Consider the following 41,373-nt stretch of genomic DNA (forward strand, 5'->3'; position numbering starts at 1 on the left):
AGCTACTTTAGATACTGCGAACGTAGACAAAAACATTTCTCAAGATATTAAAATTAATGAAAGACACGCACCTTATGAATACACAGCATAGTATAGATTTTGAGAAGCTTATACACGAAGCAACCCCCCATTTTGCTCGTAGTGGTGGAAAAGGTGGTCAAAATGTCAATAAAGTTGAAACAAAAGTAGAGCTTCAGTTTAATATTCCCCAGTCAAGAGTGCTTGATGAGGATATGAAAGCGCGGCTTATGAAAAAGCTAGCAAGTAAAATTGATCATGAAGGAAATTTACATGTAAATTCTAGCAAAGAACGGCAACAACATGCCAATAGAATAGCTGCTGAAAAATTGCTCATTAAACTTATAACCTTTGGGCTTAAAGAGGCTAAAAAGCGAGTTCCTACCGGGCCCTCCAAAGCTGCTAAGCATAAGCGTGTAGAGACTAAACGCCAACATGCAACTAAAAAGAAATTACGCCAAGAAAAAAGTTTTGAAGATTAACTTGCTTTTAGTAGTTTAGGGGGCTTATCGTTAAAGCTAATATAGTTACTTAGCTTTTCAGCACACGGAGAATATGTGAAGCGTTTACCCATAAGTATGCTTATAAAAGAATTGTATGTACCTAAATTACTACAAAACAATGTATTTAAAAAAAGGCCCTTAAGCTTATTTTTTAAATTAGTTACCTTATAAATAGTACCTAAAAGTTCTTAGTATTATATTTTATAAAAAGGACATGTATCTGTATGAAATTACTAAAATATAAAATTCTTTCTCCTATTCTCTTACAATTAACAACTTATACTATGCATTTGCCAAAAGAACAAGCATGCAGCGTAAACGAGTCTGTAGTAAGCAATAGTGCTGAAAATAGTAATTTGAAGTTATATAGTATTCTTAAAGCTGACGAGATAAGAGCTAGATTAGCACAAAACGATTCGGATGCACTTGTTAAAGTCAGATCATACCTCGCTTCTAAAACACAACAAATATTTAATGCAATAGAGCATGATCAGAACGAAGTTGTAAAAAAGTTTCTTGAGCTAGGCTTTAACAAAGAAACAAAAAATGCAGCTGGTAAAAGTATGTTAGAGATTGCTTTAATTTATAACAGCAAAAAAGTTATAGATCTTCTTATGCAAAACAATTGATGTAAGGAAGATGGCTTTCTCAACCAAGCCATCTTTTTTATAATTATAATTACTTTAGTTTAATTTTGTTCTTTTAAAAACTAAGATTTTTGTCTACTTAAATGCACTTTTTAAAGTTTATTCTAAATTTAACAAGTTCTTGTTTTGCGTTTAAGATTAAGTAAACTAAGAAGTATAAAAATAGTTATAGAGTCTGTTAGAAATAAGAAAGAATGAATGAAAATATTTGTGCTATTGACTATATTATCTTTGTCTTATGTAAGTAAAGCAGTAGTGATAACTACTGAAGATGCTCAGAAGATTGGTCTTTTAGTCTGGAAAAATGAAGCTTTACAAAAAAGAGATTTACTTGTTTTCTGGAATGTATTAGAGTCTTTTCCTTCTTTAGGTATTGGCCATTGTATTTGGTATCTTGAAGGTCAAAGTGGTCCTTATACACAGCAGTTTCCCTGCTTATGTACTTATTTACAAAATCATGGTATTGCTTTACCCCATTGGTTAGAAAAGGCAAAAGAGATAGGAGCTCCATGGCATTCTAGAGAAGAGTTTTTAGAAGATAACCAAAGAACAGAAGAATTACGCTCTCTTTTATTTTCCACAATTGATTTACAAACAAAATATATGGTTGAACGCTTAGAAGAGCGGTTAACACTAATTATAAATGCTGTATCAGAAACAGAAAAAGCGCGTGTCTTAGAGAATATTGAGTTAATGAAAAGTACTTTGCTGGGTACTTATGCCTTAGTTGACTATCTTAACTTTAAAGGCGATGGTCTTAATTCTACAGAGAATCGTAAAGGAGAACGCTGGGGGTTACTACAAGTACTTTTAGGCATGTCTAGTGGAGTAAATAAAAAGACAGTTCTTAAGGTCTTTACTATTTCAGCAGCAGAAGTATTGCTTAGACTTATCAAGAATTCAGACCCAGATTACAACCCTATAAAATTTTTTAATGGGTGGATGAGTCGCCTTAGTACTTATTGCAATGAAACTATTTTAAATACTATATAGCTATTATATTTTAATTTTTATTTGCTAGTAAAGGCCACAATGTATTATCTTCAAGCCCATCAAGTTTAAAGATATAAGCGCCTTTTAATCCGTATTTTTTTGCAAGAGCAATTCTGCTAGCAATAGCTTGAGCATCTATAAAACAGACATAACGTGTCTCATTGCCTAATTTATAGGTAAACGCTAGCTCACCTCCAGCAGTACGCTTTGGTATAACAGTATAATTTTGAGAAAGAGATTGTGCTTGTGGATAAGATATGTTGCGTATTTTCTTAAAATAAAAATGGGACATAACCGTCTCTGGTTTAATGCTAAACTCTAACCCATAAGAGCCAATACCAAGTACTAACTTATGTGCTGGTATATACGAAAGCGCATACTGTATAATAGCTTTAAGCCATTGAGTTGAAGCATGAGAAATATAATAACCAGATTTCAAATAATCAGGATTATATTGATAAGGTGTACCCCATTCATCATATCCCATAAGGTGTATTTGATCGCAGCATTGGGCTAATGCTTTCTTGTAATTACGTGCTTGAATGCCCTTGCCTGGGTGCAGTGATACTGAGGGTGCACGCGCAGCTGAAGGTTTTCTATTTAAATGTTTATTTATAAAAAGCCCGGTGCTTGAATCGCTTACTCTACCACCGACACAACAACATAATAATTTGTTATAGCTGTGTAATTTTTGCGAAAGGGTTTTCATAAAGGAAATAAAGCTATTTCGATCTTCAGATTTAATGCGTTCGTAATTTATATTTATACCATCAAATTTGTTATCTACTACTAAAGATACCAGTTCATTAATATGTTTTAGCCTAGTACGAGAATTAAATAACAAGTTATGTAACAATTGGGTATTAGTAGAAAAAATAGTTGGTATAATTTTAATTTTTTTTAAATGACATTCTCGAAAAAAATTTTGCCAGACATTAGCATTTTTTTTAAAGGTATCGATTATCTTGCCTTGTTTGTTAAGTTCATAAGAAAAAGGGCTTAGTTGTTCAAATAAAGTAGAATGAGCAGATGCTACACTTAGTGCTTCTTTACATTTCCAGTAAGGCAACCAAGCACCTAATAAAAAACTTTGCGAATTACTAGAGTATACATTTGTTAACATTATACTATAAATAGTAATTAGAAAAAAATAATATCTCATCTGACTTCCCCCTTTAATAGTATTATAATTCAGAAAGGTTTCTAAAAACAATAGAGTATATTTGCAGAAACTAAAAGAGCATAGTATTTAATGGCATCCCGCCAAAGCAGCTTAATGGTAAAATGGCAAGCTGTTTAGATGGCATGTAGCTAGGCTGCTATACTGGCTTGACGGTTAATAGTCGTGGTGTAAAAGTATGTTTTTATAGCCTTTATATTTAGTTTGTCGCTATAATTACAAGGACAATTATAATTTTGTTATTTTTAGGTGTTGTATGCTTGCTCTATTAGAAGTTAAAAATTTAGTTAAAAAGTTTGGCACATTTAGTGCAGTTAATAACATTTCTTTTTCTGTTAAACAAGGAGAAATTGTTGGTTTATTAGGAGCTAATGGTGCGGGTAAAACTACTACTATACAAATGCTTTTAACAGCGATAACGCCAACATCTGGCTCTATTAATTACTTTGGGCTTGAACTTGCTACACATAGGTCAGAAATATTACAGCAAGTTGCCTTTGCAAGTACCTATGTTAAAATGCCAGGTAATATTACGGTATATAATAATTTAGACATCTATGGTCGCTTATATGGTCTTTCTGGTAAACAACGCAAACAGGTAATTGAAAAATATCTGTATACATTTGGCATGTGGCATATGCGTGATAGCCCAGTAGCTTTATTGTCTGCTGGACAAACTACTCGTGCTATGTTAGCAAAAGCATTTTTAGCTAATCCTCGTATTATTTTGCTTGATGAACCTACAGCTAGTCTTGATCTTGATGTTGCTTTAGAAGTACGTGCCTTTATTTTAGAGCAACGTAGGAAAAATGATTGCACAGTATTAATTACTTCTCATAATATGGATGAGGTTGCGGCAGTATGCGATAGAGTACTTGTTATGCAGCATGGAGCTCTTATTGCTAATGATACACCAGCACGACTTGCAGCTACCCTCAATCAAGCTCGTATAGAATTAGTTATTGAGCATAATCAAGAAGCTGCATGTACGTATGCTCGCAAACACGCTCTTGAGTATAGACTTAAAGCAAATACCTTTGTTGTACGTATTGATGAGTATAAGATAGCAGCCTTCCTTAAACATTTTGCAGCTGCAGATATTGAGTATAGTTCTATTACTATTGATAAGCCTTCGCTTGAGGACTATTTTTTACACATGACGCATAACCAGAAAAAGAATATTACTCTTTTATAATGTAACTCTAGAAAGTATATGCCATGAAATTACATCGTGTTGTTGCTGTAATGCTCCGTTATTTTTTATTATACCCAACGAGCTTTGGGCGTCTACTAGATATATTTTACTGGCCAATGCGAGATATTATTATGTGGGGTCTTACAAGTGTATGGGCATTTAAGACACAACCTGATAATGATAAATTGCTTTTTTCAATGCTTGCGGGTGTAGTTTTATGGCAAGTAGTGCTACGCAGTAATACTTCAACAGGCTTAAGTGTATTTGAGGATATAGTCTCACAAAATTTACTCAATATGGTTTCTACCCCAGTTACACTTTCAGAATGGATTGCTGGTATTATGGGCATGAGTGGGATACTAGCTTTTAGTGCTCTTGTCTTTAGTATTGTCATAGCTAAAATACTATATGGTATAAATATATTTTCTGTTGGCATAGTGTTATTGCCTTTGATTATTATATTATTACTTTTTGGTTGGTCTTTAGGGTTTTTTGGTGCATCATGCGTTTTGTATGGAGGTACTAAAGGACTTTCTTTTATCTATATTATATCTTGGTCGTTTGCACCGTTTGTTGGTATTTTTTATCCTTTAAGTGTACTTCCTAGTTGGTGTGTCAGTGTATCAAAAGGTATACCTGCTAGTTATGTGTTTGAGCAACTCAGATCAATAAGTTTAAATGGTACCTATGTCAGAGAGCAGTTACTCGTAGCATTTGCTTTAAGTTGTGTCTATCTTATAATTGCTTTAGCTATTTTTGTATTAGTGTTTAAACACAGTAAAGCTAGGGGTGTTGCGCAACTGCAGTAATATTTTTAGCATAACGGTATGAGGATGATAGTAGAAATTATTATTAAATGCTTAAAGCAGATTAAGAGAGCGAAAAGCGTCAGCTAATGTATGATAATCACCGTTTTTAAGTTCTATGCTAGTTATGCCAGCTGCTTGTGCTGCCTTAAGGTTCTCTTTTTGATTATCAACAAAAACACAGTCCTGAGAGTTAAGATTATATAGTTTAAGCATATGTTTAAAACATTGTATATCTGGTTTAGCATAACCAATCCGACTTGATATAACAATGTCTTCAGGATTAAAATCAGCAAATGTAGTCTGACCTGTCCATGAATTATAAATTAGGTCAAAAGAAGCACTGTCCCAGTTGGAAAGGACCATAAGGCGCGTAGTGGGACATGCTGTTTTGCAAGCATGTACTAGTTCTATGCCGGCTTTTATAGGTTTTACGGTACTAGCAAAAAGAGCAGGTGTAAAAAGTGCTTTAATTGCGTTGTCAACAAGTTTTCTTTCGGCATCGTCAGCTAATACTTGAAGTCCTCTGGAACTTGTTGATTGATCGGTTACTTGTGCTACAATTTCAGGACCTGTTTTTTCACCAGTAAACCACTGGTACATACAATAAGGTAATAGATTGTTTTTTTCGTCATAAGGCATGATAGAATCTTTAGGATACTCTTGTAAACTATCTAATACTTTAAACATAAGTGGTCTAATGTTAGGTATTTTAAAGTTAGTTATGCTATACCATACTAAAGAACCAATGCCGATATTTTTAGCCATACGCATTTTACTTACACGTAAGAGTATTCCTGCTATATCCCAAATGATTACTTTAGGTTGTCTAACGAGAGGAACTGCTTGCATAGGTAGAGTTATAAATAAAAATAAAATACAGTACCAGGCTAATTTGTTTATATAAATACGCATCATGCTTGTTTTCCTTAAGTTAAAAAATTAAAGTACATTAAGAGAGCGGAGTGTATCAGCTACTGTATGATAGTTGCCTTTATCAAGGTGGATAGCATGCATACCACATTTTTCTGCAGCTTTAACATTTTCTAGTTGGTCGTCGATAAAAATACATTCATGAGCAGCCAAGTTATATGTACGTAAAAAATGCTCAAAACAGTGAAGGTCTGGCTTTGCGTATCCTATAGAACCAGATATCATACAATCATCTGCTTTAAAGTGTTGGAGTATAACTTTTCCTGTCCGATTATTGCGTAGTAAATCAAAAGAAAGTCTATCCCAATTAGAAAGTATCATCATGCGTGTGGTGCCATGTGCTACACATGCTCTTAGTAGATCGCGCCCTGCTTTAATAGGTTTAACACCATGAGCAAATGTTTGTGGTGTAAACAGAGTATTTGATAAGCGAGTACATATTTTTTTTTGAGTGTTACCTGTGAAAAATCCTGGTTGATTATCTGCTTCTATAAAATCTTGTATTTGTTTATTAATAAAAGGCCCTGTTTGTTCTCCTGTTATCCATTTATACATACAATAAGGTAATTCTTTGCCATTTTCATCATGTATTATTGGAATGTTTTTTGGCATTGGTTCAACATGGTTAAGTACTTTAAAAAGTAAATCAGTGAATGCTGGGCTAGGCAAATGCGTAATAGTATAGTGTATAAGGGATCCTAATCCTATTTCGAAAGCTAAACTCATTCTGCTTGATCTAAAAAGAACTCCACCCAAATCCCAGACTATAATTTTAGGTTTAACTTTAGCTGGTTGTGCTTTATTATCGGCTTTAATTGGTAGTACTAAAAGAGTTGCAAAAAAAATAGAAATGACACTGTATTTGGTTAACATGTTAATTTCCTTAAAAGATAATTTTACAAGTGATTAGGCTAGTTTTTTTAGTATACTCTACTTAGTTTGGTATCTTAAAGAGTCTACAATAAGTTATACAAAAATTAAGACATATATTGACATTAGTAATTCTAATCTGTTATGTTTAGTGCAAATATAATATTATAATAACAAAAGTTACTACGAGGTATTTTCATGAAACAAACCTTTCTCTCTTGCGTACTAGCCACTTTATTAATAGTATTTTCAGTTAAGTCCATGGTTCAATTTGACAAGCAATTAACTTCTCAGGAGTCTAGACCTCAAAAAGAAGTGCTGAGTGATTTAGGGCGTATACTTAAAGTAAAACCAGACTTTATAGCTCTGGCACTTGCAGTTGAACAATCAAAAAAACCAATACCTATTTTAGATACTATCACATCAGATCAACGAGAGTTAACAAAACAGTTAATTAACACAAGGCTTGCTGATAGTGAAAATGATACATTGCTCCTTAAGTTTATAAAACAGAGTGCAGCGGATGTTTTAAATATACAAGTATTACGTAATTTTTTAATATTAGGAGCGAGTACTTCTGTAAAAGATCATCTTGGCACGGCTCCTCTTCATTTTTTAGTATGTAAAGAAAATGCACAAGAGATTGTTAAGCTTATTAGTGATTATGAAAAAGTTGATCTTAGTGTTGAGGATATGGCTGGCAAAACTCCTTTGCATTACGCTGTAATTTGTCTTGAAAAGCCAAATGATGGTGTGATAAAAAAAGCAGTTGTAAGATCTTTGCTACAATTAGGTGCTGACGTTACTAAAGAAGATAAACAAAAAAATACACCTTTAGATTTAGCCGTTAAAAGTACTAATAGAAACCTTATAGAACTATTGCGCTCATATAACGCTCCTGTAAGTCAACGTACTTTAGATAATGCTAAAAATAACTCAGATATTGTAGAACTCTTAAAAAGAGAATATCAGCCAAAAATGTTAATGCGTAGTGATGCATCACGTAACTTAAGAAACATATTCCAGCAATAATTTAGAGTACCTGAAGGTAGCGCAACGTATTAGCTAAAACGACATATTGTCTTTAGATGTATTCCATTCATGCTACAGGCTTGAGCTGATTTAATATTTTCTAGTTGATCATCAATAAATATGCAATTGTGCGGATCTAATTTATAGGTAATAATCATATACTCAAATGCACGGGGATCTGGCTTTGTGTAGCCTATGATTCCTGATAAAATAATATTATCTAATTTAAAGTTGCTAAACGCTATACGCCCTACCAAAGAATTATAAACTTCAGTAAATGAAAGACTATCCCAAGTATACTACGTAAAAAATGTGAGTATTAATTAAAAGTACTTTAAGCACATGAATCTTGATTATTTTGCATATTAAAACTAATTTTTAGATTATCAATAATGCAGCATTAATGCTAGTGCCTTACTGCTTGCTTTTTTCTTGCATTTTAAGCAAAAAAAAGTATAGATTAAAATTAAAACCTTGCTATGCTGACGGATAAAAATAATGATGGTAGAGTTATTTAATAAAATTAAGAATTTTGAAGAACATCATCAAGTATTATTCGCTTTGGTAGTAGTACTAGGTATCGTATGTTTTTCGTGGGGTGTAGAAAATATATTAGAAAGTTACTTGTTCCCTCGTAATCCTGTATGTGGTTATGTAGTTGCAATAGCATTTGGCCTTTTTCTGTTATGGCTTAGTAAGTATGTTATATTACAAGTGATGTAGTAAGTAGCTTTGACAGTATAACATCAAGATAACTTGCTGTTACGCTGTTGTGATGTTACGAAAAGAAGCGCAGATTGCGCCTCTTTTCGTTTTATAATTTTTAATTTTTATGGGTTTTATAAGGGATATTGCCCCTTATGAATTGCTAGTTTTATTAACCTGTCAGTTGTTTTGTGTTGCAGCATGGTTAAAGCCTATAATAGAAAGAGCCTCTTGTAGTGTCTTTGTGTCTTGAGGATTGTCTTTTAGTAAACTAAATAACGTAGAAACTGTATCAACAAAGGTGTCCGGGTTTTTAGCTTTATGGAGTTCTTTTTCAAGAGCTTGCTCTAGTGTTTCGTTATTAATAAGAATGTTAAACGTAAGAGCTAATCTATCTTTTTTTGATGAAAATAGTGCTGTCCAGAATGTAGAAATCTTGTGATTAGGTGTTACAGCAAAATGTACGTTATTAGGGGACATGTCATCGTAATAATCTGCACGATCGCTGGCATGAGTAACTATATTTTGAGAGCTAAAAGCATTAAAAGCTATAGGGCTATCACCCTTTTGTTCAACTCCTTTAGGGTCAAAAAGACCAGCTAGAAGATCAGTAGAGTAACGTGTGTAAGTGATAGCTGGATTATCCTTGCTGGTAATCCACTGTGCATTTGGAATAAGAGTATTGTCTTCATAAAGCCAATTACTTACTACAGGATGAAAGGTAATATTATAAATGCCGTCTGGTGAAGGCAATGTACCCCATAGAGCAATAGTAAAGGTAGCATTACTGCCTATACTTTCAAGTATTTGGCTAAGGGAGCTGTTTATTGCCTCTTGTTTTTTTTCTTCTGATGCATCTTGAGCAACTGATTCTAAGGCATGTTCTATAGGAAAATTTAATTGTGTTAATAATTGTTCGGCAAAATGGCGCGAAAAAGCTGAACTTGCTAGTTTAGGATCGCTTTGGATAAGTGCAAGCCTGCTTCTTTGTGTATAGGGAGTTGCATATCTTCCTATGGCAGGCACCCCGCCACTAAGAGCTAAATTAGGAATAATTTTTGGGTTATATGATTTTTGTGTTAGAAATGAATAATCAAATTCTTTCTCGTTTACATTAAGAAGGGCAGCTTTGCCTAAAACTGTCAGATCCATAGCTTTCATTGAGTAGCTTATACAGCAGAGTGCTGAAAGTAAAACTATAAGTGATTGTACCATTATATTGTTCCAATTTTTTTAAAGTATATTTTTTACGTTTTAAAAGGCAAGAGTATTGCTGGCAAAATGTATTACCATCAAGCCATCTTGATGCCGAGTTGTCAAAGCGACATAGATTTAAGCTGGCATAGTCATATAACACTCGCTATTATGAATCTACTTCTCATAATAGCTAGTAGGTAAAGTTTTGTAGTAACAGTAAGCCATTATGTTGCTATGCTGGCAAAAAGTATTTATTGATGGTTAATAATATCTTGCACTAGTTGTTGTGCTTGTGGCAAGTTGCGTCGTAGTAAGTTAACAAATGTTTTCCATATTTTAACATTGGTTACGCTTTGGCTTAAAGCTGGTATTGTTACACTGCCATCAGCATTAATATTGTTATTTTGGATTTCTTGTAATGCCTGTAAAAAGTCTATAGCTCTTACGCGAACAAAATCTATTTTTTCAGCACCGTGGTGCCTTAGCCATTGGTTACCATGTTTGTTTTTTAGTTGAGTAAGTCTGTTACGAAAATCAGCTGCAGAGTGTAAGCCAATATTACCCTTGCGATCAGGAATATTTTCAAAATTAACAGCAAATAAATAGTAATCACCTGGAGCTGCGGGCTTAGTATCATGAATTAACTTAGTGAAGCCAAATTGATTTGGTTGAGAAGCGCGTACTATTGCTTTTTTCGTTTCAGAACTTGGATAAACCATAAGGGATTCTTCTTGGAACTCACGTGTTGCTGTATTAATGGCATTTTTAATAAAATCAGCAGGTTGCATTCCCACTATATCTTGACCTTTACTACCTCCACCAAAATCATGCCAATCTCTATGAGATTCAAGACCTAAGAGAAAATAGGCTTGACCATTGATATAGTCATAGGGTAAAATGCCTGCATTGTAGGCAACTGCAAAGCCTTGCAGAAATAGTGTTAATGCTATAATTATTCTTTTCATTGTATTTATCTTTCGTAAAAATGGAATTATAAAATTATTAAATATTATAAAATTAATTATATATGAAAATAATTTTATAATCAAGTGTATATTGGACCTTAAGCAGCTAAGAGATCTTAATGGCCAATATACAAGTTAGTAAGATAATCAATTTTTTTGGCCTTTTGCTATTAAAAACTATATTTGTTGAAAACTTGACAGCTAAGTATAAAAAAAGTAAGACTCAGGTAGGATAAAGCAGCATGCTGTTGTGCTGTCAAAACGGTATAGCGCTTTGCGAGCAAAATGGTATACTGGCCAGGCACATATGACTTTAATTACGAGGTGAATGTATGAGAATGATCGCTGTAGCAAACCATAAGGGTGGAGTTGGTAAAAGTACCACCGTTATTAATTTAGGGGCAGCATTAGCTTTGTTGGGTAAAAAAGTATTATTGATTGATACTGATCCCCAAGGTCATACTACTCTCGGACTTGGCGTTAAAACTAAAGAAAAGCAAACTCTAGCAGAGTTATTATGTCAAGATGATGTATTGCCAGAAGATGTTATTCAAAACACCTATATTAAAGGCCTTGATATAATTCCTAGTGATTTATCTCTTTCTGTAGCTGAAATGAAATTATCTACCATGACGGCAAAGGAGTTTAAACTCCGTAATAAACTGCGTACTCTAACAGGTTATGATATTATTATTTTTGACTGTGCACCTACTTTTGGTGCGTTACCAATGAATGTGTTTACAACAGCCACTGAAGTAATACTGCCTATACAGTTGGGCTATTTTTCATTAGAAGGGGTAAGTAATTTTATTGATACGCTGCAGTTTATTAATAAAAATGTAGGCCCTATTATTAATCACGAAGTAGGACTTAGTGGAGTATTAATTACCTTTTATGATATACGCACAAAACTAGCACGTGAAGTGCTTGCAAGTGTACACGAGACCTTTAATAGCCGTGTGTTTGAAACGACTATACCTCAAAATATTAAGCTTAATGAAGCTCAATCAAACGGAAAAGCAATCTTTGATTATGATGCAGATTGTAAAGGTGCTGAAGCTTATATGAACTTAGCAAAAGAATTATTAACTACTAAAAAGGGAAATCATCGTGAGCAGCATATTGGAAATAAGTAAAGATATTAAAAAAAAGCTTTCCTTTAACGATTACAATCAGCCAGCAAGCCAGCAAGGCGATATGCCAGTGACAGCACGCCAGCAAGCAAGTAAGTCATTAGAAGTAAAAGCTGTTGAAGAAAAAGCGAGTAGTAAAATTAAAGCTACCTATTATTTAAGCGAAGAAGATAATAGGGCGCTTACCGCTTTATACATTAATCGTCTTCAGAATAATATAAAAACAGATAAATCTTCTTTGATCTGTGAAGCCATACGTTTACTGTATCAAAAAGAGTTATAAGTTATAGCTAAATTAAGTAAAAAGAGAGTAGTGCTAACCACTACTCTCTTTTTATTGTAATCAACCGGGGAAAAACTTGCAGATATAAATCTTTAAAGTCACAAAGGCAAGATTGTGTGTGTAATATTTGCAATAGTAATCGTATAATTTATTTGTGCTTTTTCAACAATAATTCCATTAATTATTATGATGAAAAAACTATTAAGCTAACTGTAGAAGCTCAAAGGGCAGATACTATACCCGCCTCATTGCGCCAGCACAACATCAAGCCGCTAAGCTGGTAAAATGGTTTAATGTTAAAGCGGCATTCACTCTTGAAGATTTGCTTGGCTTACGTGTTTTTCAAGTTGAACAATAAATTTGTATTTATCAAGTACAGATAGAGAACGGCTATTATAAAAAATTTCACTAAAACTATCCCGAATTTCATTATCTAACTGCTTCTGACGGTTTTCAATTTCAGCGTTTAATTGATCCTGATCTAACTCATCTTGAAATTTTTGAATTTCAGCATTTAATTGATCCTCTAATTTCTGAATTTCATCATTCAACGGAAATTTAGGATGTAGTTGAGCTATTGATTTTTGTATAGGATTTACTATGAAATTTAAGATCTGAGAGACTCGAGCAAAATTTGCAGGGGTAGGGTTCTGAACATTTCTTAATGCTGTTCTAGTTAAGCAATCATAAGCTTCACTTAAAGCTGTTTTGCCTTGTATATCTTCAATAAGAGCATCTGCATTAGCTGCTAATAGAGACTGCACTATGTTTAAATTTCCTGCTTTTGCTGCTTCGTGTAAAGCTGTGCGGTGTAAGTTCGTCTCCATATTTATTGCTGACTCACGTTGATTTAATTGTAATAAATAGTTTATCAAGCTGGCTACTATATATTGATTACCATTGGTTGCTGCAACGTAGAGTGGACTATAACCTTTTTTGTCTTGTACAAGTATATTTGCTCCTTGCAATATACTTTTATGCATAGGGATTAACTTGCCTTCACTAGCAGCTACCAAAAGTTTTTGGTCATAATATTTTTGATTGTAGCCACTAATAAGTTTTAAAAAGCTCATGCCTTGTAGAGGCAAAGTAAAAAGAGAAAAAACAAGAAATGCTTGTTTGAGCATACAGTAGTCCGTTGATGATATGGTGTTGCATTTATATACTAAAACTCTATTCTAGGTGTATTAACTCTTTAATAATACTGTATTATAAGGATATTACAATGAAAAAAATGTTGCTTGTTTGTTTTCTAGTACAAGCTGTTATACCAATTATAAGTGCTGCTGGATTTGTACCTAAAAATAAGCCTTTTGATACTAAGCATGCACTTATAGGGGCCTCCGTAGGTACAGCAGTAGGTTTTATATGGTGGTTTAATAACATTAATACTCGTGAATCAATTAAGTCTTCTACTACTTCAAAATTTTTTTATACTTCAAAAATTCTTTATTTTACTCCGGTAAAAAAGAAAATTCATCAGTATCTGGGTGGTACTGTGGGTATATTAAGCTTCGTAGCTTTTATGACAAGCTTATGGGAGTATAATAATTTTAAAAATTGGAATAATCGCATTGATGATCAAGTCTATAAAGATGCAAAAGATACTCACGCTTACGTGTTAACCTCTTGTGCCAAAGCTGCTGAATTACCAGAAGATACTCAAGATATGGTACATATTTCTCAAAAAATAATTGCTCAGATAGATTTATCTGAAACTGGTTCAAAGCAAAAAATTGCTGTAGTAAAAAAATGGTGTATTTTTTTACTACAGCAAGAGTCTATTTTAGCCGATCACCGCATAGCATTAGAAGAACGATTAGCACAAACTACCTATCAAGAGCTTATAATTATTCTTAAGAAAGATGAAGAGTTAATACATAAAACAAGAGAAACTATTCAGTCTAAAAAATAGAGTTTTAAATAAAAATATTTTAAATTATTAAAATGTTTTTATTTAAATATATTGACTTTTTATATCCGTATTATTTATTCTAGTAATAAGAGAATCGCTAACGATATTACCAGGGGAAATTATGAAAAATAATAAACATCAAGAGTTAAAAGAGCAAGATGCTTTTCTAGAAAAAGCACTGCTTGAATCAGAAGATGAATTTATTGTTGATGAGTCAACTGAATATGGTCGAGATCATGACGATAGATTTATAGATCATAAAAGAGACGGACGACCACACGAGTGTAAAGGCTCTCAATGTGAAGATTCAAATTTAAAGCCATAATAGAGCTGTTAGGATCTTCTTTTATATCGCTAGAGTATTATTATTAGTAGTAGATCTCATAAGCAATAAAGCGGCTCCAAAGCTTAAAGATGCTGCATAAGAAAAGCCTGCCCAAGGGCCAAGGAATGTCCATAACAGGCCAACTGTTAAGCTTGAAATAAGATCACCTATTCCTTCGACTGATTGTAACAGTCCGTAACCAGTACCTCTTAGTTGGGTAGGTAGTAAGTCTGCTGCATATGCTTTTCCAAGGGTAGTAACCGCAGCAGCGCTTATACCTGCCAATATAAAAATAACCATCCATAATGACCACTGAGTAGTTACAAAAATTAACCCAATACTTATGCTGCCAAAAAGACTAAAGCCAGCAAGTATTAATAAATTCTTTCTGCTTTTACCTGATGCCTTATCACTTATAGCACCTAAGCTATATTCACTTACTGCTCTGATTATATTAAAAAGTATGTAAAGGAGAATTGCCCAACCTGTGGCAACTAAATAGGAACTGGTTGTGCCAGTTAGCATTTCTTGTGCTCGATAGATAAGCAGTGTCTTATTAAAATTTCCACAACGAAAAACAAATGTACTAAGTACGTAATGCTTAAAATTCTCAGGCAATTGCGCCATACGGGCAAATATATTTAAACTTTGCTGTGTTTTATTAGTAGAAGATAAAGGAGCAGTATCCTGTACAAAATAAAATAGAGAAACTACAGAAAGTGTTCCTGGAATAAAAGAGAATACAAAAATAGTTTTTAAACTGACTGTTGCAAGCAGTAAGTAGGCAAACAAGGGTCCTGCAATACCACCTAGTGTATCTAAAGCGCGATTAAAACCAAAAGCTTTACCATAGTTTTGAGACTCAACTACAGATGCTATCCAGGCATCACGTACTGGTTCGCGTAGGCCTCTTCCTAGCCATGCTAAAGTCTTATATACAATTGCTATCCACGCAGTATGAGCAAAACCTATAAGTCCTACAAAAAGAGGAGTTATAGTGTAGCCTATAAGGAGTAAAAGTTTACGTGATATAACTATATCACTTAAAGGTCCGGCTATAAATTTCATAGCAGTAGAGGCACCATTAGATACGCCACTCATAATGCCTAAAATAAACGGTGCTTGTGTATTGCCTACTAAATCTTTTATAAACAAGGGTAGAATAGCAGTTGTCATTTCGTGGCTAAAATCATTAAAAAAGCTTGTGAGGCCAAAGCCTAGCACTGTGCTTGAGAGCCAGGAGTTTGTAGTTTTAATGTGTTTATTCATACTATAATTTCTAGCTGAGTAAAGGAGTTATTTTAGTAGACTCTACTGCAGAGTAGGATTCTATAGCAATAAATATTATATTTGTTTTGTTACTCGAGTTACTTTATGTGCATAAAAGCTGCCATTAAATGGTAGATCAGGCAAAAAAGTATCTTTGTGTTTAAGATGGGTATCAAAAAAAGCTTGAGCGTAACCATTAGTAAGCGCAATAACAGCAGGTGTATGCTTTGATCCAGTACAAAAGTTAAGACAAAAACGTGCCAGTGGGCATAAAAGAGAAGCATCTGTAAAGGCATAATGACCTACTTGGTCAAGTGTAATGCAGTAACCATAAGGACCTAAACAGTTACAAAATTGCGTAAGGTTGTCTCTATAGGTTTTTAAAGCTTTATTATATACTAGCCCAAGTGAAGCTGATATGTGAGTATTACTAGCATCTAGTAATGACCCGCGGATAAACATAAAGGGCTTAGAGAATCCTCCAGTAGTTTTTTTCATTAAGGAACCATCTAAACTTATACCTGCTTTAAAACGTTTATCACGACGGCATGCTTCAGCTGCAGCAGCACCCCCAAGCGAATGGCCATAGACGCCCAGGGCATCTAAATTAAGTCGCTCAGTAAACGGTGATTCTTCTCTATTAAGTTGAGTGAGCATAGTTGCAACAAATTGAATATCTGTTACCCAAGTTTCTATTTCTTCCTCTAAGCGTTCAAGATAGGCGTCAAGACCTGCTTGAGAAGTTTGTTCAAATGCTAAAGCAAGGGCGGGATCGAAATTAAGATTATTGCTTTTAAGTAGTGTGGGTGTAAAACAGCCATAGGTGTGATTAATGCCTACAACTACGTAACCATGGCTCGCTAAATCCTGAAGTAAAGCTCTATTAAAAGCACTTAAACTTTTAAGGCCATGCGAAAAGATAATTACGGGGTATGTGGGTTGATCATAAGAAAGCGAAAGTGGTTCCCGTGCTTTGAAATATAATCTTAGAGCAGTAATAAAATCGATAAAATAAAAAAATGAGCGGTGTTTTTGAGCTACTGTTATCGGTGCCCAAAGATGCACAGTAAGCTCTCTCGCATGTTGCTCTCCGCGCTGCTCTTGGCGTTGAATGTCATGCCAGGTGTAAAATGTAGTGTCTACAGCAAAAGGTCCGGTTAGTGTAGGATAGCGTAGGAGAGGAAAAATAAAAAAAGAAAGTATAACAGAGCTACTAGCTAAGCTAAAATATACAGCATGGCTTAGAGGTATGTCGAGCAAAAACATTATACCAAGCGTTGTAGCTCCTACTAGTGCAGTAAAAGCAAATAAGAGCCCAAAAAGAAAGATGCCTAACTGTTTTTTAAACTTCATAATTTCAGTGTAAAGTAGAGACATATATTTTACAAGCAATTGCTAAAGTAATGGGTACTTATTATCTTTTGAAAGTTTATCTGCTTGCCTTACAGGCTCAGGCAATCGATAGCCTTTAGAGCATAAAAGTACGTAATCAATACTCGTCTGTAGGCTTATAAGATGTCCAAGCGAAATAAACAATGGGCTTACATTAGTACGTGTGCGAACTACAGTACCAATAACTTGTTTTTTATAGATAAGTGGCACCCATGAGCCAGCTTGTACTTTCAATTGAGTAGAATCATAATGACCTACAAGCAATGATTTTCCGCAACCAATAGTTGGGATATTAAGCCATAAGCCTAAATGTGATGCGATGCCAAGCCCGCGCGGATGTGCTATACCCATTCCATCGACTAGCAGTAGATCAGGGCGTTGCTTTAATTTAGCAAAAGCCCCTAACATGCAGGGTATTTCACGAAATGAGAGTAATCCTGGAATATAAGGTATGTGTAAAGGTGCTTCGTAAACATGTTTTTCTATAATAACCAAGTCTGGATAGGTCATGAGTACTACTGCAGCACGACCCATACTTGTAGACTCGTTGATTGCCATATCAATACCAGCAATAAAATTAACCTGACCTACATGATCTTCCTTAATAATGTTTTTGGATAGCTCTCGTTGTAATTCGATGGCCGTTTCTTTTGTAACTTCCCAACTGTGCAATTGTTTTAATGTCATAGCTTTTCCTAATAACATAAAAATAAATTAAAAATTAATGGTACTATTATTTTAATGCTAGTATAAGTTTACCGCAATACTTACGTAGATTTTACAAATGATAAACATAGATAAAAAAGCTTACTCGATTATGCATTTGCTTGTTCTTGTTGTATCGACGTCACTATCGGAAGAATTCCGGTCACCTATACAGCAACATTTTTCAATCGAGTCGCTATCGCTATCTGAATCTTGCAGGGTAAATATAGTATCTGTTGGCATTTCTAAAGTACTACTATTTTTATAAGCATAGTTTAAGAATATATTAAGTATTATAGTATCTAACACCCTCTCAGAATTTAATATAAGATTAAAAGGGGTTTTGCCTGCATTATTGGCAACTGTTACAGGAACTCCTACTTCTAATAAGTAAGCTATAACTTTATATCTTTTTAAGATAACAGCTCTATGCAAAGGCGTGTTGCCTTGGGCATCTTTAATAGTGAGTGATACACCTTTTTTATAATAGGAAGCTACCCTATCGACATCATCTTTTTCTAAAGCATGAAGAAATAAATTGTAGACGTGTGAAAGCATAGATTTTACAAGAGGCGAACAATAATAGCCTTGCTGAATCATAAGGCGTGCTTCAGCAAGATTGTTACTAGAAAGCTTTGCCACTAAATCCTCCTGTCTTCTTTGTGCTTCTTTTACGTAAGCAAATTCTGTTAGCTCTGCAGGCAGAGCATTGTATGCTATGAAAACTTCTGCTAATGCTACCTTGTGAGCTGTAGAACCCCCTATTTCTTGTAAATAGTGCGTTCCATTAGGACTTTCAGTTAAAGAATTATGCTGAAGAAGTAGTTCTACAAGCTGTATGTTATGTTTGAGCATGGCTAAAAATAGTGCATTTCTAATATATGTTGTATCAATAGCATTAATTTCAGCACCAGCCTTTATAAGCCATTCCACCACTTGAGGATCACCTTGCATTACTGCAAGATGTAATGGAGTAGATCCTGCAGCATCAGCTTCAGTTGGATCTTGTCCTTGTTGTAATAACCTTAAAACAAGGTTTTTATAACCTAATTGAATGGCTTGTAAAAAAAGAATCCTTGTTGAATTTTCACTGCTGCTTTTTAACATATTAGAAGAATGGTTTTTAGTGCCTTGGCTTAGTTGCTCTAGCAAACTATGCATTGAGGGCATTTTGGGTGTTAAGTAATTTTGATAAATTTCTTCGCTTGTTGATCCACTATTGGCTCTACTGCTAACTGGCGTTGTAGCATTAGAATTTGAGTTGTCATTTTGATAATTGTATGAAGAAATACTATTTAAAAGTTCTTTGATATTTGTAATTGCTGCAGAGGGCAAAAATTCATGAGTTTCTATTTCTTTACTAACAGATTCTTTTTCATCAAAAAGACCATTGCACCAAGAGCTTAAAAATACTGCATTGAAAGTCAAAAACCACTTATAGCTATACATCATGCAAAAACCCTTTTTAGTGTCTTTTATTTATAGTATATCTATTTATAATTTCAAAAGTAAATAAAAGCAAAGCATTGGTTATATTTTTTTATAACTTACTTTATAACTCTGGCAATAGAGACATCGTGGTATAGAAATATTAAAATGAGATTGCTGACTAGCAAGATGTGCTTTATCTGCTGATTGAGTTAGTATTTCAAGAACAACTGGTAATGTCTTAAAAAAATTTGGTGATAAAAATTCAATATGCGTAGGACTACGTCTATTGATTAGAATACATGCCTGTATAAGATTGTCTGAAGCTGGATAAATGCGTTGTGAAAAGAATGGCACGGGTATATTTGAAGAGCGGGATATGCTATAAAGGCGCTGTGGATCGATAACTTGCGTCCAGTCTTTAGAAGAATACAAAGAAATCACACGTTTAAATATAGGTGACTTAACAAGATGCGCTGTTGCAGCTTGTACCGGAGCTGCAAGTAATACTAATCTGTCTATAAAAAATGTTGTATCATCATACTCTTGAACTATTAAAGCTAAATTAAGCGCTACGTTGCCTCCATGGCTATGAGTAATAAGTGTTATGGGATGAGGCAATTCTTTAAGCACTTTATAAAGTTCATGAGCAGCTTCCTTGCGTGCTTGAAAATTCAACCTCCCTGACCAGCCAAACAAATAGCTTGTCTTAAGCGGAAAGTCTTGAGGATCAGTATGGTAAAGTAGATAGGGTATGCGACCTAGATAATACTTATTTCCTTGTGTTAGAGCTGGCACGAGTCCTAAAGGGGAATCAAGCGCGTGTACAAGCTTACTAATAAGAGGTGGCAATGTACCATGAACTTGGACTGTTACAGGAGTTATTTTTGTTTGATAGTGTTTTGTTTGTACAATATCATTATGGAAATAGCTCCACTCATTGCCTGAGGGGTTGCTGGTTTTTGTGATAGGCAAGCATGTGCAGTTTTCTATAAGCATTAAACATCCTGGTAATAGCAATAAAAATAATGTTATTTTTTTCATTAAATACCCTGATTAGTAATAAGCAACTATCTTTAGTAAACGTTATTTTTGATTGCTTGTCAAAAACATTCTATACCAGCCTATAACTACTATACAACATATTGTTTAAAACAGAATTCTGCTTTAGTTAAAACTATTTATCTTGTAGACTTGTTTCTAAATTATTGAACTTAGAGAATGTACAGGAAATACCATGAGATGGTCAGAAGAAATTACCAAACAGCTAGCTTATTGCTTGACGCTACTGGGCGTTTTTATAAGCACCTTTTACGTACCGGTTTATGTTGTAGATCTGTTATTGCTAGGATTGTGTATTCCCTTGTTTTGGCAAGCTATAAAAAGCGCCTTCAAAGGCATTATTGGTAGTGATCTCTTTTTATCAATAGCAACTATAGTAGGTCTCATTGGACATGAAGAAAGGGCTATTTGCATTGTGTTACTTATTATGGCATTAGCTGAATATATCGAATATTTTATTGAAGAACGGACAACAACTGCTATTGAAAGTTTAGTTCAGCTCATTCCCACTGATGTTCGAGCATCTATTAAAGGCAAAGAGCAACGTATACCTCTCGCTTCAGCTCATGCTGGTATGATCATTATTGTTTATACGGGTGATCGTATACCTGTTGATGGTAGCGTAACACGGGGTACTGCTTTTGTTAATGAATCATCACTTACAGGTGAAAGTACCCAGAAAAGAAAAACTATAGGTGATATAGTGTTTGCGGGTACCTTTATTGAAGAGGGAAGCATTGAAGTAGAAGTAGAAAAAGTTGGGACTCAAACATTTTTTGGTAAAATTCAACAATTACTTGAAAATACTCAAACAGGTAAAAGCCGTATAGCATTGCTTGCTGATCGGGTTGCTTTCATATTAGTACCCATGCTCTTACTATTTATTGGTCTAGTCTGGTTATATACAGGCAACATACAACTTATAGTTTCTTTGCTTGTTTTTGGGTCTCCTTTAGAGCTCACGCTTGTTACACCGCTTGCAAGCCTTGCTGGCGTAACTGCTGCTTTTAAGCAAGGTATTTTAGTTAAAGGTGGTAAAGCACTTGAGCGTTTAGCGCACATTGACACGATTATCTTTGATAAAACAGGGACGTTAACATGCGGCATGCCACAGATAGTCCGTATTGATGTTATTGATGCTCATTATACCCAGCAAGATATATTATTACTTGCAGCTATTGCTGAAAAACACTCCGGGCATGTTCTTGCTCGGGCAATACTACAAAAAGCACATGAAAGCGGTATTGTTATACCAGAACCTGAACACTATAGCTCAAAGGCAGGCCAAGGTGTAGAAGTTATCTATAAAAGTAAAAAATATAGGTTAGGTAGCAAGCATTTTATAGAACAAGTAGTGTCAGTACAAGAACATGATGAAAAAGCAGAAGATAGTACTACTAGTGTTGTTTATTTAACTTGCCAAGATTATTTGTGTGGACGCATATACATTGCTGATCTAGTACGCGATGATGCTTCTAGTACTATAAGAAAGCTTCACGAATCTGGTTTAGATGTATTGTTACTTAGCGGTGATCGTCATGGAGCAGTAGAATATACAGCTACTACTTTAGGTATAAAAAAATACTATAGTGGACTTTTTCCTGATGAAAAACTTGCCCTTATAAAAAAATTACAAACACATGGCCATATCGTAGCTATGGTAGGCGATGGTATAAATGATGCTCCTGCATTAAAACAAGCAGACTTGGGCATTGCATTAGGTGGTATGGGCATGGAGCCTGCTATAGAAGCGGCTGATATTGTATTGCTTACTAATGACTTGGAAGCTATATATTTTGTATATACATTAGCAAAGAAAGTATTACGTACAATAAAACAAAATATCTTTTTTGGTTTTATATTAGTACATGCAGTAGGAATGCTCCTTGCATTTCTTGGTATAATAAGCCCTGTGCAAGCAGCTATTTTTCACGCAGTACCCGATATAGCGATGGTTCTTAATTCTTTGCGATTAACTACTACTAAAAAAGTTTTCTAATATATTAAAGTTGTTGCCGGCAAAGTGGACAGATATGGAGTTCTTTTTTACAGTCATTGCATACAATGTGATTACAGACCAATTGAACAGGCGCTCTACCAGCCTTCATAACTTCAAAACAAATAGGGCATTCTTTTTCAAGCTGTGCATTTCTAAGTGTCCTACAAGCTTGATTTAACTGATAAGTTAGAGATTCACCATAGGTATTGCCTAGTGCTATTTGTGCTCTTTCAAGGCCTTCTACTACTTTTTCTTCGCCTAACTTTTCAACATTTTCTCTATTTAATATGTTATCAAAAGCTTGTGCTAATAGCTGTTTTTTGCTTAAAGTATCAGCAAGTAGTTGTATGGCTTTAGGAGCATTCTCTTTTTCTTGAGTAGTAATTGGGTTATATAAAATACTTGCTAAAAAAGCCTGCTCTGTACTGGATGCGCCATAATCAATAAGTAAAGCAAGTGCGTCTTCATCCCCTTTTTGTGCGGCCAACATAAGAGGTGTAACACCATATTTATTTTCAGCATCAACAAGTGCATGATGATTTAAAAGTATTCCTACAATAGCATAATGCTTAAGCATTACTGCGTAGTGGAGAGGAGTATATTTATCTTTATCAACTATGTTAATATCTTGTCCTGGTAGGTTAATTAAATCTAGCGCTTGTTTTGTTTTACCTTGGGTAACTGCTACAAATATTTCTTGATTACGAGCTTCTTGGAGTGCATGCTGTTGTTGTGCCGTATCTTGTTCTTGCTTTAAACGAGCGCGTAGAATATCTTCATGGGCTTTTATTAAGTTTAATGTAGCTTCTTGGCAGTGTTTTACTGCATATTCATAAGCAGTAAAATCTTCTTTATCCTTAATTAAAGAATTAGCTCCTAATTTAAGAAGGTATGTTATTAAGAGGGGGCTATCATTAAAAGCTGCAATATGCAGAGGTGTTTTGCCTTCATTGTCTTGGGCATTAATATCAAAACCGTATTGCAGTAAAAACTGTACCATTTTTATTTTTTTACGATCAACTGCTAAATGAAGCAAGGTTTTACCTTCATATTCTGGATATTTATAAGCAGTAAGTAGTGGTGTTTCTTTTAAACAGAGCCCTAATATATCAGGTTCGTCATTAAATACTAACTCTAATGCTCTACTTTCAGTTTGAAGTGCCATAGGTAGTGTGGTTGTTGTTTGAGCTAATAGTACAAATATAAAAAATAAAGAGGATCCTTTAACAGAATTATTCATGAGTACCCTTTAATCATATGCTAGTATGTTGTTTTTACTAACAATAAATTACTTATCTAAATAAAAATAATAAACTATATAATAATTATTATAAAAGATACTTATATTTAAAGCAAAAGGGTATGTTGGCCAGATAAATAAAAAAGGACAGCTAAGCTGTCCTGAGCATTATTCATACACATATAAAGACATTCTTCTTTAGATGTCGTAAGAGTAAATAAAAGATTATATATTAGTTTACTAGTGTAGTTATTTAACACGTAAAAGCAATAGTAATTTTGCTCCGTTTTTATTTATTTGCTGCTATGCGATCGAAATACTCTTTGTAAAGCTGCTTTAAAACAGAAACTAAGAAGAGAAGATCTAAGCCTTCTTCTCTTCTTAGTGTTAAATTATTCTGCTTTTTATAATATTGCAGAAAGTAATCCAGTTCCTACTCCGCCGTAATAGCTATTATAGGGATAGTTATAATAATCATAGTCATTGTAATAAGTAGGAGTATAGTAGCTGCCGTAGTAAGCAGGGTATCCGTAACCACCATAGCCATACCCTCTGCCATAGCCGTAACCACCATAGCCATACCCTCTACCATAGCCACTGCCACGTCCATAGCCACCACCATGATAAGATTTGCCGTAGCTGCTACCATGTCCATAGCTTCCACGGTTGCCACTGTAACTCCGCCCACCGCCGCCCATACGGCCTCCGCTGCCGCCCATGTGACTGCCACCGCCTCCGCGGCCTCCGCCACCACCACGTGCATCTAGAGTTGAATTATAGAATAGTGAACTACCTAACGCTAGAATAGCTACCATTAAAAATAAATTTTTCATATACGCCTCCTTAATGTTATTTTATATTAGTTGATAATTATATAGTTTTAAATATAAAATAATATAATACAAACTGTCAATGGTTTGACAACTTGCAACTTAGATAACAAGGTACTAACGATTAATAGAGGCATTTTTATACACCATAAGAATAGCTATCAATCGGTGATACTGTTCTGCAATTTCCCTAAGATCCCGAGCTTTATTTCCTAGAGTAAAAAATCTATCGTAAGAATTATCATGCGAACAATAGGAGCATCCTTTGCAATAGTAATTAATATGGAATCGTATAGAGTCTTGATGATCTTTTAAAATAGCAATATGCCGTTGAGTGTTTTTAAGCTTTGTATAGATATCACCAATATCAAGAGCTAATAAAAGATCTTGAGCTGCTTGATGCCGTGAGCCTGTATTTATACTCAAAGTATTAAATAATAAAAGAGCTAGAAGCCATCTCATAAAACCTCGTTGGAGTAATTTTCAAATAAATAGAAATAATTTTTTAAATTTGACTGTATAAATCTATATAATTATATGAAATATTGCAATTATATAGATTTATTTAGTAACCTAAAATAATGCGATACACTACAATAAAATTAATTTTTAGGAGAAAAATATGACATCCTTACGTATAAAAATAGTAGCAATAGTACTAAGTACTATGGTTAATTCTTTACTAATAGCTCAAGATTCAATAAAGTCGTGCGGGCCTTTTATTGGCGACAATGCACCTCACTTTAAAGCTGATAGTACTCGAGGGACTATTGCATTTCCGGAACAATATACAGGGAAATGGGTTATCTTTTTTAGTCATCCAGCTGATTTTACGCCTATATGCACAACTGAGTTTAAAAAGCTAGCAAGCATGATTGGCGATCTTGATAAACTTAATTGTAAACTTGTAGGTATTTCAGTAGATTCAGCCTACACACATGACCGTTGGATCAAAAATCTAGAAAAAGACATAGAAAACAAACAAAAAATTACCTTTCCTGTAGTAGCCGATACCAGTCGCAGAATAGCAAAATCTTATGGGATGATTCATCCAAAAGCAAGTGCTACACAAACAGTCCGCTCAGTGTTTTTTATCGATCCTAAAGGTACAATACGGGCAATTTTTTATTATCCTATAACTAATGGTCGTAATTTTGATGAAATTAAACGCCTTTTAGTAGCTTTACAGACAACTGATGAAAAGCAAGTTATAACTCCGGCGAACTGGCAGCCAGGACAACAGGCTATTAAACCTAAAAAAGAAGTTAAAGATGCTCTGCCTGATTAATTATTTTATATAAGTTGATTTCAAAAAGGGCATTAGGCCCTTTTTGAAATGTAGAATTTATTCTTGTCTCTTACCATTTTAAATACTATCGGTTACTCCTGAGGTTCATAAAGTTTTTTATGCTGTAATTTTAAATTTATATAAAGAGGATCATTTTTAGCATTTAGATAATACTCATAAAAAATACTGGCTGACTGGGCTTTTTCATCATCTATTTCTCGAGGGAGTACCATAGTTTTATTTTTATTCCATTTAATACCTGTTTTATGATTAGCATAGCGTCGTGAACGAGTATAGCCCATTTGCAAAAACTTACGTGCCATATCCATACCTACAAAATCAGCCTGGCTTTTATAATCTAGAAATAAATTATAAATAGTCTGAGCGGATTCACGAGCAACATCAGGGGTCTTAAAGCACCAATAGGGTAGAATCTCAGACTTGTATGGCTCAACCAAAAGGACTCCCTGCTCGCCTATGCCAATCTGATATAATTCTGGATTTTTACGAAAATCTATAGTAGAAAAATCGCGGTTATAATCAAATTTTACCATTATATTCTTTCGTTAATCATGAGTATACTTACTTATAAAACCGTAATGCCTAATAAAATATAAGGGACAAGTATGAATTCAGCAAATTATGTGCTTGCCTATTTTGTTAAAGATGAAAAAATACTTTTGTTATATCGTGCTAATACAGGATTTGCAAACAATTGCTATGGACTTGCTGGAGGCAAAATAGAGCCATATGAATCAGCTCAGCAAGCCGTTATACGTGAGATGGCTGAAGAATTAGATATTATAGTTAGACCCCAAGACACTCAACTTGTTCATGTAATGAGTTTTAAAGGCAATACTAATGGAGACCACTTAGTGCTTGTATTTGCAATTAATAGCTGGCAAGGCGCGTTGTATAATAGAGAATCTCATAAGCATGATCACCTATCTTGGTTTTGGCTGTCTAATTTGCCAGATAATCTTATGTTGCGCCATAGACAAATAATTGAATATATTTTACAGCAACAGCGTTATTCCCAAGAAGGATACTAAAATTATGACCTATACTACACATGTTTTGTCACCTAAAGACTTTCAGCTGCATATTGAAGAAAACAAATCCCACTATAGTTACCTGCAAACATCAGGTGGCTTTATACGTTTAGCAAGTACTCAAAAAGGTATCTATCAAACTTCTTTTGTGAAAACATGCGAAAAAATATCAGTTACATCAAATATAAACACTAATGTATTGCTTTTATCGGGCACTCAGTTTCAAGTACAAGTATGGCAAGCAGCTTTAAAAATACCTGCAGGACAAACTGTTAGCTATCACGATCTTGCTTGTGCTTTAGGACAACCTAAAGCATATAGAGCTGTTGCTAACGCTCTAGGCAAAAATAAATTAGCTTACTTAATTCCCTGCCATAGGATTATAAGAAAAAATGGCAGCCTCGGTGGTTTTGCTTGGGGTATAGAGGTAAAAAAAGCACTTTTAGAATTTGAAAAAAACAGTAATAATTTTTAATTATAGACATAATCTCTTTAATTTAATATTACCTATTTGCTTAAACTGTTATTATAAGTACCTAGTAAGTACATCTAGAGAATCATTCTTAGCGGCTTAAAGGTCGGCAGTTAAATAAACAGTTAAAAAACATTCTTGATTTTCAATAATTATATGACTATGCTACTATAAAAACTAGAATAAAGGTAGTATGAATTTCTCTATAACAGTTGCTTTACTTGCTATTGCAGGAGCACTTATTTTTGTTGGACTTGAGATACGGCAATTAAACGAAAATATTATTACTATTTCATCTCAAATAGAACCGCTAACAAAATTGCCTGAGAATATTGCTTTCGCTTTTAACCCATTTAGTAATAAACCAGAAAGAGTTAATTGACGGGAAAAACTAGGTCCATGCTATTTCTAAAGCAGTTAAGCGCCTAATAAAAAATGAGCAAGCTGCACTGTTTCTGCATGCGTATCATTAATATGTATGGATCGATAGCCTAAGTGAAAAAGCTTTCTTATAGCATATTTACACTTTTTAGCTACTTGGCTATTATTATAAGAAACTACAAAAATACGTGCTGGTTTAGCAAGTGTATTGCCTGGAAAATACCAATGAAAATGGTCTTGCATATTAGTTATAGTATGATGGCTTATACTTAAAATATGATATGCTTGATGAGCAGCAAGGGTAAATTGTTTTTATAGTGTACTCTTCCATAACTGTTGAGTAATTTGTTTAATTCAGTATCTTTACCTTGAGCAACAGGCCACACAAGAGCAATAAAAGTTTTGTTGTTTTTAATGCAATAGTCATAAGCTTGTGCATCAGTTTGTATTTCTAGCGTTTTAGTAATGTTACAAGCAAATAATAAAAGTAACACTATATACTGTGGTATATAAAACTTCACTACTATTCTCCTCTTTTATTTTAGAGTACAATAAAAAATATATTTAAAGCAATATTTAAACAATTAAATCAGGGTAAACGTATATTGCTATATCCCGTGCAATATTCTCAATAAGAGCTACAGGCTGAGTATAACATAAAATTCTTGTTAATGCTGCTTGTGCTCCTTGTCTATTTGCTTTAATATACTCTTTTATAAAAAATTGTACTGCTTTTTTATCTTCTCTATATTTATGTATATCCCAAGAGGAAGCTTGAGCATGAAACTCAAGGGAATTTTGACCATAACTATTTTTACTATACGGATTAGCACCATACATAAGTAGAATCTTTACCATATCTTTATTAGCTAATTGTTGTGCATAATTAAGAGGAGTTAAGTGATTCAGGATGCTATTAATAGGAACACCCTCTTTTAAAATAGCTTGAGCTCCCTCTAAGTCATTAAAAGCAATAGCTATTATCAGTTTACTGATTGGTTCGTCTATTAATTGTAATGTGCTTGTAGGATGAGCTCTTTTGCCAGCATGTATGCTAGCTGCTAATAAAAGCACTAAAGTAATGATATATTTCATGATTTTTTACCTATTCAGTTTTATTGACTAAGTAATTATATAGACGTTTTTACAGTATAAAAAACTCTGTATTAAATTACAAATATTTAAACGCATCCTTAACAATTTCTAAAATAATATATTAACTACTCTAGCTATTTTATAAAGACGTTTTAGAGCATTGTATTAATATCTATTTGTATGCTATAATATAATAATATAATTTAAAACCTACTATTGTTTGAGAATACAATGAAAATAAAAAAACCCTTTTTTCTTTATAGTGCTATAATTTTCTTTGGAACTTTTTGTCCACTTATAGGTGGTCAAAAAGAAATAAAACCTAATACTAATTTTAGTTCTACTGAAAATTACAATCAATACACATTAGATGATTTATCAGATTTTATAGATTTTACACCAGATTTAAAAGCTTTTTCTCAAGATGAATTGCTATCAGCAAACTTCCAGCCTACATCTATAGATAATTGGTATACTCCGAGTAATACCGAAAGTATATTTGGTATTTCAACTTATAATACTCAAGTCAATGATCCAGGAATAAGAAATGCCTTTTTTTATTCTCCAACTACTATTAATTATAGTGTCAAGCCAATTGTAGTTATTGTAGTACATGGTACTGGATTTGATTTTTCTTTACCACTAGGTTTTTTAAGATATCAAAGAGGTGGTGCTTTAACTAAAGATTACTTTGATATAGAAGCAGCTAACTTTAAAGGCATACTTACTTATGCTAAAGCACAAGCCGACAAAGCTCATACTTCAGCTCAAGTAGTATCGTTTCAATGGAGTGGTGCGAATAATAGCGCTATACGTATACACGCAGGGCATATATTAAAAAAGCTTGTGCTTGAAAGGTATAAAGAATTCAGTATTATTACATTATCTCATAGTCATGGTGGTAATGTAGTAAATGTAGCATCTTCTTTAAAAGATTCACCTTTTATTGATACTATGATTCAGATAGCAACTCCTGTCAGAGATCCACAAACAGATAGTGGTATTTACGTACCACAAAATTTTGGGACATTATTTCAATTTTGGTCAAGTGATGATTGGGTTGTTCCCTTTGGAGCTGTAAGCTCATGGGGCGACGTTTTTAGTAGCATGTTGTTTACTGACCCGACAAGAAATATACGTAAATTTGTATTATCTGCAAAAGCAGGAGAAGAATTAGCTAGAGCAGGATATAATCATCTTATAGGGCGCCCTGTAGGCTTAGTATATAATATAAGAACTCAAATTGATGGTGAACTACCAGGCCATTCAGCTATTAAACTTCTTGCACCTTATTTAATTAGTGTTTGCAATACTATTCTTGGTCACTATAAACTGCATACTGATTTGGATCTTAATATAGAAACTAAAACACATGAGTCCTTTATATCAATTCGTCATAGCGTCCAAGAAGACACATGTTATAAAGATTTTTTAAAAAACTTAATTAAAGAAAATCCTCGATTAGCCAATCGACTGGTTAAAACTGAAATCATAGAACAAGTAGATAGTGATGTTCAAAAAGCCTTATATGCCCGTCTGTATAAAGGCAGAGATATAAACAAGCATGAGTCCTCTATACGCAGCATATTACGTAAAATAACGAGCGTGCCAACTAATATCTCAAAGTTCTACTCTAAAATAACGCATAAAGGCAAACACTCAAACACAGTAAGTGCTTAAACCTTTAAAAGTAAATATCATTATAAGATAAATATTCGGTGCTCTTAACCGGCACTAATATTTATCTTATAATGATAATCAAAAATAGCCGCCACTTATTAAACTATTACAAACGAAGTAAAGATAATCTTTATTACACTTATAAAAACCACCTAAAGTTACCGTGGCCCTGCAAAAGGGGAGCAACGTTCAAATAACTCATTCTACCACTATTGGCTTAAGCTTTAAATAATATCAATAATCGCAGCAACAGTTCAAAAATGCATGTCTGCAATGAGAGATTCTGAGACATGCACTAAGTATAGCTTTTTAAATTAGCTCTATACTCATACAATAACATAATTAATATAAATAGATTATAAGTTAAAAAAGCAGAGCTACAAGGCTCTAAAGTCTTATTTTACTTATTATGCTTAAGTTATTTTTAATAGTATATTTTGTATTTTTGGATTAAAAATAGTTTCTAATTAATAGTAATTGAGTGAATGGCTTAACATATGCCATTAAGCCAGTATAACGCTTTAACGCTATAATGTTTTAATGGCATACTATCTTGATGGCATAATAGCAAAACTGTATAATGGCATAGCACTATGCCTGCTTAATAGCTAGCTATTAAAAATGAGAGGCAGTCAAATGACTGCCTCTCATATACACTAAGTTTAAGCTTAGTATAATTCTTAGAACTGAACGCCGATTTTACCGTATACTGCCCAGTTATCAAGGGAACCGCGGCAACGACTAAATTCGTATGAACCAACTACACCAAGTAATGTTGGATAGTTGCATATAGCTGTATTGTAGCTTAAGCCACCATACACTTTATGATTTAATACACGGTTATGTGCAGCTGAATGAGTGCTTAAACCGTTGCTTGTTGAATCAGTAAGCAATGTTTCGCTGTTAGATCCACATGAACGAGCATTGAAATTAAATTCATCGTTTATGTTAGCATCACAAGAATCACTTACTGTATTATTATTATCACAGAAGGTATTAGTGTTAGTATCACAATTATCTTGGTTAAAGATGCGACGAGGACAAATTCTTTCACTTTGTCTCCAGAACAAGTCGTAACCTAACTCAACACCCCAGTTACAATATTGGTAATGAAGTGCTGTCCAGAAGTCGATTGTGCTACGGGGTTTAACTCTTACACATTCTCTTGTTTCTTCACAAGTTACTGTATTGATATCAATTGTACGGCGTTCTTTTGCTTCAAATACATAACGATATTTAAAATCAGCCATTAATACAAGATCAGATTTGCCACCTTGGCAGAATGTATAATCACCGTTAAGACCAAAACCTAAGCTACCATGGCGTGAACCAATTAGAGCTTCAAACATTTCGCCACGATGTCTACGACCTGTTGGTATTCCACCTACAAGGTAAAGACCAATGTGATCATTTGAGCATAAGAAGTAGTCGTAACCAAGTTTTACTTGGATATCATCAAGACCAGATCTTCTGTAGCAACGACGTACGTCACAAGCACCTGTATCGAAAGTTGTATCACAAGGAACTGTTGAGCTTACATCTAATACATCAAAAGCTGTGCTATCGCACACATTTGTATTGCATGAGTTAGATGAATTACCACATGAACGAAGTCTTTGTTCAACACCAACAGCTGCTGTATTAATGCTTAACCAAGCACCATCATATAAGCAACCAAGATCAGCATACATTGTTAACAAACTGCCGTAGACTTTTCTTTCTGGTCTTAAGCGGTTTGAACCTGATAAAGCTGAACCACTCGTTGCTACATCTGATTGAGAGCTGGTTTGGAACCATCTGTCATTACGACGATTTCTGGTGGACTGTTGATAAAACGGAGTAAGATAGAAAGCAACAGTACTACGTGGACCACAATAGTTGTTTGAGTGGTATACATGGTAGTTGGTTAAAGCTAACTCATACGCTGAATCAAAAGTAATTGAACGCGGGCTGTAATGTGTTCTTCCATGACCAAATCCACAGTCTGAGCTGCAGTCTGTTGAGCAATCAGTGCTACAGTCTGTTGAGCAATCAGTGCTACAGTCTGTTGAACAATCAGTGCTACAGTCTGTTGAACAATCAGTGCTTGAACCGCAAGAGCTGTTACGTGATCTTACAGACGCAGCTGCCTGCATGCCTGGTTGTCCTGCTGCTACTACTGAAAGCAATAGCGCGAGTGAAAATATTCTTTTATATGTACTCATGTGAATTGTCTCCTTTTCGTGAATAATAATACTCACTTATGGTTATAATATTTTTTATCAAAGAAAGCAACATTATTGTTAAAATATTTTTTAAAGCCTTCTTTTTTTATTTTACTAATAGTGTTTGCAATCATTATCTAAAGCCTATTTCAAGCAAAAAATTACACATAATAAAAAGTTAATAGCTGCTTAAGATTTTTTACTCTCTTAAAATAGGATCTATTAACAACTACAAACTATACTACATTCTAAAACAAGGTTCAATGATTTGTTTTTCTATTTTTCTAATCTATATAAATACACGGTAACCTCTGTATACCAGCTCATAGGTAACTTGTATTCTTTGAGTAATATAAAATTAGAATTCGGTGCCAGCTTTTTTAATGTTGCTACACGTAGGCCATGTTTTAACCCACTTAATCGCAGCGTTAGTATGCTCATAAGTTCTTCTGAAAAACAAGTAGAACAAATATATATAATAGTGGCATCATCAATTGGCACGTTAACTATATCACCATTAACATATATAAGCTCACGATTTTCCTGTACTTTTCCAATTTTTTGAAGCTCTTCTTGAACTTTAAGGGCAAGCTTATGACGGGTAAGAGCAAGCTCTATGCCAACAGTTTTTTTTGCTGGTGTAGTAAGATAGGCTTGTGTTACCATTTTACCAATACCAGAGCCTAAATCATAAAAAATATCTTTATAAGTAAATCTTAAATCACGTAGCAATATTTTAGCTCCAGTAAAAGTAATTTCACCATAGGTTGGATCACCCCTTTTATCTAAAATTGAAAGCCTTTCACTTTCTTCAATAGTATAGCCCGTGCTCTCAGTATATAGTTTATTTATAAGCTGTTCATTTTTATCTTCTTGTATTTTGTTTTTAAGCATCTAAACTCCTTAAAAAAGCAACCTTCATCTCTTTTATAACAATTTTATATATAACTTATTTTGATCGAAAAAAAATCAACTTACGCTAGACATATTAGATTAGCTAAACATATATAATACACAAAGAGTACATATGCAAAAAGTACCTAGTAGCAAACTCGTTTTGTATTTTGCTATCATTAAATAAATTAGATATGCTAGAAAGAAATATATTTAATTTTAAAAGAGTTGTTTATGATACATTTCGTAAGTTTAATAATTTTAGCTAGTTCCACTTTTAATAGCGTAAGTATGCAAACAGCTTTAGAAGAGGAAGTAGTTGATATTTTAGTAACATTAAGTATAAATCAGGAACGAAAAAAATTAGAATTGTTAGAGTTGCAGCAACGGCTTATTGCACAATATTTAGCACGTATTCCTAATTTAAAAGAGCAACTATTTTTATGTAAAAACTATTTTGAAAATTTAAAAAAATCAGAAAATTATATAAAGAATAAACGGCAGAAACAGAGTCATTAAAATTATTCATCTACAAAATATGGAATAATTTCTGACTTTAAATTATATTAATTTACAAGATATATAGCCACACACTAATATATTAAAATTATACGCTAATTCTAATAGAAATCCCACTTGCAGCTTGCTGCATATATATATAATAATTAGCTTGCTTTGTTGCATCGCTACTTAAATACAATAAATTTAGTAAGACTATTTTAAGTTAGAGTAATTTCTTGTATAGCAGCTTTTCTTTGGTCAGGATTGTTTTTAGAAGAAATAATACTTGCTAAACCTGGGACTAGCTGTAGCGGATTGTTAATACCAGTAAAAAACAAATTAACCGATTTAATAAACAAAGAAGATTGAGCAGAAGAGGCCTTTTGCTTTTGCACTTCTTGTAAATAGGCATCAGCACCTGCTTTAGTTCCCAGCACTTCAATTGCTGCTTTATCAGCTTCTCGCTCAAGGCTACGTGCATAAAATGCAACTGGCAAAGCAAGAGTCTTATCTATAATTGTACCAACAAATGCTTGAGCTATCGACTTAATATTATAGGTAGGCTCTGCTCGATTACGTTTTACTCGCCTTACTGCTTTTTGCAAGTCCACTTTAAGGTCGCTTTCAGGGGCTACATTTACATTGATCACTAAATCATTTTCAAGGGTACTGAAAGTAGACTTTATATTATAATAACTGTTTACGAGCGGTTTAAAATGAATAACTAGAAAAAGTTTTACTAAATTTTCTTTATACCGTTGAGGAACGTATTTATTTCTTAAAGGTCTACTCAAAAGTTGTAGTAGATATTTTATACCAAAAATTTGTACATCATGTTTATATTTAATCCGCATTAATTCATGAGCAAGTACAAATTGTTTAGCTGTTACAGGTAACAGATTAAATTTTTCTTGATTTATATATACTCTACTGATTATGCCAGGCAAGCAACCCCAGATGTAACTATTATTAGTTTGCATTTTTGCTAATATACCCATAGTTTTTAAAGGGATTGCTTGATTCATACTCAGTTTTTGCTTAAGTTCAGTAAACAATAATTCATTTTCATCTTTTACAGATTTACCATCTATTTTCTCTAAAATATTTGCTATGCATGCTTGAGCTCTATCAGGTATAGCTGAAAAAACTAAAGGAGCTTTTAAAATCACCGTTAAAGCTACTACTAATAGGCATTTCTTCATCAACTATTCCTTTAAATTAAAATGAGCTTTTAATATTTATAGTTTATCAGCGCCAGCTCTAAAACACAAAAGGAGTAGATGTATAGGACTTCTTAGAGCAACTTTTTTTTAATTTAAAATCGGGTATAATTGATAAAATATAAAAAGCAAAACTGCACTACGAGAAAATATGAAAAATATATACATTTACTTAAGTTTAGTAATTCTTATTGAGTTAACCTGCTTGACCTATTGCGGAAAAAGATTGAGTAATAATGATACTAGTATAACTGCTCAACCTGCACCTATTGAGAGCCTACCTCAAGATATTAAAGCTATTCTTTTAAACACTTTAATACAAGGCTCATTTAAAGAGGCTATAAAAAATATAAAATCTTTAGCAAGTGTTAATAAAGATTTTTATAGACTTATGACTAACCAAAATAATTTAACTAAGACGATCAATCTTATCGCTCAAAATACATGGGCTTCTCGTATTGCAATAGCTTCTGCTCTAAGCTCGCCAGCAGCATTGCAATGGTTAAAAAACTATCTATCTCAAAAGCCAGATGAAAAATTAGGAATTCAAATAGTTAAATCTATTGATAATAAAAAATTTAGTCTAGCAAAGTTACTTCTTACACATGCTATAAAATCTAGTAGTAAAACTCCTAGCAACACTGTTAAAGATAAATATCCTTCAAGTTCACCTTTAGTTAAAGCTATAAAAGCTGGAAACCTGGATATTGTTTTAATGATATTAGCTAGCAACTTACCGAAAAATACTCTTAATACAGCCCTATGCGTAGCATTAGAATTAAAGAATCAAAAAGTAGTTCAATTATTACGTTCTGCTGGTGCTCAACAAGAAAAGTCAACAAAAGTAATACCTTGGAGATTTTCTTAAAAAATTGCTTATTTTTACCAACTACCACCACCACCGCCGCCGCCATACGAACCACCACCTCCACGTCCTGAACTACTACCAGGAGCACTAGAGGATGATGAAATAGTACTAGTACTTGTTGAAATTGGAGCCACTGAAGCCCGATTAACACGCGAAGTAAAGCCTGTATTAAAGTAAACGGGATTAAAACCAGAAGAGCCGCTATACCATACTGGTTGATAAGTATGGTTTTGTTGGGCTAATGACTTAAATACTGATGCAAATTGTTGAGTCCAAGCTTCTTCAACACCTAAAGCCATAGCATAAGGTAAATACTTTTCATATAACTGTGGAGTTTTAGTTGGTGGTGTCCCAACAATTTTTAGCCGCTCTATTTCTGTTGTTTGTAAAAATAGCTTAAAACCTTCAATCTCATCGGCTAACTTTCTGCCTATTGGTGTATATGTTTGTACAGCATAATAAAATAGTAAGTTAACAATCACCAATGCTCCTAACAGTCCAATTTCAGCAAAGGTAAGTTGTAAAAAAGGTATTACTGGCACAATGCTTATACCAGTAACAAGAAAAAGTTTACCTGCAGAGCTACTATGAGAGTCAAAATGTTTATAACCCAAATTACTTTCTATAAGCGCTTTTACACGCCCCATTGTAGTTTCCACGGTAGAGTTATAAGCCTTATGCAATACTAGGATAGTAGTTTTAGAAAATAAGTTTTCCATTAAACTTGTCTGTTCACGAGTACTATAATTTGGCTGCTCAGTGTTTTTAATAAGCGTATACACATCAGAGATTAATTTTTTTTTATATTCTATGGTAATAAAACCCTGCACTGCAAGGTCAACGATTTGGGCAGCAAAACCTACAGCATCATAAGCTCTAGTAACTACATAGCGAATATCGCCTGGTGAAAGGTCTTTGGGAGGTTCAAATAACGGAATAATAGTACCAGGCCTAACTTTTGAACGTATTTTTTTAGCAACTAAAAAAGCATACACTGCCGTAACAAACCAACCCAATAAAAGCCATAAAATAGTAAGATTGTCTCTTAAGAACCATACTATTTTAGTTAGAGTTCTAGGTTCAGTTATGAACCCTTTAGGCCAATAAGCAACCAGTTTAACACCTTGTCGAGGCAAAACTGTGTCTGATGTAAAATCTATTGTATTATTATTACCTAAACGACTATTATAGTTTCGTATAGTTAAACCTTCATATCCAGTATATAACTCAAAGCCTATACGTGCAGAGGGAATGCTTTTTGGCAAAATAACGTGTCCAGTTACTTTTTTTATAGGCATACGCCAGCCATACCCCGTAACACCCCATGATAATTCGTCAGAATCTTTAAAAAAGCCTATTTGACGACCGGTCTGATACTCAAGAATATAAGTATGTTTACCTAAGCTCAACATTGTTGAAGCACTACCAATTTTTATGACTTTACCATTCAACGCATTTTCTATATGATAATCAACAGGATGACCATCTTTTAATACTCGCTTAACGGTAAAATCAACAGTAATAGTATTACCTAAAGTATCTTTATAGTGTACAGGAAATTCACGAACAATACCATGCTTATTAGGGTAAGCAAGATCAACATATATAATCTTTTCTATAACATCCAACGAAGCATCTTTATTAACCGTAATAGTACTATCAAAAAGCTCAAGATACTCTCCCCAATAGTCTACAGTTACTATATTTGAAGTTAAAAATAGAGTACTTAAAAACAATAAATAATACTGTACATGGTTATTGTTCATCATAATGCTCTATTAGTCAAAAGTTACTTTTGGTGCTTCACGTTCTGATAAGTTTACTACTTCAAAATATTGAGCTCGCCCAAAACCAGTAAAACCCGCTATAATATTTGTTGGAAATACTTCACGAGCACTATTATAATTGCGTGCCGTTCCGTTATAATATCTACGAGCTAATTGTAAGTGTTCCTCAATCGTATTTAGGTCTCGCTGTAAAGAAAGAAAGTTCTCATTGGCCTTAAGTTCAGGATAATTCTCTACAACAGCAAATAGCGTACGCAATGCACCACTGAGCTCTGTTTCGGCAGCACCCTTTTGAACTACTCCTTGAGCATTTATAGACTCAGATCTATAACGAGCTACTTGCTCAAATATACTTTTTTCATGAACTCCATACTGTTTAACAACTGCTACCAAGTTAGGAATAAGATCGTAACGACGTTTAAGTTGTACATCAATACCGCTCCAACCCTCATCAAGCAGTGCCTTTAAGCGGATCAGGCTATTGTACCCTGTAATAAACCAAAGTGCTACCACCCCAGCTATACCCAATACAGCTAATAATATCATTGTCATCTTTAACCCTTTACTCTTGTTTGTACTTAATTTCTGTAGCATATAGTATGCCTTAACACTCTTAAGCATACCCATGTTTTAGTCTAGAACGCAACCACCCTTAGCTAGACCCATAAATACCCTTAAAATTATTTCCTAGGTAATTTGTATGCAGATATTAGCTTTGTTAATAGCTAAAGACAAAATTTAAACAGCACTAGTTCATTTTTTAGGTATAAACCAATGCCATTGTAATGGTTAAAAAAAATCGTTTACCCAAGGGCGTTTAAATGGGGTGTTTTGTTTTAATGCTTTTTATTATTTTCTTATATTTTTTGAAAGTTTAATAATTATCTTAAACGAGATAAGTTATTGCAGCCTCGAGCGGATTCGCTGAAGCTTTAGCGTAAGCGAAGAGCACCGAGGTATTACGAATGCATAGCATGAGTTCCGTATGACATGCTTATACAACTGTCGGTATTGTGAAGAAAGATGATTTACATATAAAACTTAAAAACTAATAAAATAACATCTTTAGTTTTCTTATATTATCTAATATAGCTATTACTACTATATTATCTAATACCAATTTTTACCCTCTGAAAACAGCGATCAGGAGCATGTTCTCAAAAACAAAAGTACGGTGGCTACCCCCATTTTGTACGGTGGCTGCCCCTAAAATGTACGGTGGCTGCCCCCATTTTGTACGGTGGCTGCCCCCTAAAAGTACGGTGGCTGCCCCTAAAAAACTGTTCAAAAGCACAAAAAAAGGGGTGCCAAAGTACGGTGGCTACCCCTAAAAATAAAAAATAAATTAGTGTTATGATTCAATTGATCTAAAGCTTAAAAAACAATTTTCTTACCACGCTTTTTAGGTGTTAGCTCTTCAGGGCTAAAATGGAGCTTTAAATTCTCGCTTCCTGGTTGCCATAAACGCTTGATAATTACTCGCTCAATATAACGTGAATGTGCGGGTTTATTTGCTTTGTAAATAAAATAGTAATCTATAAGTTCACGTGATTTTCCTGCATCGAGGCTTTCAATTATTTGCTTCCAGGCTTCAGATTTACGTCGTGCTTGTGCTTGCCATTGGCCTACATTAAGACACTGCTCGAGTGTCCACTCAACATAATCTTTTTGACTTGCAAGTTCGGCATGACGCAGTGCTAAGCTAAGATTAAAACCACGACGATGATCTTTATGAAAATCATGAGGTATTTTTAAAATATCCTCAAGTGGTATAAATAAGCGGCTCATTTTTTTGTACCAAATGTTTATAAAGTCTTTCATAATACTAACACCGTTTAGACTTACGATAGTCTCTTTATCAGGCAAAGTTTCAAAACCTTTTACTTTAAGTAACGTAAAGGATTTAAAGTAAAAATTGCCTTCTTTACCTGGTACTTTCCGTATATTTTGTGTTTCTTCATGATCTTCTAGATAAAATTGTAGGCCTGAAAGTTGTACAATACTACATAAAAATCGTTGTTTATTACGGGGCTTAAGTTTGTAGCTATTTTCTTGATAAATATGATCAATAATTTCTTGCCCTGTTAAGCAATCAATTTCTTTACCTAAAAGATTTTTGTCATACATATACTGATAGAGCATCATAAAGGCTACAAAACCTTGCGAGCTGCCTAGTGTAATTATTTTTTCAAAAAACTTACCTAACGCAATATCTTCATCAAGAGTGATTTCTTTTATATAGCGCTCAGGCGTGCTAATTGAATATTTACCTACACGATCAAGATCCGCGTTATTAATTAAGTGTTCTTTTATGATAGGGTTTTTATATAAGGCATTTTTATGCCCTTCATAAGGAGCGCGCATAGCTGGAGTTAACTTTTTTGACATGAGGACACCTGTGCGTGTAAGGTTCCAGAGTTATTTAAACATAGTAAACACATCATTATTTAGTCTACGCAACTCTTGCCTGTAAGTACAGCTACTACTTTCTTGCTTCAAAAAAATAGTAGTATTACTAGGTTGGCTTATAGTATAATTTCATTTGCGTAGAAACGACCTGTATAAAGGGGTAATTATGTTTTTAAAAAAAGTGCTTATTTGTTGTTGTATATTTTTTTCTAGTTTTACTATGTATGAATATGATGAGGATCTCTATGGTCAAGACAGCGATGTTTATCAGCAAAGTAATTTTCAGGCATTATCCAAACTAGCAAAACCATTAGAATTAGAAAAACTGAAAATTTTGAAAATTTCTCAAAAAAATAAAAATTTTCTAAATCATGGATGTTTTCCATCTGAGAGTAATTTTAGCTTTCTTCTTCATAAACCTAAATGTTGGTTTAATAATGAAAACAATTATTTTGGTATTATGCTAACCCAGTTAGACAAGCCAGTTGGTTTTATTGTTGCGCGATTAGTTAATATAACCACTTTGTATATTTTAAAAATATATCTAACGCGCGAATATCGTTTAAGGGGAAAAGAGGAGTTTCTTATGAATCAAGTGCGTGCTTATTTTGCTTCTTTGGGTGCACCTGTATGTAAGGTAAAAATCTTTTTTTCTAGTACTGATTGTTACTTAGAAGATGCATTACAAAATACTGGTATGATTAACTGTGTAACTGACTTACAAGATTCACCTATACTTGCTTATCAAGCTACTTTAGATACTGCGAACGTAGACAAAAACATTTCTCAAGATATTAAAATTAATGAAAGACACGCACCTTATGAATACACAGCATAGTATAGATTTTGAGAAGCTTATACACGAAGCAACCCTCCATTTTGCTCGTAGTGGTGGAA

45 protein-coding genes are annotated in these 41,373 nt (G+C 33.8%); 20 read left to right on the top strand and 25 right to left on the bottom strand.

The genetic code is table 11. From position 1 onward, the window contains the following. Positions 1-74: 74 nt before the first annotated feature. The 3 genes from arfB (at position 75) to H0X48_03495 (ending at position 2,161) form a co-directional block, all read left to right on the top strand. Entirely contained in the window at positions 75-500 is a 426-nt protein-coding gene (gene arfB / locus H0X48_03485) for an aminoacyl-tRNA hydrolase (protein MBA3954351.1), read from the top strand. A 245-nt stretch (positions 501-745) separates the two neighbouring features. Beyond that, positions 746-1,150 (top strand): hypothetical protein, encoded by a 405-nt coding sequence (locus H0X48_03490; GenBank protein ID MBA3954352.1) that lies wholly within the window; start codon positions 746-748, stop codon positions 1,148-1,150. A gap of 216 nt (positions 1,151-1,366) precedes the next feature. Then, positions 1,367-2,161, top strand: a complete 795-nt coding sequence (locus tag H0X48_03495) for a hypothetical protein (protein MBA3954353.1) — start codon at positions 1,367-1,369, stop codon at positions 2,159-2,161. A 10-nt stretch (positions 2,162-2,171) separates the two neighbouring features. On the opposite strand, the gene H0X48_03500 is transcribed toward H0X48_03495, so the two are convergent. Next, on the bottom strand, positions 2,172-3,323 hold the full coding sequence (locus H0X48_03500) for a hypothetical protein (GenBank protein ID MBA3954354.1): 1,152 nt from the start codon (positions 3,321-3,323) through the stop codon (positions 2,172-2,174). A gap of 274 nt (positions 3,324-3,597) precedes the next feature. Between H0X48_03500 and H0X48_03505 the strand changes: the two genes are divergently transcribed. Continuing rightward, entirely contained in the window at positions 3,598-4,536 is a 939-nt protein-coding gene (locus tag H0X48_03505; protein ID MBA3954355.1) for an ABC transporter ATP-binding protein, read from the top strand. 23 nt (positions 4,537-4,559) lie between these two features. After that, positions 4,560-5,345, top strand: coding sequence for an ABC transporter permease (locus H0X48_03510; protein MBA3954356.1), 786 nt, complete (start codon positions 4,560-4,562; stop codon positions 5,343-5,345). 51 nt (positions 5,346-5,396) lie between these two features. On the opposite strand, the gene H0X48_03515 is transcribed toward H0X48_03510, so the two are convergent. After that, positions 5,397-6,260 carry an HAD-IA family hydrolase gene (locus tag H0X48_03515; GenBank protein ID MBA3954357.1) on the bottom strand — a complete coding sequence of 288 codons (864 nt, stop codon included), beginning with the start codon at positions 6,258-6,260 and terminating at the stop codon, positions 5,397-5,399. Positions 6,261-6,284: 24 nt separating this feature from the next. Beyond that, on the bottom strand, positions 6,285-7,148 hold the full coding sequence (locus H0X48_03520; GenBank protein MBA3954358.1) for an HAD-IA family hydrolase: 864 nt from the start codon (positions 7,146-7,148) through the stop codon (positions 6,285-6,287). A gap of 195 nt (positions 7,149-7,343) precedes the next feature. Here H0X48_03520 and H0X48_03525 point away from each other — a divergent pair, with 195 nt between their 5' ends. Continuing rightward, positions 7,344-8,177, top strand: a complete 834-nt coding sequence (locus H0X48_03525) for an ankyrin repeat domain-containing protein (protein MBA3954359.1) — start codon at positions 7,344-7,346, stop codon at positions 8,175-8,177. A gap of 29 nt (positions 8,178-8,206) precedes the next feature. Here H0X48_03525 and H0X48_03530 read toward each other — a convergent pair whose 3' ends face one another. Then, positions 8,207-8,434 (bottom strand): HAD-IA family hydrolase, encoded by a 228-nt coding sequence (locus H0X48_03530; protein ID MBA3954360.1) that lies wholly within the window; start codon positions 8,432-8,434, stop codon positions 8,207-8,209. A gap of 241 nt (positions 8,435-8,675) precedes the next feature. Here H0X48_03530 and H0X48_03535 point away from each other — a divergent pair, with 241 nt between their 5' ends. Continuing rightward, entirely contained in the window at positions 8,676-8,900 is a 225-nt protein-coding gene (locus H0X48_03535) for a hypothetical protein (GenBank protein ID MBA3954361.1), read from the top strand. Positions 8,901-9,062: 162 nt separating this feature from the next. Here the strand turns inward: H0X48_03535 and H0X48_03540 are convergent, their stop codons facing one another. Both H0X48_03540 and H0X48_03545 read right to left on the bottom strand, forming a co-directional pair. Continuing rightward, on the bottom strand, positions 9,063-10,097 hold the full coding sequence (locus H0X48_03540; GenBank protein ID MBA3954362.1) for a hypothetical protein: 1,035 nt from the start codon (positions 10,095-10,097) through the stop codon (positions 9,063-9,065). Between the two features lie 233 nt (positions 10,098-10,330). Beyond that, the gene (locus tag H0X48_03545; GenBank protein ID MBA3954363.1) at positions 10,331-11,044 is read right to left on the bottom strand and encodes a hypothetical protein; all 714 of its coding nucleotides are present in this window, start codon (positions 11,042-11,044) and stop codon (positions 10,331-10,333) included. Between the two features lie 332 nt (positions 11,045-11,376). Here H0X48_03545 and H0X48_03550 point away from each other — a divergent pair, with 332 nt between their 5' ends. Together H0X48_03550 and H0X48_03555 are read left to right on the top strand one after the other, a co-directional pair. Further along, complete coding sequence (locus H0X48_03550; protein ID MBA3954364.1) at positions 11,377-12,180, top strand: ParA family protein; 804 nt, start codon at positions 11,377-11,379, stop codon at positions 12,178-12,180. Next, positions 12,155-12,460: a hypothetical protein gene (locus H0X48_03555; protein MBA3954365.1), complete on the top strand. Its 306-nt coding sequence runs from the start codon at positions 12,155-12,157 to the stop codon at positions 12,458-12,460. Before H0X48_03550 ends, H0X48_03555 begins: the two co-directional genes overlap by 26 nt. A 308-nt stretch (positions 12,461-12,768) precedes the next feature. Here the strand turns inward: H0X48_03555 and H0X48_03560 are convergent, their stop codons facing one another. After that, complete coding sequence (locus tag H0X48_03560) at positions 12,769-13,587, bottom strand: ankyrin repeat domain-containing protein (GenBank protein ID MBA3954366.1); 819 nt, start codon at positions 13,585-13,587, stop codon at positions 12,769-12,771. Positions 13,588-13,685: 98 nt separating this feature from the next. Here H0X48_03560 and H0X48_03565 point away from each other — a divergent pair, with 98 nt between their 5' ends. Together H0X48_03565 and H0X48_03570 are read left to right on the top strand one after the other, a co-directional pair. Beyond that, a complete protein-coding gene (locus tag H0X48_03565) occupies positions 13,686-14,375 on the top strand; it encodes a hypothetical protein (GenBank protein MBA3954367.1) in 690 nt (229 codons plus the stop codon). 121 nt (positions 14,376-14,496) lie between these two features. Continuing rightward, a complete protein-coding gene (locus H0X48_03570) occupies positions 14,497-14,700 on the top strand; it encodes a hypothetical protein (GenBank protein MBA3954368.1) in 204 nt (67 codons plus the stop codon). A gap of 21 nt (positions 14,701-14,721) precedes the next feature. Here the strand turns inward: H0X48_03570 and H0X48_03575 are convergent, their stop codons facing one another. The 5 genes from H0X48_03575 to H0X48_03595 form a co-directional block, all read right to left on the bottom strand. Next, positions 14,722-15,969, bottom strand: a complete 1,248-nt coding sequence (locus H0X48_03575; GenBank protein ID MBA3954369.1) for an MFS transporter — start codon at positions 15,967-15,969, stop codon at positions 14,722-14,724. A 75-nt stretch (positions 15,970-16,044) separates the two neighbouring features. Next, complete coding sequence (locus tag H0X48_03580; GenBank protein ID MBA3954370.1) at positions 16,045-17,322, bottom strand: hypothetical protein; 1,278 nt, start codon at positions 17,320-17,322, stop codon at positions 16,045-16,047. A gap of 42 nt (positions 17,323-17,364) precedes the next feature. Next, positions 17,365-18,048, bottom strand: a complete 684-nt coding sequence (gene nfi, locus H0X48_03585; protein ID MBA3954371.1) for a deoxyribonuclease V — start codon at positions 18,046-18,048, stop codon at positions 17,365-17,367. 120 nt (positions 18,049-18,168) lie between these two features. After that, the gene (locus H0X48_03590; protein MBA3954372.1) at positions 18,169-19,518 is read right to left on the bottom strand and encodes an ankyrin repeat domain-containing protein; all 1,350 of its coding nucleotides are present in this window, start codon (positions 19,516-19,518) and stop codon (positions 18,169-18,171) included. Between the two features lie 78 nt (positions 19,519-19,596). After that, the gene (locus tag H0X48_03595; GenBank protein ID MBA3954373.1) at positions 19,597-20,538 is read right to left on the bottom strand and encodes a hypothetical protein; all 942 of its coding nucleotides are present in this window, start codon (positions 20,536-20,538) and stop codon (positions 19,597-19,599) included. A gap of 193 nt (positions 20,539-20,731) precedes the next feature. Here H0X48_03595 and H0X48_03600 point away from each other — a divergent pair, with 193 nt between their 5' ends. Then, a complete protein-coding gene (locus H0X48_03600; protein MBA3954374.1) occupies positions 20,732-22,555 on the top strand; it encodes a cation-translocating P-type ATPase in 1,824 nt (607 codons plus the stop codon). 4 nt (positions 22,556-22,559) lie between these two features. Here H0X48_03600 and H0X48_03605 read toward each other — a convergent pair whose 3' ends face one another. The 3 genes from H0X48_03605 to H0X48_03615 form a co-directional block, all read right to left on the bottom strand. Next, complete coding sequence (locus H0X48_03605; GenBank protein MBA3954375.1) at positions 22,560-23,795, bottom strand: ankyrin repeat domain-containing protein; 1,236 nt, start codon at positions 23,793-23,795, stop codon at positions 22,560-22,562. A 404-nt stretch (positions 23,796-24,199) separates the two neighbouring features. Beyond that, positions 24,200-24,628 (bottom strand): hypothetical protein, encoded by a 429-nt coding sequence (locus tag H0X48_03610; GenBank protein ID MBA3954376.1) that lies wholly within the window; start codon positions 24,626-24,628, stop codon positions 24,200-24,202. Between the two features lie 114 nt (positions 24,629-24,742). Further along, the gene (locus H0X48_03615; protein MBA3954377.1) at positions 24,743-25,087 is read right to left on the bottom strand and encodes a hypothetical protein; all 345 of its coding nucleotides are present in this window, start codon (positions 25,085-25,087) and stop codon (positions 24,743-24,745) included. 160 nt (positions 25,088-25,247) lie between these two features. On the opposite strand from H0X48_03615, the gene H0X48_03620 reads away from it, so the two are divergent. Next, positions 25,248-25,913: a peroxiredoxin gene (locus H0X48_03620; GenBank protein MBA3954378.1), complete on the top strand. Its 666-nt coding sequence runs from the start codon at positions 25,248-25,250 to the stop codon at positions 25,911-25,913. Between the two features lie 92 nt (positions 25,914-26,005). Here the strand turns inward: H0X48_03620 and H0X48_03625 are convergent, their stop codons facing one another. Beyond that, on the bottom strand, positions 26,006-26,467 hold the full coding sequence (locus tag H0X48_03625; GenBank protein ID MBA3954379.1) for a DUF4385 domain-containing protein: 462 nt from the start codon (positions 26,465-26,467) through the stop codon (positions 26,006-26,008). A gap of 72 nt (positions 26,468-26,539) precedes the next feature. Here H0X48_03625 and H0X48_03630 point away from each other — a divergent pair, with 72 nt between their 5' ends. The 3 genes from H0X48_03630 to H0X48_03640 all read left to right on the top strand — a co-directional run bounded on the left by H0X48_03630 (position 26,540) and on the right by H0X48_03640 (position 27,819). Beyond that, entirely contained in the window at positions 26,540-26,965 is a 426-nt protein-coding gene (locus tag H0X48_03630) for an NUDIX domain-containing protein (protein ID MBA3954380.1), read from the top strand. Between the two features lie 4 nt (positions 26,966-26,969). Next, complete coding sequence (locus H0X48_03635; GenBank protein ID MBA3954381.1) at positions 26,970-27,440, top strand: MGMT family protein; 471 nt, start codon at positions 26,970-26,972, stop codon at positions 27,438-27,440. Positions 27,441-27,630: 190 nt separating this feature from the next. Continuing rightward, the gene (locus H0X48_03640; protein ID MBA3954382.1) at positions 27,631-27,819 is read left to right on the top strand and encodes a hypothetical protein; all 189 of its coding nucleotides are present in this window, start codon (positions 27,631-27,633) and stop codon (positions 27,817-27,819) included. Between the two features lie 35 nt (positions 27,820-27,854). Here the strand turns inward: H0X48_03640 and H0X48_03645 are convergent, their stop codons facing one another. Genes H0X48_03645 through H0X48_03655 form a run of 3 tightly spaced genes read right to left on the bottom strand, consistent with a single transcriptional unit; the run spans position 27,855 to position 28,913 of the window. After that, on the bottom strand, positions 27,855-28,061 hold the full coding sequence (locus tag H0X48_03645; protein MBA3954383.1) for a hypothetical protein: 207 nt from the start codon (positions 28,059-28,061) through the stop codon (positions 27,855-27,857). Positions 28,062-28,087: 26 nt separating this feature from the next. Beyond that, positions 28,088-28,339, bottom strand: coding sequence for a hypothetical protein (locus tag H0X48_03650; protein MBA3954384.1), 252 nt, complete (start codon positions 28,337-28,339; stop codon positions 28,088-28,090). Positions 28,340-28,394: 55 nt separating this feature from the next. After that, entirely contained in the window at positions 28,395-28,913 is a 519-nt protein-coding gene (locus tag H0X48_03655; GenBank protein MBA3954385.1) for a hypothetical protein, read from the bottom strand. A 231-nt stretch (positions 28,914-29,144) separates the two neighbouring features. Between H0X48_03655 and H0X48_03660 the strand changes: the two genes are divergently transcribed. Beyond that, positions 29,145-30,593, top strand: coding sequence for a hypothetical protein (locus H0X48_03660; protein ID MBA3954386.1), 1,449 nt, complete (start codon positions 29,145-29,147; stop codon positions 30,591-30,593). 680 nt (positions 30,594-31,273) lie between these two features. Here H0X48_03660 and H0X48_03665 read toward each other — a convergent pair. Continuing rightward, positions 31,274-32,797: a hypothetical protein gene (locus H0X48_03665; protein MBA3954387.1), complete on the bottom strand. Its 1,524-nt coding sequence runs from the start codon at positions 32,795-32,797 to the stop codon at positions 31,274-31,276. A 276-nt stretch (positions 32,798-33,073) separates the two neighbouring features. Continuing rightward, on the bottom strand, positions 33,074-33,691 hold the full coding sequence (locus H0X48_03670; GenBank protein MBA3954388.1) for a hypothetical protein: 618 nt from the start codon (positions 33,689-33,691) through the stop codon (positions 33,074-33,076). A gap of 234 nt (positions 33,692-33,925) precedes the next feature. Between H0X48_03670 and H0X48_03675 the strand changes: the two genes are divergently transcribed. After that, the gene (locus tag H0X48_03675; GenBank protein ID MBA3954389.1) at positions 33,926-34,210 is read left to right on the top strand and encodes a hypothetical protein; all 285 of its coding nucleotides are present in this window, start codon (positions 33,926-33,928) and stop codon (positions 34,208-34,210) included. 200 nt (positions 34,211-34,410) lie between these two features. Here the strand turns inward: H0X48_03675 and H0X48_03680 are convergent, their stop codons facing one another. Continuing rightward, positions 34,411-35,394 (bottom strand): hypothetical protein, encoded by a 984-nt coding sequence (locus H0X48_03680; GenBank protein ID MBA3954390.1) that lies wholly within the window; start codon positions 35,392-35,394, stop codon positions 34,411-34,413. Between the two features lie 169 nt (positions 35,395-35,563). Here H0X48_03680 and H0X48_03685 point away from each other — a divergent pair, with 169 nt between their 5' ends. After that, entirely contained in the window at positions 35,564-36,280 is a 717-nt protein-coding gene (locus tag H0X48_03685) for a hypothetical protein (protein MBA3954391.1), read from the top strand. A gap of 14 nt (positions 36,281-36,294) precedes the next feature. Here H0X48_03685 and H0X48_03690 read toward each other — a convergent pair whose 3' ends face one another. The 3 genes from H0X48_03690 to H0X48_03700 form a co-directional block, all read right to left on the bottom strand. Continuing rightward, a complete protein-coding gene (locus tag H0X48_03690) occupies positions 36,295-38,049 on the bottom strand; it encodes a DUF2207 domain-containing protein (protein ID MBA3954392.1) in 1,755 nt (584 codons plus the stop codon). A gap of 9 nt (positions 38,050-38,058) precedes the next feature. Beyond that, positions 38,059-38,613: a LemA family protein gene (locus tag H0X48_03695; GenBank protein MBA3954393.1), complete on the bottom strand. Its 555-nt coding sequence runs from the start codon at positions 38,611-38,613 to the stop codon at positions 38,059-38,061. An 828-nt stretch (positions 38,614-39,441) separates the two neighbouring features. Then, positions 39,442-40,455: a hypothetical protein gene (locus H0X48_03700; GenBank protein ID MBA3954394.1), complete on the bottom strand. Its 1,014-nt coding sequence runs from the start codon at positions 40,453-40,455 to the stop codon at positions 39,442-39,444. A gap of 187 nt (positions 40,456-40,642) precedes the next feature. On the opposite strand from H0X48_03700, the gene H0X48_03705 reads away from it, so the two are divergent. Then, positions 40,643-41,314, top strand: coding sequence for a hypothetical protein (locus H0X48_03705; protein ID MBA3954395.1), 672 nt, complete (start codon positions 40,643-40,645; stop codon positions 41,312-41,314). Positions 41,315-41,373: the final 59 nt, after the last annotated feature.

It is taken from the genome of Candidatus Dependentiae bacterium, from assembly GCA_013821315.1.
GTDB lineage: Bacteria > Babelota > Babeliae > Babelales > Babelaceae > JACDHA01.

Bases quoted from the DNA above. Each gene is read 5' to 3' on its own strand.
- H0X48_03600 (MBA3954374.1), top strand. From the start codon at position 20,732: ATGAGATGGTCAGAAGAAATTACCAAACAGCTAGCTTATTGCTTGACG.
- H0X48_03535 (MBA3954361.1), top strand. From the start codon at position 8,676: ATGATGGTAGAGTTATTTAATAAAATTAAGAATTTTGAAGAACATCAT.
- H0X48_03695 (MBA3954393.1), bottom strand. From the start codon at position 38,613: ATGATATTATTAGCTGTATTGGGTATAGCTGGGGTGGTAGCACTTTGG.
- H0X48_03590 (MBA3954372.1), bottom strand. From the start codon at position 19,518: ATGATGTATAGCTATAAGTGGTTTTTGACTTTCAATGCAGTATTTTTA.
- H0X48_03495 (MBA3954353.1), top strand. From the start codon at position 1,367: ATGAAAATATTTGTGCTATTGACTATATTATCTTTGTCTTATGTAAGT.
- H0X48_03520 (MBA3954358.1), bottom strand. From the start codon at position 7,148: ATGTTAACCAAATACAGTGTCATTTCTATTTTTTTTGCAACTCTTTTA.
- H0X48_03680 (MBA3954390.1), bottom strand. From the start codon at position 35,394: ATGAAGAAATGCCTATTAGTAGTAGCTTTAACGGTGATTTTAAAAGCT.
- H0X48_03635 (MBA3954381.1), top strand. From the start codon at position 26,970: ATGACCTATACTACACATGTTTTGTCACCTAAAGACTTTCAGCTGCAT.
- arfB (MBA3954351.1), top strand. From the start codon at position 75: ATGAATACACAGCATAGTATAGATTTTGAGAAGCTTATACACGAAGCA.
- H0X48_03610 (MBA3954376.1), bottom strand. From the start codon at position 24,628: ATGAAAAATTTATTTTTAATGGTAGCTATTCTAGCGTTAGGTAGTTCA.
- H0X48_03685 (MBA3954391.1), top strand. From the start codon at position 35,564: ATGAAAAATATATACATTTACTTAAGTTTAGTAATTCTTATTGAGTTA.
- H0X48_03575 (MBA3954369.1), bottom strand. From the start codon at position 15,969: ATGAATAAACACATTAAAACTACAAACTCCTGGCTCTCAAGCACAGTG.
- H0X48_03510 (MBA3954356.1), top strand. From the start codon at position 4,560: ATGAAATTACATCGTGTTGTTGCTGTAATGCTCCGTTATTTTTTATTA.
- H0X48_03640 (MBA3954382.1), top strand. From the start codon at position 27,631: ATGAATTTCTCTATAACAGTTGCTTTACTTGCTATTGCAGGAGCACTT.
- H0X48_03655 (MBA3954385.1), bottom strand. From the start codon at position 28,913: ATGAAATATATCATTACTTTAGTGCTTTTATTAGCAGCTAGCATACAT.
- H0X48_03545 (MBA3954363.1), bottom strand. From the start codon at position 11,044: ATGAAAAGAATAATTATAGCATTAACACTATTTCTGCAAGGCTTTGCA.
- H0X48_03625 (MBA3954379.1), bottom strand. From the start codon at position 26,467: ATGGTAAAATTTGATTATAACCGCGATTTTTCTACTATAGATTTTCGT.
- H0X48_03500 (MBA3954354.1), bottom strand. From the start codon at position 3,323: ATGAGATATTATTTTTTTCTAATTACTATTTATAGTATAATGTTAACA.
- H0X48_03630 (MBA3954380.1), top strand. From the start codon at position 26,540: ATGAATTCAGCAAATTATGTGCTTGCCTATTTTGTTAAAGATGAAAAA.
- H0X48_03560 (MBA3954366.1), bottom strand. From the start codon at position 13,587: ATGCTCAAACAAGCATTTCTTGTTTTTTCTCTTTTTACTTTGCCTCTA.
- H0X48_03550 (MBA3954364.1), top strand. From the start codon at position 11,377: ATGAGAATGATCGCTGTAGCAAACCATAAGGGTGGAGTTGGTAAAAGT.
- H0X48_03670 (MBA3954388.1), bottom strand. From the start codon at position 33,691: ATGCTTAAAAACAAAATACAAGAAGATAAAAATGAACAGCTTATAAAT.
- H0X48_03620 (MBA3954378.1), top strand. From the start codon at position 25,248: ATGACATCCTTACGTATAAAAATAGTAGCAATAGTACTAAGTACTATG.
- H0X48_03515 (MBA3954357.1), bottom strand. From the start codon at position 6,260: ATGATGCGTATTTATATAAACAAATTAGCCTGGTACTGTATTTTATTT.
- H0X48_03540 (MBA3954362.1), bottom strand. From the start codon at position 10,097: ATGGTACAATCACTTATAGTTTTACTTTCAGCACTCTGCTGTATAAGC.
- H0X48_03705 (MBA3954395.1), top strand. From the start codon at position 40,643: ATGTTTTTAAAAAAAGTGCTTATTTGTTGTTGTATATTTTTTTCTAGT.
- H0X48_03505 (MBA3954355.1), top strand. From the start codon at position 3,598: ATGCTTGCTCTATTAGAAGTTAAAAATTTAGTTAAAAAGTTTGGCACA.
- H0X48_03605 (MBA3954375.1), bottom strand. From the start codon at position 23,795: ATGAATAATTCTGTTAAAGGATCCTCTTTATTTTTTATATTTGTACTA.
- H0X48_03645 (MBA3954383.1), bottom strand. From the start codon at position 28,061: ATGCAAGACCATTTTCATTGGTATTTTCCAGGCAATACACTTGCTAAA.
- H0X48_03690 (MBA3954392.1), bottom strand. From the start codon at position 38,049: ATGATGAACAATAACCATGTACAGTATTATTTATTGTTTTTAAGTACT.
- nfi (MBA3954371.1), bottom strand. From the start codon at position 18,048: ATGACATTAAAACAATTGCACAGTTGGGAAGTTACAAAAGAAACGGCC.
- H0X48_03675 (MBA3954389.1), top strand. From the start codon at position 33,926: ATGATACATTTCGTAAGTTTAATAATTTTAGCTAGTTCCACTTTTAAT.
- H0X48_03570 (MBA3954368.1), top strand. From the start codon at position 14,497: ATGAAAAATAATAAACATCAAGAGTTAAAAGAGCAAGATGCTTTTCTA.
- H0X48_03580 (MBA3954370.1), bottom strand. From the start codon at position 17,322: ATGAAGTTTAAAAAACAGTTAGGCATCTTTCTTTTTGGGCTCTTATTT.
- H0X48_03665 (MBA3954387.1), bottom strand. From the start codon at position 32,797: ATGAGTACATATAAAAGAATATTTTCACTCGCGCTATTGCTTTCAGTA.
- H0X48_03565 (MBA3954367.1), top strand. From the start codon at position 13,686: ATGAAAAAAATGTTGCTTGTTTGTTTTCTAGTACAAGCTGTTATACCA.
- H0X48_03615 (MBA3954377.1), bottom strand. From the start codon at position 25,087: ATGAGATGGCTTCTAGCTCTTTTATTATTTAATACTTTGAGTATAAAT.
- H0X48_03490 (MBA3954352.1), top strand. From the start codon at position 746: ATGAAATTACTAAAATATAAAATTCTTTCTCCTATTCTCTTACAATTA.
- H0X48_03595 (MBA3954373.1), bottom strand. From the start codon at position 20,538: ATGAAAAAAATAACATTATTTTTATTGCTATTACCAGGATGTTTAATG.
- H0X48_03700 (MBA3954394.1), bottom strand. From the start codon at position 40,455: ATGTCAAAAAAGTTAACTCCAGCTATGCGCGCTCCTTATGAAGGGCAT.
- H0X48_03525 (MBA3954359.1), top strand. From the start codon at position 7,344: ATGAAACAAACCTTTCTCTCTTGCGTACTAGCCACTTTATTAATAGTA.
- H0X48_03660 (MBA3954386.1), top strand. From the start codon at position 29,145: ATGAAAATAAAAAAACCCTTTTTTCTTTATAGTGCTATAATTTTCTTT.